Annotated in this window: 53 protein-coding genes and 1 pseudogene (1 of these 54 only partly in view); 31 read left to right on the top strand and 23 right to left on the bottom strand. The window is 61.4% G+C overall.

Features of this window, described 5'->3' with window-relative positions:
* A protein-coding gene (locus tag ACQY7U_RS09930) for an MBL fold metallo-hydrolase (RefSeq protein WP_428643981.1) crosses the window boundary here: on the top strand, window positions 1–374 show its 3' portion. 991 nt of this gene lie to the left of the window's left edge; the window shows 374 of its 1,365 coding nt (coding positions 992–1,365); the start codon falls outside the window, past its left edge; the stop codon is at window positions 372–374.
* Window positions 371–1,921: a thymidine phosphorylase family protein gene (locus ACQY7U_RS09925; RefSeq protein ID WP_428643979.1), complete on the top strand. Its 1,551-nt coding sequence runs from the start codon at window positions 371–373 to the stop codon at window positions 1,919–1,921. The genes ACQY7U_RS09930 and ACQY7U_RS09925 overlap by 4 nt, the downstream gene beginning before the upstream one ends.
* 47 nt (window positions 1,922–1,968) lie before the next feature.
* On the opposite strand, the gene ACQY7U_RS09920 is transcribed toward ACQY7U_RS09925, so the two are convergent.
* On the bottom strand, window positions 1,969–2,880 hold the full coding sequence (locus ACQY7U_RS09920) for a helix-turn-helix domain-containing protein (protein ID WP_428643978.1): 912 nt from the start codon (window positions 2,878–2,880) through the stop codon (window positions 1,969–1,971).
* 328 nt (window positions 2,881–3,208) lie between these two features.
* Here ACQY7U_RS09920 and ACQY7U_RS09915 point away from each other — a divergent pair, with 328 nt between their 5' ends.
* Complete coding sequence (locus tag ACQY7U_RS09915) at window positions 3,209–4,570, top strand: alpha-glucosidase/alpha-galactosidase (RefSeq protein ID WP_428643975.1); 1,362 nt, start codon at window positions 3,209–3,211, stop codon at window positions 4,568–4,570.
* Window positions 4,571–4,655: 85 nt separating this feature from the next.
* On the opposite strand, the gene feoB is transcribed toward ACQY7U_RS09915, so the two are convergent.
* The 4 genes from feoB to ACQY7U_RS09895 all read right to left on the bottom strand — a co-directional run bounded on the left by feoB (window position 4,656) and on the right by ACQY7U_RS09895 (window position 9,651).
* Window positions 4,656–7,031 carry a ferrous iron transport protein B gene (gene feoB / locus ACQY7U_RS09910; RefSeq protein ID WP_428643973.1) on the bottom strand — a complete coding sequence of 792 codons (2,376 nt, stop codon included), beginning with the start codon at window positions 7,029–7,031 and terminating at the stop codon, window positions 4,656–4,658.
* Entirely contained in the window at window positions 7,031–7,375 is a 345-nt protein-coding gene (locus ACQY7U_RS09905; protein ID WP_428643970.1) for a FeoA domain-containing protein, read from the bottom strand. Before ACQY7U_RS09905 ends, feoB begins: the two co-directional genes overlap by 1 nt.
* Before the next feature lie 186 nt (window positions 7,376–7,561).
* Window positions 7,562–8,143 carry a UbiX family flavin prenyltransferase gene (locus ACQY7U_RS09900; protein WP_428643969.1) on the bottom strand — a complete coding sequence of 194 codons (582 nt, stop codon included), beginning with the start codon at window positions 8,141–8,143 and terminating at the stop codon, window positions 7,562–7,564.
* On the bottom strand, window positions 8,140–9,651 hold the full coding sequence (locus ACQY7U_RS09895) for a UbiD family decarboxylase (protein ID WP_428643967.1): 1,512 nt from the start codon (window positions 9,649–9,651) through the stop codon (window positions 8,140–8,142). The genes ACQY7U_RS09900 and ACQY7U_RS09895 overlap by 4 nt, the downstream gene beginning before the upstream one ends.
* 152 nt (window positions 9,652–9,803) lie before the next feature.
* Between ACQY7U_RS09895 and ubiT the strand changes: the two genes are divergently transcribed.
* From ubiT to ACQY7U_RS09835, 12 genes are all read left to right on the top strand, one after another.
* Window positions 9,804–10,355: a ubiquinone anaerobic biosynthesis accessory factor UbiT gene (gene ubiT, locus ACQY7U_RS09890; RefSeq protein ID WP_428643965.1), complete on the top strand. Its 552-nt coding sequence runs from the start codon at window positions 9,804–9,806 to the stop codon at window positions 10,353–10,355.
* Window positions 10,356–10,375: 20 nt separating this feature from the next.
* Window positions 10,376–11,362, top strand: coding sequence for a ubiquinone anaerobic biosynthesis protein UbiU (gene ubiU / locus ACQY7U_RS09885; RefSeq protein WP_428644048.1), 987 nt, complete (start codon window positions 10,376–10,378; stop codon window positions 11,360–11,362).
* A 4-nt stretch (window positions 11,363–11,366) separates the two neighbouring features.
* Window positions 11,367–12,278, top strand: a complete 912-nt coding sequence (ubiV, locus tag ACQY7U_RS09880) for a ubiquinone anaerobic biosynthesis protein UbiV (RefSeq protein ID WP_428643963.1) — start codon at window positions 11,367–11,369, stop codon at window positions 12,276–12,278.
* A complete protein-coding gene (locus tag ACQY7U_RS09875; RefSeq protein ID WP_428643961.1) occupies window positions 12,251–12,637 on the top strand; it encodes a hypothetical protein in 387 nt (128 codons plus the stop codon). The genes ubiV and ACQY7U_RS09875 overlap by 28 nt, the downstream gene beginning before the upstream one ends.
* Before the next feature lie 167 nt (window positions 12,638–12,804).
* Window positions 12,805–14,031 carry an NnrS family protein gene (locus tag ACQY7U_RS09870; protein ID WP_428643960.1) on the top strand — a complete coding sequence of 409 codons (1,227 nt, stop codon included), beginning with the start codon at window positions 12,805–12,807 and terminating at the stop codon, window positions 14,029–14,031.
* A gap of 149 nt (window positions 14,032–14,180) precedes the next feature.
* Complete coding sequence (locus ACQY7U_RS09865; protein ID WP_428643958.1) at window positions 14,181–16,391, top strand: 4Fe-4S binding protein; 2,211 nt, start codon at window positions 14,181–14,183, stop codon at window positions 16,389–16,391.
* Between the two features lie 31 nt (window positions 16,392–16,422).
* The gene (gene nosZ, locus ACQY7U_RS09860) at window positions 16,423–18,333 is read left to right on the top strand and encodes a TAT-dependent nitrous-oxide reductase (RefSeq protein WP_428643957.1); all 1,911 of its coding nucleotides are present in this window, start codon (window positions 16,423–16,425) and stop codon (window positions 18,331–18,333) included.
* Window positions 18,334–18,335: 2 nt separating this feature from the next.
* Window positions 18,336–19,619: a nitrous oxide reductase family maturation protein NosD gene (locus ACQY7U_RS09855; protein ID WP_428643955.1), complete on the top strand. Its 1,284-nt coding sequence runs from the start codon at window positions 18,336–18,338 to the stop codon at window positions 19,617–19,619.
* Complete coding sequence (locus ACQY7U_RS09850; protein ID WP_428643953.1) at window positions 19,616–20,521, top strand: ABC transporter ATP-binding protein; 906 nt, start codon at window positions 19,616–19,618, stop codon at window positions 20,519–20,521. The genes ACQY7U_RS09855 and ACQY7U_RS09850 overlap by 4 nt, the downstream gene beginning before the upstream one ends.
* 3 nt (window positions 20,522–20,524) lie before the next feature.
* Window positions 20,525–21,355 carry an ABC transporter permease gene (locus tag ACQY7U_RS09845; RefSeq protein WP_428643952.1) on the top strand — a complete coding sequence of 277 codons (831 nt, stop codon included), beginning with the start codon at window positions 20,525–20,527 and terminating at the stop codon, window positions 21,353–21,355.
* Window positions 21,352–21,900 (top strand): nitrous oxide reductase accessory protein NosL, encoded by a 549-nt coding sequence (locus tag ACQY7U_RS09840; protein WP_428643950.1) that lies wholly within the window; start codon window positions 21,352–21,354, stop codon window positions 21,898–21,900. Before ACQY7U_RS09845 ends, ACQY7U_RS09840 begins: the two co-directional genes overlap by 4 nt.
* Window positions 21,897–22,904 carry an FAD:protein FMN transferase gene (locus ACQY7U_RS09835; RefSeq protein ID WP_428643949.1) on the top strand — a complete coding sequence of 336 codons (1,008 nt, stop codon included), beginning with the start codon at window positions 21,897–21,899 and terminating at the stop codon, window positions 22,902–22,904. Before ACQY7U_RS09840 ends, ACQY7U_RS09835 begins: the two co-directional genes overlap by 4 nt.
* 299 nt (window positions 22,905–23,203) lie before the next feature.
* Here the strand turns inward: ACQY7U_RS09835 and ACQY7U_RS09830 are convergent, their stop codons facing one another.
* From ACQY7U_RS09830 to ACQY7U_RS09760, 15 genes and pseudogenes are all read right to left on the bottom strand, one after another.
* Window positions 23,204–23,602, bottom strand: coding sequence for a hypothetical protein (locus ACQY7U_RS09830; RefSeq protein ID WP_428643947.1), 399 nt, complete (start codon window positions 23,600–23,602; stop codon window positions 23,204–23,206).
* Between the two features lie 69 nt (window positions 23,603–23,671).
* Window positions 23,672–23,920: a hypothetical protein gene (locus ACQY7U_RS09825; protein WP_428643946.1), complete on the bottom strand. Its 249-nt coding sequence runs from the start codon at window positions 23,918–23,920 to the stop codon at window positions 23,672–23,674.
* Complete coding sequence (locus ACQY7U_RS09820; protein WP_428643945.1) at window positions 23,917–24,660, bottom strand: sirohydrochlorin chelatase; 744 nt, start codon at window positions 24,658–24,660, stop codon at window positions 23,917–23,919. The genes ACQY7U_RS09825 and ACQY7U_RS09820 overlap by 4 nt, the downstream gene beginning before the upstream one ends.
* A complete protein-coding gene (locus tag ACQY7U_RS09815) occupies window positions 24,617–26,149 on the bottom strand; it encodes a cytochrome D1 domain-containing protein (protein ID WP_428643943.1) in 1,533 nt (510 codons plus the stop codon). Before ACQY7U_RS09815 ends, ACQY7U_RS09820 begins: the two co-directional genes overlap by 44 nt.
* Window positions 26,124–27,344, bottom strand: a complete 1,221-nt coding sequence (nirJ, locus tag ACQY7U_RS09810) for a heme d1 biosynthesis radical SAM protein NirJ (RefSeq protein WP_428643941.1) — start codon at window positions 27,342–27,344, stop codon at window positions 26,124–26,126. The genes ACQY7U_RS09815 and nirJ overlap by 26 nt, the downstream gene beginning before the upstream one ends.
* 3 nt (window positions 27,345–27,347) lie before the next feature.
* On the bottom strand, window positions 27,348–27,836 hold the full coding sequence (locus tag ACQY7U_RS09805) for an Lrp/AsnC family transcriptional regulator (RefSeq protein ID WP_428643939.1): 489 nt from the start codon (window positions 27,834–27,836) through the stop codon (window positions 27,348–27,350).
* The gene (locus ACQY7U_RS09800) at window positions 27,833–28,288 is read right to left on the bottom strand and encodes an Lrp/AsnC family transcriptional regulator (RefSeq protein ID WP_428643937.1); all 456 of its coding nucleotides are present in this window, start codon (window positions 28,286–28,288) and stop codon (window positions 27,833–27,835) included. Before ACQY7U_RS09800 ends, ACQY7U_RS09805 begins: the two co-directional genes overlap by 4 nt.
* Window positions 28,285–29,274, bottom strand: a complete 990-nt coding sequence (locus ACQY7U_RS09795) for an Lrp/AsnC family transcriptional regulator (RefSeq protein WP_428643936.1) — start codon at window positions 29,272–29,274, stop codon at window positions 28,285–28,287. Before ACQY7U_RS09795 ends, ACQY7U_RS09800 begins: the two co-directional genes overlap by 4 nt.
* Before the next feature lie 3 nt (window positions 29,275–29,277).
* Complete coding sequence (locus tag ACQY7U_RS09790; RefSeq protein ID WP_428643934.1) at window positions 29,278–30,450, bottom strand: cytochrome D1 domain-containing protein; 1,173 nt, start codon at window positions 30,448–30,450, stop codon at window positions 29,278–29,280.
* Entirely contained in the window at window positions 30,447–30,764 is a 318-nt protein-coding gene (locus ACQY7U_RS09785) for a c-type cytochrome (protein WP_428643932.1), read from the bottom strand. Before ACQY7U_RS09785 ends, ACQY7U_RS09790 begins: the two co-directional genes overlap by 4 nt.
* Complete coding sequence (gene cobA, locus ACQY7U_RS09780; protein WP_428643930.1) at window positions 30,757–31,554, bottom strand: uroporphyrinogen-III C-methyltransferase; 798 nt, start codon at window positions 31,552–31,554, stop codon at window positions 30,757–30,759. The genes ACQY7U_RS09785 and cobA overlap by 8 nt, the downstream gene beginning before the upstream one ends.
* Before the next feature lie 117 nt (window positions 31,555–31,671).
* On the bottom strand, window positions 31,672–32,091 hold the full coding sequence (locus tag ACQY7U_RS09775; RefSeq protein WP_428643929.1) for a plastocyanin/azurin family copper-binding protein: 420 nt from the start codon (window positions 32,089–32,091) through the stop codon (window positions 31,672–31,674).
* 74 nt (window positions 32,092–32,165) lie between these two features.
* Complete coding sequence (locus ACQY7U_RS09770) at window positions 32,166–33,338, bottom strand: ethylbenzene dehydrogenase-related protein (protein WP_428644046.1); 1,173 nt, start codon at window positions 33,336–33,338, stop codon at window positions 32,166–32,168.
* Window positions 33,339–33,437: 99 nt separating this feature from the next.
* Window positions 33,438–33,929 (bottom strand): annotated as a pseudogene (locus ACQY7U_RS09765) (NapC/NirT family cytochrome c); the annotation flags it as partial.
* Between the two features lie 242 nt (window positions 33,930–34,171).
* Entirely contained in the window at window positions 34,172–35,848 is a 1,677-nt protein-coding gene (locus ACQY7U_RS09760) for a cytochrome D1 domain-containing protein (protein ID WP_428643927.1), read from the bottom strand.
* A 421-nt stretch (window positions 35,849–36,269) separates the two neighbouring features.
* On the opposite strand from ACQY7U_RS09760, the gene ACQY7U_RS09755 reads away from it, so the two are divergent.
* The 7 genes from ACQY7U_RS09755 (at window position 36,270) to ACQY7U_RS09725 (ending at window position 42,209) form a co-directional block, all read left to right on the top strand.
* Window positions 36,270–36,617, top strand: a complete 348-nt coding sequence (locus ACQY7U_RS09755; protein WP_428643924.1) for a transposase — start codon at window positions 36,270–36,272, stop codon at window positions 36,615–36,617.
* Window positions 36,618–36,750: 133 nt separating this feature from the next.
* Entirely contained in the window at window positions 36,751–37,203 is a 453-nt protein-coding gene (locus tag ACQY7U_RS09750) for a c-type cytochrome (RefSeq protein WP_428643922.1), read from the top strand.
* A gap of 24 nt (window positions 37,204–37,227) precedes the next feature.
* Entirely contained in the window at window positions 37,228–38,598 is a 1,371-nt protein-coding gene (locus ACQY7U_RS09745; protein ID WP_428643921.1) for a cbb3-type cytochrome c oxidase subunit I, read from the top strand.
* A gap of 6 nt (window positions 38,599–38,604) precedes the next feature.
* A complete protein-coding gene (locus ACQY7U_RS09740) occupies window positions 38,605–39,414 on the top strand; it encodes a CbbQ/NirQ/NorQ/GpvN family protein (protein ID WP_428643920.1) in 810 nt (269 codons plus the stop codon).
* Window positions 39,415–39,424: 10 nt separating this feature from the next.
* A complete protein-coding gene (locus tag ACQY7U_RS09735) occupies window positions 39,425–41,362 on the top strand; it encodes a nitric oxide reductase activation protein NorD (RefSeq protein ID WP_428643919.1) in 1,938 nt (645 codons plus the stop codon).
* 1 nt (window position 41,363) lies between these two features.
* Complete coding sequence (locus ACQY7U_RS09730) at window positions 41,364–41,930, top strand: cytochrome c oxidase subunit 3 family protein (protein WP_428643917.1); 567 nt, start codon at window positions 41,364–41,366, stop codon at window positions 41,928–41,930.
* A 3-nt stretch (window positions 41,931–41,933) separates the two neighbouring features.
* Window positions 41,934–42,209 (top strand): hypothetical protein, encoded by a 276-nt coding sequence (locus ACQY7U_RS09725; RefSeq protein WP_428643916.1) that lies wholly within the window; start codon window positions 41,934–41,936, stop codon window positions 42,207–42,209.
* Here the strand turns inward: ACQY7U_RS09725 and ACQY7U_RS09720 are convergent.
* Both ACQY7U_RS09720 and ACQY7U_RS09715 read right to left on the bottom strand, forming a co-directional pair.
* Window positions 42,199–42,762, bottom strand: coding sequence for a DUF4202 domain-containing protein (locus ACQY7U_RS09720; protein ID WP_428643913.1), 564 nt, complete (start codon window positions 42,760–42,762; stop codon window positions 42,199–42,201). The genes ACQY7U_RS09725 and ACQY7U_RS09720 overlap by 11 nt on opposite strands.
* The gene (locus ACQY7U_RS09715) at window positions 42,759–43,463 is read right to left on the bottom strand and encodes a Crp/Fnr family transcriptional regulator (protein ID WP_428643911.1); all 705 of its coding nucleotides are present in this window, start codon (window positions 43,461–43,463) and stop codon (window positions 42,759–42,761) included. Before ACQY7U_RS09715 ends, ACQY7U_RS09720 begins: the two co-directional genes overlap by 4 nt.
* 161 nt (window positions 43,464–43,624) lie before the next feature.
* On the opposite strand from ACQY7U_RS09715, the gene ACQY7U_RS09710 reads away from it, so the two are divergent.
* The 8 genes from ACQY7U_RS09710 to ACQY7U_RS09675 all read left to right on the top strand — a co-directional run bounded on the left by ACQY7U_RS09710 (window position 43,625) and on the right by ACQY7U_RS09675 (window position 52,903).
* Window positions 43,625–43,885 (top strand): c-type cytochrome, encoded by a 261-nt coding sequence (locus ACQY7U_RS09710; RefSeq protein ID WP_428643909.1) that lies wholly within the window; start codon window positions 43,625–43,627, stop codon window positions 43,883–43,885.
* Window positions 43,886–44,309: 424 nt separating this feature from the next.
* Entirely contained in the window at window positions 44,310–45,074 is a 765-nt protein-coding gene (locus ACQY7U_RS09705; RefSeq protein ID WP_428643906.1) for a GGDEF domain-containing protein, read from the top strand.
* Window positions 45,075–45,734: 660 nt separating this feature from the next.
* Entirely contained in the window at window positions 45,735–46,310 is a 576-nt protein-coding gene (locus ACQY7U_RS09700) for a GGDEF domain-containing protein (protein WP_428643905.1), read from the top strand.
* Window positions 46,311–46,583: 273 nt separating this feature from the next.
* Window positions 46,584–47,204, top strand: coding sequence for a L,D-transpeptidase (locus ACQY7U_RS09695; RefSeq protein WP_428643902.1), 621 nt, complete (start codon window positions 46,584–46,586; stop codon window positions 47,202–47,204).
* 141 nt (window positions 47,205–47,345) lie between these two features.
* On the top strand, window positions 47,346–48,779 hold the full coding sequence (locus tag ACQY7U_RS09690) for a TolC family protein (protein ID WP_428643899.1): 1,434 nt from the start codon (window positions 47,346–47,348) through the stop codon (window positions 48,777–48,779).
* Window positions 48,780–48,822: 43 nt separating this feature from the next.
* Window positions 48,823–50,940: a type I secretion system permease/ATPase gene (locus tag ACQY7U_RS09685; protein ID WP_428644044.1), complete on the top strand. Its 2,118-nt coding sequence runs from the start codon at window positions 48,823–48,825 to the stop codon at window positions 50,938–50,940.
* Window positions 50,941–50,942: 2 nt separating this feature from the next.
* Complete coding sequence (locus tag ACQY7U_RS09680; protein ID WP_428643897.1) at window positions 50,943–52,274, top strand: HlyD family type I secretion periplasmic adaptor subunit; 1,332 nt, start codon at window positions 50,943–50,945, stop codon at window positions 52,272–52,274.
* Complete coding sequence (locus tag ACQY7U_RS09675; protein WP_428643895.1) at window positions 52,274–52,903, top strand: ribbon-helix-helix domain-containing protein; 630 nt, start codon at window positions 52,274–52,276, stop codon at window positions 52,901–52,903. The genes ACQY7U_RS09680 and ACQY7U_RS09675 overlap by 1 nt, the downstream gene beginning before the upstream one ends.
* Before the next feature lie 30 nt (window positions 52,904–52,933).
* On the opposite strand, the gene ACQY7U_RS09670 is transcribed toward ACQY7U_RS09675, so the two are convergent.
* Window positions 52,934–54,064, bottom strand: a complete 1,131-nt coding sequence (locus ACQY7U_RS09670; RefSeq protein ID WP_428643894.1) for a transglutaminase-like cysteine peptidase — start codon at window positions 54,062–54,064, stop codon at window positions 52,934–52,936.
* Window positions 54,065–54,328: 264 nt separating this feature from the next.
* Between ACQY7U_RS09670 and ACQY7U_RS09665 the strand changes: the two genes are divergently transcribed.
* A partial coding sequence (locus ACQY7U_RS09665; protein WP_428643892.1) for a DUF5801 repeats-in-toxin domain-containing protein occupies window positions 54,329–56,766 on the top strand: 2,438 nt, incomplete at its 3' end.

The raw sequence follows: 56,766 nt of genomic DNA, 5'->3' as shown, positions 1-56,766 counted from the left end.
GCATGGCGACCGGCGGGCGCGTGCTGCATCATCTGAAACACTATGCGCCGGATCACCGCAACACGATCCTGTTCGCGGGCTTTCAGGCGGGTGGTACCCGTGGTGCCGCCATCACGGCAGGGGCGGAGAGCGTCAAGATCCATGGTGGCCAGGTCGCGATCCGGGCGACGGTGGACAATCTTCACATGCTGTCGGCTCATGGCGACGCGGACGAAATCATGCGTTGGCTTGGTCATTTCGAACAGGCCCCGCGCCGAACCTTCATTACGCATGGCGAGCCCGACGCGGCGGATGCAATGCGATACCGGATCGAAAGCGAATTGAGCTGGGCCTGCACCGTGCCCGACTACCGCGAAGAAACCGTGCTGACATGACGGACGGGGAGCATTCACCCGGTCCGGTGCCGCGCAAGAACGGCAATGGCGCCAACGTGCTGAATGCCAGGCGAATAGGCATCGACACGCAGTATGAGGCTGTCGTCTTCATGCGCCGGGATTGCCCGGTCTGCAAGTCCGAAGGGTTCACGTCACAAAATCGCGTCCGGCTCACCCACGGAAGTCAAACGGTCATCGCCACGCTGTTCCAGACCGCGCCGGGGTTCCTGGATCACGGCGAAGTCGGCCTTTCGGAAGCCGCCTGGCGCCGCCTTGGCATGAACAACGGCGGAACGGTCATTGTCAGCCATCCCCGGCCACTCGACTCCCTGAGCCTGTTGCGGGGCAAGGTCTACGGCAACCCGCTGGAAGCCCATTCGGTCAAGGTCATCATCGAGGACATCGTTGCCGGCCGTTATTCGGACATTCATCTGTCCTCCTTTGTGACAGCCTGTTCCGCCCAACCGCTGGACCATGCGGAAATGGTCGCCCTGACCGCGGCGATGACCGACGCCGGAGACAGGCTGGAGTGGGGAACCTACCCGGTGGTCGACAAGCACTGCGTCGGCGGCCTGCCGGGCAACCGCACAACGCCGATTATCGTGGCGGTCGCCGCCGCCTGCGGCCTGACAATGCCGAAAACGTCTTCGCGCGCGATCACGTCTCCGGCGGGAACCGCGGATACGATGGAGACACTCGCCCCTGTTGATCTCGATATCACGACGATGAGGCAGGTGGTGGAAAGGGAGGGTGGCTGTATCGCCTGGGGCGGTGCCGTGCGCCTCAGCCCGGCGGACGACACGCTTATCCGGGTCGAGCGGGCGCTCGATCTGGACGGCGAAGGCCAACTCGTGGCCTCCGTCCTGTCGAAGAAGATCGCCGCCGGCTCGAGCCATGTGATCCTCGACCTGCCGGTCGGCCCGACCGCCAAGGTGCGCAGCCAGGAAGCCGCCCGCGTGCTCTCCAGAAACCTGATTGCCGTGGCGCATGCCTTTGACATTGAAGCCCGAACCATCATCACCGACGGGCGCCAGCCGGTCGGCCGGGGCATAGGACCCGCACTCGAGGCCCGTGATGTTCTGGCCGTTCTGCAGGGAACCGCAGACGCACCGCCCGACTTGCGGGACAGGGCGGTTGCCCTTGCCGGACACCTGCTTGAACTGGGAGGAGCGGCAGCAGCCGGAAATGGAACGGGCCTTGCCGCCCGCACGTTGGACGAGGGCGGGGCCTGGCGGAAATTTCAGGCGATCTGCGAGGCGCAGGGAGGCATGCGCGTTCCGCCCCGGGCCGGTCATTTCCGTCCGGTCCTCGCAAACCGGGCCGGAAAGGTGACCGCCATCGACAACCGGCGACTGGCCAAGGTGGCCAAGCTTGCCGGGGCGCCGGTGGCGAAGGCCGCGGGTGTCGAAATCCATGTGCAGCTCGGTATGACGGTTACCTCGGGCGAGCCGCTTTACACCGTGCATGCGGAAGCGCCCGGTGAACTCGCCTACAGTTTCGACTATGTGGCCGCGAACAGCGACATTATCGAAATGACCGAAGTCTGAGGACGGCGTGCTGGAGACGGGTGACGACTTCCGGGGCTGTGGTCAGCTCAACGCAGCACTTTTTCTGCGTATCGCCGGCGCATGGCATGCGGAGACATGCCATAGGCCGATTTGAAATGATCGTAGAACTGGCTGATTGAGGAAAAACCGGAATTTTCCGCGACCACGCTGATTGCCGTTGCGCTTTCAATCAGTTGCGCGCGCGCGCGGAGCAGGCGCATGCGGATGATGAAACGCTTGACCGGGATCCGCATGATTTTGGAGAACAGCGTCGTCGCGTAGTTCTCATGCAGCCCCGTCACGGCGGCGACATCCGCGTTGGTGATCGGGCGGTTGACGTTTTCCAGGATGAAGCGAACCATTTCGACGACATGACCGATGTGGGCCGAGGTCAGGTCCCGGTTTGATCCCGGTTCGGTGATCGGTTCGCGCAGGTAGGTCAGCTCGCAGGTGAGCGCGCGCCGCAACAGTGCGTTCAGCTCCATCTTCATGATTTCCAAGCGCTCGAAGTCGTGGGAGCGATAGTCGCGATACCAGCCCAGAAACTTGTCGTTGCTGCACAATTCCTCCGGCAGGGCCACCAATGCCCCAGACAGCAGCTCGATCTGCAGCCGGCTGATATGCGGCAGGAACAGAAAGGTGTCGACCGGGATGTAAAGGTTGGTAAGCGTCGGCTTGTCCGGGCCGGTCTGGTGAATGGCCGTCAGCTGGTGCGGCACGCCGGCCCAGAAGATCACGAAGCGGTTCTCCGGAATCTCGACGGTCTTGTTGTCGACTTCATATATCATGGTCGCGCCGGAAATGATGTTCGCCTCGACATGTCCGTGCCAATGCGGCTGCTTCATCACGACCGGATGGAACGTGCGCATACCAAACCGCCCGAAGGCGTTGGTCGTGCCGTAGAACCGGCGCTCGTGGGCGGGGACATCGCGTGTCAGGGAGCGCCGCTGCTTTTTCAATCTAGCTCTCGCAAATCCAGAATCTTAAAAATCCGGAAAAGATTATTCGGATTCAAGATTGTCGTCAAAAGCCGTTCGCCGCAACACTCACCGTCGTGTTCACGCCGGTTTCAGGAACCTGGTGGAGACGGATTTGAAGCAGGTTCCTGGTAATCAGGACTCCACGGGAGGAATCGCCTGATAGAATTCGGATTGCATATGCGGCAATGGCCTTCATATGGGGCTGCGCCACCGCAATAGATGAACAGGGCAACGTCCAGGACGTGGCCCTCAATCCCAAGACCGACATCTCACGGAAACTGGTCCGTGCAGCCTTCGAGATTTCTACATGACGACAATCACCTTCATTGGTGCGGGCAGCACCGTTTTCACGAAGAACATCGCCGGTGACATTTTGCACTGGCCGGCGCTGAAAAACGCGACGATCCGGCTGATGGACATCAATCCGGCCCGGCTTGAGGAATCGCAGATCGTCGTCGGCAAGTTGGCGGCCACGCTTGCGCCGGCGGCCAGGATCGAAACTCATACCGACCAGCGGCAGGCGCTGGACGGGGCGGATTTCGTCATCGTCTGTTTCCAGATCGGCGGCTATGAGCCCTGCACGGTGACCGATTTCGAGGTGCCGAAGGCATTCGGGCTGCGCCAGACGATTGCCGACACGCTCGGCATCGGCGGCATCATGCGGGGTCTGAGGACCGTGCCGCACCTGTGGTCCATCTGCGAGGACATGCTGGCGGTCTGCCCGGAGGCGCTACTGCTGCAATACGTCAACCCGATGGCCATCAACACCTGGGCCATCGGCGCGAAATATCCGAAAATCCGGCAAGTGGGCCTGTGCCACTCCGTGCAGGGAACTGCCGGGGAGCTGGCGCGCGATCTTGATATTCCGCTCGAGGAGATCCGCTACCGCTGCGGCGGTATCAACCACATGGCGTTCTACACGAAGTTCGAGCACCGCCAGCCGGATGGCAGCTACAAGGACCTTTATCCGGCCCTGCGGCAGGGCTATCTGGATGGCCGCTTTCCGAAGCCGTCCGCCTCGAACCCGCGATGCCCGAACAAGGTCCGCTACGAGATGCTCATGCGGCTCGGATATTTCGTCACCGAGTCCTCAGAGCATTTTGCCGAATACACGCCCTATTTCATCAAGCGGGACCGGCCGGACCTGATTGAGAAATTCGGCATTCCGCTCGATGAATATCCGAAGCGCTGCGTCGAGCAGATCGCGCGTTGGGAAAAGGAGGCGGAGAAATACCGCAGGGTGGATACCATCTTCGTCAAGCAGAGCCATGAATATGCCTCGCAGATCATCAATTCGGTGGTGACCGGAACTCCGTCGGTAATTTACGGAAACATCCGCAACAAAGGCTTCGTGCCGCAACTGCCGGAAGGTTGCGCGGTGGAAGTGCCGGTGCTGGTGGATGCCAACGGCTTGCAGCCGACCATCGTGGATGACCTTGCCCCGCAGTGCATCGCCCTGATGCGGACCAACATCAATGTTCAGGAACTGACGGTGGAAGCGCTTCTCACCGAAAACCCGGAGCACATCTATCACGCCGCCATGCTGGATCCGCACACGGCTGCCGAACTCGATCTGGATCAGATCTGGTCGTTGACGAACGAACTGCTGACTGCGCACGGCACCTGGCTGCCCGAATGGGCGCGGCCAACTGCCCGCAGCGTTGCCTGATAAGGAAATTGAGGACCTGAACCGATCGTGCCCCGCCAGAGCCTTCCGGCAGGGCACTTCTTTTGGGCTAGAGGACTTCCAGTAATTATGTCGCCAGGTGATTCCCGATGCCGGGCGATCCGGGTTTGCCCAGATGCCTTGCGGCCAGAAACACCAGTGCTATCAGCGCCAGCATGGCCGCGATCCAGGTGGTGGCTTCCGCCGGATGAGAGGGGAAGGACCCTGCCTGGTAGGCGATTGTCGACCCGGCATAGGCAATGAAAGTTGTCCAGGCGGCCGCAAATACGGACCAGAGCGCACCGATTTCTCTGGCGATCGCGGACAGAGTGGCAACGCACGGAATATAGAGCAGTACCGCCAGCATGTAGGCGAAGGCTGCCGCCTTGCCGTCGAAATGGGCCGACATTTCCGCAAAGACGGAAGAGGGGACATCCTGCTCGGCCGATGCGGCCTCGAAGCTGGATATGTCGCCGACGTCGAGACCGAGCGGGTCGAGCAGGGCGCCGGTGAGTGCGGCGGCTGAAGCGCCAAGCGCTGCCAGCGTGCCGCGGACCGTTTCAAGCGGCTGCGGTGCAGCTCCGTCTGCGGGTTCTCCCGTGGCATAAAGCGCCTGCAGCGTTCCGACCACGGTTTCCTTGGCGAACATGCCGGTGAAGAGGCCGACGGCTGCCGGCCAGTTGTCTTCAGAAACCCCCATCGGTTCCAGAACCGGGGTCACCTGGCGGGCCGTCAGGGCCAGGACGGAGGTGCCGCTGTTCTCGTTGCCGAAGGAACCGTCCGGCCCGACCGAATTCAGGAAGGAGAGGATCGCGACCACGATCAGGATCGTTTTGCCGGCTTCGGAAACGAACTGGCGGATCCGCGCCCAGCACAGGCGCAGCAATCTTCCGGCAGGCGGCATCTGGTAGATCGGCAGTTCGATGGCGAGCGCCCTGGGTTTGTTCAAAGTCAGGCGCGGGGCCAGCATCCAGCCGGTGAAGAGGGCAGCCAGGATGCCGATCAGGTAAAGGGCGAAGACGACGTTCTGGCCGCCGACGGGAAAGAAGGCGGCAGCAAAAAGTGCGTAGACGGGAAGGCGCGCACCGCAGGACATGAAAGGCGCCATCATGGAGGTGAGAATGCGTTCGGCCCGCGAATCCAGCGTGCGTGTCGCCAGCACCGCCGGAATGGTGCAGCCGAAACCGAGTACCAGCGGCAGGAAGGCACGGCCTGACAGGCCCAGCCGGCGCATCAGCCGGTCGGCCACGACGGCGGCGCGGGTCATGTAGCCGCTTTCCTCCAGGAAGATCTGGCAGAGGAACAGGAAACCGACAATCGGCACGAAGGTGCCGACGGTCTGAATGCCGGCGCCGATGGAGCCGACGGCAACATCGAGAACGCTGCCGGACAATCCGAGGTGATAGAGCGCAAGCGCGGGCAATTCGACAAAGGCTGCCTGTCCGAGGCCGTCGAAAAGATCGATGAAGACACTGGAGACGTTGATCGTCAGGAAGAACAGCAGATACATCACCGCCAGGAACAGCGGCGGACCGAAGACCGGCGACAGCGCGATCCTGTCGAAACGGTCCGACAGCAATCTGCGGCCGACGGGAGGCGGCATGTCGATGCGCCGGACAAGGGCCGTTGCATCCAAGACAGGTGTTTCCGTCAGAAACTGGTCGAGAGGCAGGCTGCCCACCGAACCGGTTTCCTCAAGGATCCGGTCCCGGACCGCGAGGAGGTCGGGGCCGGCCCGGCGCTCCGTCAGCCAGTCGCGTTCCAGCAGCCGGCGGGCGGCGGCAACGGTATTGGCTTCCTGATAGACCGGGTGGCCGTCCATGGCTTCCCGCATCCGGGCAAGGGCCAGACCGGCTTCTGCCGGCAGCCCATCTTCTCCCGGGAGAAAGAACCCGGCTGCGTCCACAAGGCAGGCGGCAAGCTGGGCGTGCAATTCTTCAAGGCCGGAAAAGGTCCGGCCCGAGACGGGCACGACCGGGACTTTCAACTCGTTTCTCAGGGTGCGTGCCGCGGATTCCACGGCTGCGGACGGCCAGCAATCGGCCTTGGTCAGGACGGCGATAACCGGAACGCCGTTGCCCTTTGCCTGCAGCAGCATCGAAAGGCCCCTGTGAGGGGCGGAGAGATCGACGGCCACGATCAGCGCATCATGAGGCACATTGATGAGGGCATCGCGGGCGACGCGTTCGTCTATGCGTTCCGCATGGGGGGCTGAAAGACTGGAGATGCCGGGCAGGTCGACGAATTCGACGCTCAGACCCTTGAACTGCGCCGTGCCGCTTTTCCGGTCAACCGTCACGCCCGGCCAGTTGCCGATGGATTGGCGCGAACCGGTGAGCATGTTGAAGAGGGTGGATTTGCCGGAGTTGGCGGGGCCGAGCAGGAAAACCTTGTATTGAGCAGGTGCGCAGGGAAGAAGGTCGCGCTTGACGCAGCCGGCGGCGGCGCAGGTGGAACATCCCATCACTCGTTCTCCTGCCGGGTGTCGCAGCCACAGCCGCAGCCGCAGGGCCTGAGCCTGACGCCGGACGCAAGGTCGACGCCGATGGCCGCCCGGATTTCCCCGCAGGCGACGATGCGCGGGCGGTTGCCCTTGCCGCGCAGGAGATTGATCACCGCCTCGGGGGCAAGGCCGGTTGACAGAACTTCAAGGCGTGCGTGCCGTGTCTCGCCCAGAGAAGTCACGTGATAGGAGCCACCCGGTTCGGCATGGGCGAGCGTAAGCGTGTCATCGCCGGCAAAGCCTTCCGGCACATTTGGCGCGCTTGCCGGTTGAGCTTGTACGATGTCGCATACGATTTCGGACATGGGGCGGGTCCCTTCTTTTCAAGAATGAGGTAGCACCTCGGCCGCCGCTTCCAATTGATCATTGTCAAGACTGGCAGGGTTGGTGTTCCGGCGCCGAATTCTTGTATGCACTCAATTTCCCCAGACGCCACGCTGCCCCACACACCTCCCCGGGATGAGGATTTTGGTGAGGCTCGGGTATCTCTCCTAGCCTGGTACTCCCTCCCACCGGCGCAGGGCGTTGCCCGGGTCGATCCCCGCCGTTGCCAGTGCCCGGGCTGCGATCTGGCGGGTCATGTCCTCAAGGCTTTCAAGGCCGGCATAGAAGGGCGGGACGGGCGGCGAAACGATGGCACCCATCCGGGTGACTTTCAGCATGGCCTCCAGATGACCTTCGTGGAGCGGGGCTTCGCGGGCGAGCAGCACCAGCGGGCGCCGTTCCTTCAGGGTGACGTCTGCGGCCCGTGCCAGCAGGCCTTCACCGGTGCCGTAGGCGATGGAGGCAAGGCTTCGCATCGAGCAGGGCGCGACGACCATGGCATCTACCGGAAAGGAGCCGCTGGCGATCCGGCCGGCGACATCCTGGGGGGCAAACTCTTCGGTCGCAAGAGTGCGGATGTCGTCGCGGGCACCTTCACCCAGTTCAAGCTCGATGGTCCGTTCCGCCCCGGCAGTGACGACCACATGACGGTCGATGCCGAGCGTTTTCAGGAGACGCAGCAATTCCAGGGCAAGGATGGCTCCCGAAGCTCCGGAGATTCCGACGATGACGCGATTGGCGGGTTTCATGAGAGGCTCTTTTCCGCCGGGCCGGTGTTCAGAAGCTGGGCCAGCAGGCGCTCGGCGCGATCTTCCATATCGGGCGGCATTTCCAGTTTCTCGGCAAAGGCGCGGGAGGTCTCCGAGCCGATCTTGATGGTCGCGTCGATCCCGAGCTTGCCACCGAGACCCTCGCGCGGGCTGGCGAAATCGAGCTGGTCAACCGGCGTGGAATTCAGGACCAGAAGATCCCGCTCCGGGTCGGAACGGGTCGCGACCGCCCACATGACGTCGTCCCAGGACCGGATGTCGATGTCCGGATCCACCACGATCACATATTTGGTCATGGAAAATTGCGGCAGCAATGACCAGAAGCCCATCATCGCGCGGCGGGCCTGGCCGGGATAGGCCTTGTCGATCTTGAGGACGGCGCAGCGGTAGGAACAGGTCGCAGGCGGCAGATGGACATCGACGATCTCCGGCATCGCCTGCTGCAGGATCGGTCGGAAGAGATCGGTCATCGCCTCGCCGATCACCGAAGGCTCGTCCGGGGCTCTGCCGGTAAAGGTGGAAAGATAGACGGCGTCCTTGCGCATCCGCATCGATTTCAGCTGGAACAGCGGATAGGTAGCCGCCTCGTTGTAATAGCCGGTGTGATCACCAAACGGGCCTTCCAGCGCCGTTTCGCCGGCGCGGATTTCGCCTTCCAGAACGATTTCCGCGCTGACCGGCACATGAAGATCGATGGTCTTGCAGGGGGCCAGTCTTGACGGCGTTCCGTTGAAGATGCCGGCAAGTGCCAGTTCGCTGATGTTGCCCGGGGCCGGAATGACGGCCGCAAGCAACGTCGCCGGATCGCAGCCGATCATGACTGCAACGGGCATGGCCTCGCCCGTCTTCTGCCATTGCCGGTAATGCTGGGCGCCGCCCCGGAAGGGCAGCCAGCGGATGATGGCCCTGTCCTTGTCCAGCACCTGTATCCGGTAGATGCCGAGATTGTAGGTCTTCGGGTCGTCCGCACCCGGCGGGCGGGTGATGACGACGCCCCAGGTGATCAGTGGACCGGCGTCGCCCGGCCAGCAGGTCTGAACCGGCAGCCTTGTCAAGTCGGCTCCGGCAGGCTCCAGATCCTTGCAGGCGGCAACCCGTTTCGGCCGTGTGTTGAGACCAGCCTTTGCGATCGGAAAGAGTTTATGCGCCTCGCGCCAGGAGGCAGGCGGCTCGGGCGCGCGTAAGGAGGCCAGAAATGTCCCGAGACCGGGCAGGTGCTCCGGGTGAAGTCCGAGCCCGTTCGCGACGCGCTTGCGGGTGCCGAAAAGATTGACCAGAAGGGGTGCGGCAAAGCCGCCCATCCCGTCACGCTGCGGCGCCGTCATCAGCAGTGCCGGGCCTTGTCTTTCGATCACCTTCCGGTGCAGGGCCGTGGCTTCAAGGTGAATGTCGACCGGTGTCTCCAGCGTCCGGAAATCCCTTTCGTCTTCCAGAAAAGACAGGAATTTCTTCAGGTTAGGGAAATGGGGCAGGTCGCGTCCGGTCATGGTCTGTCGCGCTGGAGATGGTTGAGGAAGACGGCGTGTCAAACCGTCAGAGCCTCTTGCGGTATCGGGAATGCGCGGCTTCAACTCCTTGATCTTGGTCAAGTCAGTCGAGGCAGCTTTCAGATTACGGTCCCCGCGAAAGCGAGACCTTGATGCAAACACCCTCTTCATCTCCAAGCCTGCCGCCCGTGGTTTCCGCCCTGATCGCACCCTTGCCGAAAGCGCCGATGGAAGCCCTCCTGACCCGGTTGACGCGCCGCCTCATCGCCCGGCGCCCGGATTTGTTGCGAAGACTTGGTGAGGTGGTGCGCGTACCGGTCGCGATCGTGCCCGACGACATGCCGCATGCCTTTCTCCTGTCCCTCGATCCAGATCATTCGCGCGTGCGCATTTGCGGCAAGGACAGGATCGGGGAGGCGCAAGCCGTTGTGCGGGCGCCGCTGCTGGTGCTGCTGGGCCTGCTGGACGGGACTTACGACGGCGATGCCATGTTCTTTTCCCGGGACCTGCGTATCGAGGGCCGGACCGAACATGTTCTCGCCCTGCGCAACACGCTTGAAGAGGCGGATTTGACACCGGGCGAGTTCCTGGGACTGACGGGAGAGGGCGCCCGCTTCGTCAATCGGGTCGGTGACGGTCTGCTGGAAAAGGTCCGCTGGTTTGCCGCCCGGTCTTCCGGCCAGAGAGGCGGGCAGCCGTCATGACAAAAACGCAAAGGAAACCGATGGAACTCGTCTGTCCCGCGGGGACACCGGCCGCCCTTCGTGCCGCTGCCGACGCTGGTGCCGATGCAATCTATTGCGGCTTTGCAAACGAAACCAATGCCCGGAACTTTCCGGGACTGAATTTCTCTCCGGAAGAACTCGCCGAAGGTGTTGCCCATGCGCACAGGAAAGGCGCGAAGGTTCTGGTGGCGATCAACACCTTTGCCAGGGCAGGCGATGTCGGTATCTGGACCGAGGCAGTCGATACGGCAGCCGGATGCGGCGCCGATGCGGTGATTGCCGCCGACATCGCGGTTCTGGATCACGCGGCAAAGCATCATCCGGACCTGCGCCTTCATCTCTCCGTGCAGGCGGCCGCCAACACGCCGGAAGCCATCCGCTTTTATGCGGAAACCTTCGGCGTCAAGCGCGTGGTCCTGCCGCGCGTGCTGGCAGTGCCCGAAATTGCCGCGCTCAATCGCGAGATCGATGTCGAGACGGAGGTCTTCGTCTTCGGCGGGCTGTGCGTGATGACGGAAGGACGCTGCTCGCTCTCCTCCTATGCCACCGGCAAGTCGCCGAACCTGACCGGGGTATGCTCGCCGCCCGATCATGTCGACTACAGCGAGGACGAGACCGGAAGGCTGCTCGCCCGGCTCGGCGGCTATACGATCGACAGCTTTGAAAACGGCCAGGCAGCCGGTTATCCGACGCTCTGCAAGGGGCAATTTTCCGCTGAGGGCAAGACCGGTTACCTCTTCGAGGACCCTGTCAGCCTGAATGCCTTCGAGCTCCTGGAAGACCTGTCGAAGGCAGGGGTCACCGCGCTCAAGATCGAGGGACGACAGCGGGGCAAGGCCTATATCGCCGGGGTCGTCGGCGCCTTCCGCCGCGCGGTCGACAGTCTGAATGGCGGCGAAGATCCAGGCCCGGCCATCGCGGCGCTGAAAGCCTTTTCGGAGGGCGGCAAGCAGACCGCCGGTTCCTACAAGAAAACCTGGCGGTAAAAGAATGGCGGACCTGAATAGAATTGAACTGGCGCTCGGCCCCTGCCTCTTCAACTGGACGGCGGAGCGGCTGCTCGACTTCTACAAGCGGATCGCGGACGAGGCAGACATCGACCGGGTCTATCTCGGCGAAGTCGTTTGCGGCAAGCGCATGCCGTTCAACGATCCGGTCTGGCCGGAAGCCATCGAAGTCCTGACATCGACAGGCAAGGAGGTGGTGCTCTCCACCCTGGCCCAACCCGTAAACAAGCGCGAGCGGGACATCCTGCAGCGGCAGGCGGGTTACGACATGGCGCTGGAAATCAACGACATGTCCATGGTGCCTGCTTGTTCGGGCCGTGAATTCACCGCAGGTCCTTTCCTGAACGTCTACAACGAGGCAAGCCTTGCCTTTCTGGCTGGGCGCGGTGCGGCAACCTGGTGTCCACCGGTCGAACTGCCTCTGGAGGCCGTACAGAAAATCTCCGCGCTGGTTCCCGAAGTCGACGTGGAGCTGTTCGCCTTCGGCCGCCTGCCGCTGGCGCTGTCCTCGCGCTGCTACCACGCAAGGGCCCATGGCCTTCGAAAGGATTCCTGCCAGTTCGTCTGCGACAAGGATCCGGACGGCATGGATGTCGCGACGCTGGACGGCCGCCGGTTCCTGGCCGCCAACGGCATCCAGACCATGTCGGATGCCTGCCATTTCGCGAGTCTTGCGGGCGGGCATCTGGCCGCTCTCGGGGTCAGGCGCCTGCGGTTGTCGCCGCACACGGTGGATATGGTCGCGGTCAGCGACCTGTTCCGGCGTTATCTCGACGGCGCCATCGAAGCTGAAGAGTTCGAGGCGCGGCTCGAGGCCCTGGACCTGCCCGGTCCGCTCTGCAACGCCTATCTTGCCGGAGATGCCGGATGGAAAAGAACCGCGATCCCGGTCTAGGCGAAACCAGCCAAGAGACGGGCCAGACAGACCGGCAACTGATCGAGCAGATCCACCGGGAACTTGCCCGCCTGGATCTGCCCTGCGACTGCAAGATGGAACTCGACCGCGCCATCGTCGCCATCGAGGCTTGGCATCGTTTGAAACGGCGCAAGGATCTCGCAAGATCCGTTGCCGAGGATTACCGGCAGATCGTTTCCGGTATTTCCTTTCTGGAAGATCTGGGGACGGTGGATCAGCCGGGCCTCACGGCGCAAGAATTGCGGGACCATGCCGAAAGCCTGAAATTCCTGGCCGATCTGGCCGACCGATGTGCCCGTAGCTTGAACGAACTCTCCGGGATTTCGGACGGGGATTGAGAGGTTCCCGAGACGGCCCGTGTAGCCGGAACTTCGGAAGAATTCCGTGACGCTTGACGTTGGTCAAGACGTTGCCGGAGAGCTCCGGTGATCATCCTCGCAGATACTGCCCGCAAGGTCGTTGTGGCCGATGGCAAGCGCGGCGACAACACCCGAGGCGAGGAGATATGACGATTACCTTCCAGTCGCAAAGACCCGAAACTCCGGGCCGGATCGAGACCCTGTTTTCAGCCGGTTTCCGGTTTTACTTCCTGGCGGCCGGCGTGTTCTCTGTCTTCGCCATGCTTGTGTGGACGCTCTGGCTGGGCCTGCTGGCCACAGGCGAAACCGTTGCGCCCTTGCCGATGGCCATGATGCCGCAACTCTGGCACGCCCATGAAATGGTCTACGGATATACGGCTGCCGTCATGGCAGGTTTCTTCGTGACCGCCGTTCCCAACTGGACGGGAACGAAGGAGGCGGGACGAAACTTCGTCACGATCAGCGGTCTGGTCTGGCTGGCAGGGCGCCTTGCCGTCTGGTTTTCCGCCGTGATCGATCCGATCATTGTCGCCGTGATCGACCTTGCATTCGTCCCGGTTCTTTCCACCGCGATCCTGGGCCGGCTGGCGCAGAAATCCCAGACGCGGAACATGGTTTTCATGGCACTCCTGACCGCGCTGTTCGCCGGTAATCTTCTGATGCATCTGGACTGGATCGGCTGGACGGAAGGCACCGCGGAAGCCGGTGTGCGGATCGGCATTTTCACGGCTGCCGCGATGATCGCGGTGATCGGCGGACGTGTCGTCCCCGCCTTTACCCGCAATGCCCTGCTGCGCGAGGGGAACGAAGAGGCCTTGCCGGTTTCCCGGCCCTGGCTGGACAAGGCCGGCATTCTCCTGCCGGTGGCTGCCATCCTCGGCAACCTGCCATTTGTACCTGAGGCCATCTTTGGCTGGTTGTGTCTTGCCGCGGGCGGCGTCACGCTCGCGCGGCTTGCGGGCTGGCAGGGCTGGCGGACCTTGAATAGCCCGATCGTCTGGATCCTGCACGCCGCCTTTCTGCTGCTGGGCGCAGGCTATCTTGCCTATGGCGCCGCGCTGGTTTCCGGCGCCTTCGACGCGATTGCGGCGCTCCATCTTCTGGCGGCCGGGGCCATCGGTTCGATGACACTTGCCATGATGACGCGGGCCTCGCTTGGTCATGCGGGCAAACCGCTGAAAGTTTCCCCTCCGATTGCCCTTGCCTATGTCTGTGTGATCGCGGCCGCGCTGGTGCGTGCCTTCGGACTTCTCATCTTCGACTATTTCGAGGTGATGATCGTATCCGGTGGCCTCTGGATCCTGGCCTTTGGTCTGTTCACAAGAATTTATTTCCCGATCCTCACCACGCCCCGAGCATCGAAAAAGGACTGAAACCGGCGCGTTCTTGCGCCGGTTTCGCGGGTCGGCGAGCCGCTGGCGGAATCTATTTCCGGACAATTGACAATCGTCAAAGAAGTTCGGTCCCCGGCGGCGCATAACCACCCTCAAGACAAACAAGACAACGCTTCGGAGCGCGACCCGTGCATCGCCTGACCACGCTTTTCAATACCGGAATCTTCTGCTTCGTCCTCCTTGCGACGTTGGTCTACTCGGCCGCGCTTTTGGCGGCGGACGCGCAGGTCGTCCGGTTCCTGGACAAGGTTGAGGCAGGCGATCTCGTTCCCGGTGCCGAGACCTTCGGTCCGTTGAGTGAGAATGTCCCGGTGGTGCCGGCACTGAAGGGCGGCGACACCGTCGGCTGGGTGTTCCTGACTTCCGATTTCGTTTCGACCACGGGCTATTCCGGCAAGCCGATCCATACGCTTGTCGGTGTCGATGCCGACGCGGTGATCACCGGTGTCCGTCTTGTCAAGCATTCCGAACCCATCGTCCTCATCGGGATCCCCGATTCGAAGATCAAGGGCGTGACCGAGGGCTACGCAGGTCTCGATCTGAAAGCGGAAGCGGCGAGCGGCGGGTCGGCGCACGATCTCGATATCATCTCCGGTGCGACGGTCACCATCATGGTGATCGACGATTCCATCGTGCGCTCGGGGCTGAAGGTCGCCCGCGCCCTGGGGCTTGGCGGTCTGGCACCCGATGTGGCCGACAAGGGGCCGAAAAAGATCGTCGATCCGGACAAGCGGACTGTTTCCGACTGGACGACACTGACGGGAGAAGGCTCTGTCCGCCGCCTGTCACTGGACGTTGCGCAGATCAACGACGCTTTCGTCCAGCAGGGTGATCAGCGGGCGGTTTCCCGTCCGGAAAGAGGGCCTGAAACAGACACGTTCATCGATCTCTATGTTGCCCTGGCGGATGTGCCTTCCATCGGCCTGTCGCTTCTGGGCGAAGCCGAATACGCCAACCTCATGCAGCGCCTTGATGAGGGCGACCATGCAATCCTGGTGATGGGGCGGGGGCGTTATTCCTTCAAGGGTTCCGGCTACGTACGCGGCGGCATCTTCGACCGGATCCAGCTGATCCAGGACGATATCTCCGCTCGTTTCCACGACCGCCAGCACAACCGGGTGGGCGAAATCGCGGCGGAGGGTGCCCCGGCCTTTTCCGAAATGGATCTCTTCATCGTTCCGGCCGATTCCGGGTTCGATCCGGCCAGGGATTTCCGTCTGCAGCTCCTGGTACAGCGGGCTGTCGGCCCGATCGACAAGGTCTTCCTGACCTTCGATCTCGGCTACCAGCTGCCGGACGCCTACCTGAAGTCCGAGGCCTCCGCAGTTGCGGAGAACCAGGCGGTGCAGACAGCGGATGCAAAAGCAGATGAAGCTGCCGCGGTTCAGGCACTGTGGAAGCGCATCTGGCAGGACCGGAAAGCCGACATCATCGTGCTGGGAGCGGCCATCGCTGTCCTGACGCTGGTGTTCTTCTTCCAGATGCAGGTGACCAGCAACGAGCGTTTCACCTTCTGGTTCCGCATCACCTTCCTGACCTTCACGCTCGTCTGGCTCGGCTGGATGGAAAACGCGCAGCTGTCGGTGGTCAACGTTCTGGCCTTCTTCTCCTCGCTGACGACGGAATTCAGCTGGGATGCGTTCCTGATGGATCCGCTCGTCTTCCTGCTGTGGTTCTCCGTTGCCGCCGCCCTGCTCTTCTGGGGACGTGGCGCCTACTGCGGCTGGCTCTGCCCCTTCGGCGCCCTGCAGGAGCTGACCAACCGTCTGGCGAAACTCTGCCGCATTCCGCAGATCGAGGTGCCCTGGGGGCTTCATGAGCGCTTGTGGCCGGTGAAATACATCATCTTCCTCGGTTTGTTCGGCCTGTCGCTCTATTCGCTGGATGTCGCCGAACACTATGCCGAAGTCGAGCCGTTCAAGACCGCGATCATCCTGAAGTTCCAGCGCGCCTGGCCCTTCGTGCTCTTCGCCGTGGCCCTGCTGGCCGCAGGTCTCTTCATCGAGCGGTTCTACTGCCGCTACCTGTGTCCGCTCGGCGCGGCACTCGCCATCCCGGCGCGGCTCAGGATGTTCGACTGGCTGAAGCGCTACCGCGAGTGTGGCAATCCCTGCAACCGCTGCGCCAAGGAATGCATGGTCCAGGCCATCCATCCGGAAGGCAACATCAATCCCAACGAGTGCCTGAACTGCCTGCACTGCCAGGTTCTGTATCAGCACGACCAGAAATGTCCCGTGTGCATCAAGAAGCTCGCCAAGCGGCGGAAGTTCGAGGTGCAGACAGGGATCCGCAAACCGGAACCGGACGCCAAATCGGCCAAGCCGGTCCCGGCAGAATAACCTTCAAAAGGCCAACTTAAGGAGACAAGCCATGAAGGAGATTGAACAAGAACGGGGCTTTTCCCGCCGGGATCTGCTCGGGGGTACTGCCAAGACCGCAGTCGTCGCGGGCATGGGCGCCGTTGCCGTTGCAGGTGCCAATCCGGCGTTTGCCGCGGAAGGCGGCCAGAAATTCGAAATGGCTCCTGGCGAGCTCGACGAATACTACGGTTTCTGGTCCTCCGGACAGGCCGGCGAATTGCGCATTCTGGGTGTCCCCTCCATGCGCGAACTGATGCGCGTTCCGGTGTTCAACCGCTGCTCCGCCACCGGTTGGGGGCAGACGAACGAGTCGCTGAAAATCCTGACTGAAGGCCTGCTGCCTGAAACCAAGGAATATCTTGCGGCCCAGGGCAAGGTCACCTACGACAACGGCGACTTGCACCACCCGCATATGTCCTTCACCGACGGCACCTATGACGGCCGTTACATCTTCGCCAACGACAAGGCGAACACGCGCGTTGCACGTATCGACTGCACCACGATGAAGTGCGACAAGATCATCGAGATCCCGAACGCGCACGACATCCACGGCATGCGGCCGCAGAAGTATCCGCGCACCGGCTACATCTTCGCCAACGGCGAGCATGAAGCTCCGCTGGTCAACGACGGCAAGATCCTGGACGATCCGTCGCAGTATTCCTGCATCTTCACCGCCATCGACGGCGATGAAATGAAGGTCGCCTGGCAGGTGATCGTGTCGGGCAACCTCGACAACTGCGATGCCGACTATCAGGGCAAATACGCTTTCTCGACCAGTTACAACTCGGAAATGGGCATGAACCTGGCCGAGATGACCGAGAGCGAGCTGGACCACTGCGTCGTCTTCAACATCAAGGCGATCGAGGAAGCCGTCGCGGCCGGGAACTATCAGGAGCTGAACGGCATTCCCGTCGTGGACGGCCGCAAGGAAGCCAATTCCCAGTTCACCCGCTATATTCCGATCCCGAACAGCCCGCACGGCTGTAACGCGGCTCCGGACAAGAAGCACATCGTCATCAACGGCAAGCTGTCGCCGACGGTCTCGATCATCGACGTGACCAAGGTCGACGCCCTCTTCAGCGACAACGCCGATCCGCGGTCCGCGGTTGTCGGCGAGCCGCAACTGGGTCTCGGTCCGCTCCACACCGCCTTCGACGGCAAGGGCAACGCCTTCACCACGCTGTTCCTGGACAGCCAGGTGGCGAAATGGAACATCGACAAGGCCATCCGCGCCTATGCGGGCGAAGATGTCGATCCGATCATCTCCAAGGTCGATGTGCACTACCAGCCGGGCCACAATTCCACGTCCATGGGTGAAACCGCGGAAGCGGACGGCAAGTGGCTGATCTCGATGAACAAGTTCTCCAAGGACCGGTTCCTGAACGTCGGTCCGCTGAAGCCGGAGAACGAGCAGCTCATCGATATCTCGGGCGACGAGATGACGGTGGTCCACGACGGCCCGACATTTGCCGAGCCGCATGACAGCATCATCGTGCACCGTTCGAAGGTGAATCCAGCCATCGTCTGGAACCGCGACAATCCGATGTTCGCTGATGCGGTCAAGCAGGCCGAGGCAGACGGCATCGACCTGGAAGATGCGGCCGACGTCATCCGCGACGGCAACAAGGTCCGGGTCTACATGCACTCCGTCGCACCGACCTTCAGCCTGGAGAAATTCACGGTCAAGCAGGGCGACGAAGTGACGATCTATGTCACCAACATCGACGACATCGACGATCTGACCCACGGCTTCTGCCTGTCGAACTACGGTATCGCCATGGAGGTCGGGCCGCAGGCAACCGCTTCGGTCACATTCATCGCCGAGCGTCCGGGTGTGCACTGGTTCTACTGCCAGTGGTTCTGCCACGCACTCCACATGGAAATGCGCGGCCGGATGTTCGTGGAACCGAGGAACGCCTGATCATGCACCGCGCCCTTTCAAAACGGATCGGACGTCTCGCCGTTATCGCGGCGGCACTCCTGGCGTGCGGGCCACTCGCCGCAAAGGAATGGTCCGTCCCCGCCAGAAAGGGCGCCTTGCAGGAAACACTGACAAAAGCGCAAGCCGGGGACATTCTCCGGCTTGCTCCCGGCGATCATGCCGGTCCGGTCCTCCTGGACAGGCCGGTGACGCTGGACGGTTCGGGCAAGGCGCGTATCGTCGGTTCGGGAACAGGCAGCGTGGTCACCGTTATGGTGCCCGATGCCGCTGTCATCGGGCTCACGCTGACAGGGTCGGGCCTCTCGCAGGAAACGCTTGACGCCGGGGTGAAACTGACCAAGACGGCTCACCGCGCCGTTGTCCGCAACAACCGCATTCTCGACAATCTGACCGGTGTCGATGTGCATGGCGCCAAGGATGCGGTCGTCGCGAACAACCTGATCGAGGGCCGCCGGGATCTGCGCATGAACGAGCGCGGCAACGGCATCTATGTGTGGAACGCGCCGGGGCTTCTGGCGGAGTTCAACACCATTCGCTTCGGCCGCGACGGCATCTTCGTCAACGCCAGTCACAGGGACATCTTCCGCAACAACCGCTTCGAGAAACTGCGGTTTGCGATCCACTACATGCACGGCAACGACGGCGACATCGAAAACAACATCTCGGAAGGCAACGACATCGGTTTCGCGCTGATGTTCTCCGACCGGCTCAGGATCCGCAACAACGTCTCCATTGGAGACCGCAATCACGGCCTGATGCTGAACTATGCCAATCGCGCCAAGATCAGCGGCAACCAGGTCTATGGCGGAGGCGAGAAGTGCCTGTTCATGTACAACGCCAACAAGAACAAGGTCACGGACAACCGTTTCGAAGGCTGCCCAATCGGCGTTCACTTCACCGCCGGTTCGGCGAACAACGCATTCCAGGGCAATGCCTTCATCCGAAACAAGACGCAGGTGAAATATGTCGGCAGCCGCCAACTCGACTGGAGCACAGGCGGGCGCGGCAACTTCTGGAGCGACCACACGGCCTTCGACATGAACGGCGACGGGATCGCCGACACTGCCTACCGTCCCAACGACATGGTCGATCAGGTGCTTTGGACCCAGCCCTCCGCCAAGCTGCTGATCGGCAGTCCCGCCGTGCAGCTGCTGCGCTGGACCCAGTCCCAGTTTCCGGCGCTGCTGCCGGGCGGCATCGTCGACAACGCCCCTCTCATGCATCCACCGGTCCGGTCCATGCCCAATTCGGGAGCTCAAGGATGAGCAACTCCAGTCTACACGTGCACGATGTGTGCAAACGTTTTTCCAGCCACACGGCGGTCGACCGGGTCTCCTTCGACCTGAATCCGGGCGAGCGCGTCGCCCTTCTCGGGCACAATGGCGCGGGCAAGACGACGCTGTTCAAGATAATACTCGGCTTTCTGAAACGTGATGGTGGCGAAGTGTCGGTTCTCGGTGCCGCGCCCGGCAGCAACGCCGCCCGTCTGGGGTCGGCCTACCTGCCGGAATCCGTCGCCTTTCCCGCCGCGCTTACCGGCGAAGAAGTGCTGAAGTTCTATGCCCGCCTGAAAGGCCGGAAGCCGGCGGAAGCTCTGCCGCTGCTTGAGCGGGTCGGTCTGGCGGAAGCCGCCAGACGGCGCGTCGGTACCTATTCCAAGGGCATGCGCCAGCGTCTCGGGCTTGCCCAGGCCCTGATCGGCCGCCCACGTCTGGTCCTGCTCGATGAGCCGACCACCGGCCTCGACCCGATTTCCCGGCAGAACGTCTACGAGCTGATCGGCGAGGTCGCGGAGCAGGGGGCAACTGTCTTGCTGTCGTCCCATGCCCTGACAGAGCTTGAAGCCCGGACCGACCGGGTTCTCATCCTTTCCAAGGGTAAACTCGTCGCGGACGATGTTCTGAGCCGCCTCAGGGCGCAGGCGGGTCTGCCGATCAAACTGAAGGTGTGGGCGAAACCGGAAACCCTTGCCGAAGTCTCCGACCGGCTGGGCGGTGGCCGGATGAACGGGCGCTCGGTTGAAATCGACTGCAGAACGGACGACAAGGTCAAGACGCTTTCGGCCATCAGTGCCCTCGGCAACCTGGTCGAGGATGTCGATGTCCATGCGCCGAGCCTCGATGATATCTACCGGCATTTTTCGAATGCCGCGAACAGGGAGGCCTGAGCCATGCTTTCCAGAATTCTCACCGTTGCCGGTCAGGAAGTGCGTATCGGCATCCGCAACAGGTGGATCCTGCTGGCAGCCGTCATCCTTGCGGTCTTTTCGCTGGCGCTGGCCCTGCTCGGATCTGCACCCGCCGGAACCCTCGGTGTCGACCGGCTGACCATCACCGTCGCGTCGCTGGCAAGCCTTTCCGTCTATCTCGTTCCGCTGATCGCGCTGCTCCTGGCGTTCGATGCCATCTGCGGCGAAGTCGAACGGGGCACGTTGCTCATGACGCTGTCCTGTCCAATTTCCCGCACCGAATTTCTGATCGGCAAGGCGGTCGGCCATACGCTCGTGCTGACGTTTGCGCTCGTGACCGGTTACGGTCTGACGGCAGGCCTGCTTGTTGCGTCGGGCTTTGGCTCGCTGGCCGGCCTGACCGATTTCGCCCGGCTGATTGCGACCTCGGTGCTGCTCGGCGTCTGCTTCCTGGCGGCCGGTTATGTCCTGAGTTCGCTGACCCGGCAATCGCGAACCGCGGCGGCGGCCTCCATTGCCACCTGGCTGGTTCTCGTCGTGCTTTACGACCTGGCCCTTCTTGGCGCCCTGGTCGCCAATCCGAGCGGTCCCTTCGCTACAGACGTCTTTCCTTACGCGGTGCTGCTCAACCCCGCCGACGCTTTCCGCCTCTTCAATCTCGCCGCCCTTGGGGCGAGCGATCTTGTCGGCGGCATGGCGGGCGTTGCGGAAGCACTGCCATTCGATCCGTCCCTTGCGCTCGTTTCCCTGGCGGCCTTTGCCGGAGTTGCGCTGGCCGGATCGGCTCTGCTCATCCGGAGAATTGCGCCATGAAACGCACACTCATCACCCTTTTTGCGCTCGGCCTGCTGACAGCCTGTCAGCAGGAGGTCGAGATCGCGAAACCGGCTGCTGTCGGCCTGACGCCGGAAGCGGCGGGTCACTATTGCCAGATGACGGTTCTGGAACATGAAGGCCCGAAGGCACAGATTCATCTGACCGGCAATCCAAACCCGATCTGGTTCACGCAAGTGCGGGACGCTGTGGCTTTCACCCTGTCACCCGAAGAGCCGAAGGATGTCGCGGCCATCTATGTCAACGACATGGAACAGGCGGAAACCTGGGCCCAGCCGGGAACAGACAACTGGATCGAGGCGGAAATGGCCTGGTTCGTCATCGGCAGCACGATCTCCGGCGGCATGGGAGCTCCGGAAACGATCCCCTTCGGTAGTGAAAGTGGCGCGCTGCAGTTCGCAGAGGTCAACGGCGGCAGTGTCGTGCGGCTGAAAGACATACCGGAAACCTATGTCCTGGGATCGGTGGAACTCTCCGCCGCGGCTCCCATGACCGAGGGCGAGCATCACGGGGTGCGTCAATGAGACAAGGGGCCTTCACACGGAATGGGGTCAGCCGCAGGCGGTTCCTGAAGATCTGTGCCGCAGGCGCGGCCGGGCTTGCCTTGCCTGGAACAGCCATTGCAACACCGTCCCTCCATCGCTGGTCGGGCGTGGCTCTCGGGGCGAAAGCGGAAATCAACCTGCAGCTCGAGGATGCCGCCAGTGCACAACGCCTGTTCGGCCTGATCGAGGCGGAAGTCCGCCGGCTGGAGAGGATCTTCAGCCTCTACCGGCAGGACAGCGAGCTTTTCCGGCTGAACGGGACGGGAAAGCTGGAAGCGCCTTCATTGGAAATGGTCGAACTTCTCGGCCTGTCGCAACGGCTTCACCGGGTCACGGGCGGCGCGTTCGACCCGACTGTCCAGCCGCTCTGGGACCACTATGCCCGCCGGGCGGTCGGCAAAGCGGCGGCAAGCGACTTCGATACGGCCAAAGAGCGGACCGGTCTGGGCGGCGTTTCGGTTGAAGCCGCCGAAATCAGATATCTGAAACCCGGCATGGCCATGACCCTCAACGGCATTGCCCAGGGCTTCATCACCGACAGGATTACGGCCCTGCTGGTCGCCGAAGGCTGCACCGACATGGTGGTGGACCTCGGTGAAGTCGTGGGCCGGGGAACCCCGGAGGACACTGGAAAACTCGAGGCCGGCTGGCCAGTCACGCTGCGCCCGGACGCCAATCATCCCGAAGGCAAGGTCAGGATCAGTCTCAAGGACAAGGCGGTCGCCAGTTCCGCAAGGCTCGGCACGACCTTCGACCAGGGCGGAACACGCTCGCATATTCTTGATCCCAGGTCCGGCCTGCCGGTGAGAGGCGGTCTGACCGGGGCCAGCGTTGTCGCATCGAGCGCGGCGCTTGCCGACGGGCTGTCGACGGCAGCCCTCGTTTGCGGCGAAGAGAAGCTCAATGCCGTGCTTGCCGGAATGCCGGATACCAGTGCGTTCATCGTGCGGAGCAACGGGACCTGGGGATGGCTCAACGGGTAAGTCCTGAGGCAAAGCTGCAGTCAAATGGCTGGTGGGTTATACCCGCCGGCCACATTCATGACTTCCCCGACAAGTCCTGCTAGGGCGTAGCGTAGCGAAGGTCCGGGATCTTTGGGCCAAAGGTAAAGACCTGGCAAAACGAAACAAGAGCTTGCGGCCCTCAGGTCCCGGCTCGCGCTTCGCTTGGCCGGGACGGCACTGGAGAAACGGGTCTTGGTCAGAAGTTTGACCGGCGGATTTTTCCGCCGGTTTCGTTTTTAGGCGTCATTCAGGGTGACGTGGCGAGGCTCGGGAAACGCCTATTCGGTTCCGATGGATTTGAAGGCTATCAAGGTGATTATTGCCCAGACCGCTGTTCTGAAGGTGAGCGCCAGAACCGTTCGCATTTCAAAGGCACCGCCTTGCAGCACGTGCAGGCCGAAGGCAACGAACACGGCCAGAGTGCCAAGTAGAATGGCCGAGGCCAGCCAGCGGCCCCACCGTTTGCGCCGCATAAGTCCAAGCCCGGCGAAAACATAAAAAAATCCGGCCAGGAAATTGAACCAGAGCACGAAGTGGACGACCTTTCCGGCAAGGCGAAGTTTGTCTTCGCCGCCGAACAGCACCATGCCGCCGGAAAGGATTGTCAGCAGGCCAAACAGGACGGCGGTTCCCGAAGCGGCAAGAAGCATGCCCCGATGTCGTGTGGGGGTGGTCAATCGAACTTCCTCCTATCGCCGCCTGTCCTGCCGACAGCGGCTTTCACCGGGTGGTTGACTGGAAAGTACTCAGGAAGCCGGCGGTTTTCCGTCGGCCTCGTCCATCAGGCCGCGGATCCATTTTGCCGCCAGCCAGGTTGCCGGAATGCCGAGCGGAATGCTGATGCCGATTGACCAGAGGGGCGAGAGCGCCGGCAGGCCGATGGCCTGACCCATCAGGCCCAGCATGAAGAGATTGATCGCAACGGCGGCGGCGGTGAAGGGATAAAACACGATTGCCAGTTTCCTGACCGGCCAGCCGGTTTCGATGTCGGTCATGCTGCCAGATCCCTGTAGACGCTGCATTTCAGTGTGTGGGCGATCAGTTCGGGAACAAAGTAGGCGTCGCCCAGAGACTGCATCCTGAGACCCTGGAAACCGGCAAGGTCCAGGGCGTCCGGAACGTCCCGGGTGATATGTCCGCCGGCCCCGGCGAAAAAGGGAAGCGCCAGGGTGCGCAGGCCACACCCGGCGGCGACATCCGCCAGACCCGGTCGCTGCTCCAGAAATCCGACACGAATCCGTGCGGCCGGAAGCCAGCCGGCAAGCGCCTTCGCGAAGTCCCGTGTGCATTCCCCGGCCGCGCTTCCGGTCGCCGAACCATGTGCGGCCAGCAGAACCTCGTAGCCTGTCCGGGCCCAGCCCGCGTATTCGCCGGCGTTGCGCAAAAGGCGCGCCGTCAGACGCGGCAATTCAGGGTGAACGCCGAGTGGCGGCAACTGGCGCGCGCCCGAGCCCTGAAGCCGGCCGGCTAGCGCTTTTTTTGTGAACCAGCCATCAGCCATGAAAACCGGGAAAACCAGCGGCGCGCTCCGGCAAGCTTCCAGGGCCTGCTCCAGAGCGTGCGGGGCAGCCAGCGTGGCGAAGCGGACGGACCAGCCGGGAAGGTGTTCGCGGATTTGCAGCGCCAATGCGCGCAGATGGTCCTCACCTGCCTGCGGGTGCGACGGCTGGCCGTGGGAAACGATGACGGCCTCAGTGGCTTGTTCCTTCAGAAAAGGTGATCTTGTTCCAGACATTGTACTTCCCCGAGGGTTTGCGCATCGGCAGGCGCTTGACTTCTTCCAAAGTCGCGGCGTCGTAGACGATCACGGCACCATCGTCTTCCCAGACGGAGACAAGCGCGTAGCGGCCGTCCTTGGTGAATTCGACGTGGGCCACCGTTGCACCTTCGACCGGGCGCAGCGTCTTGACGATCTCCAAGCTTTCCTTGTCGATCACATGCATCACGTCCTTGTTGGGGCCAAAGAAGACGTCGGCCCATACATATGGCGTGTTTTCGTGGCTTCGTAAAAAGAACCCCGGTCCGAGCGTCTCGATCCGTTCCACAGTTTTCCAGGTTTTCATGTCGATGATCGAGATGGTTCCCTCTTTGAGATGCGGTGTCGCCATCACCGTGGTATCGCCGCGTTTCCAGGTGATGCCGGATCCCAGATGAGGCATGCCCGGAAGGTCCAGATCCGCGGTTTTGCGGCCGATGACCAGATCGATGACCTGGCCGCCTTCACCGCTGCGCGAAGCGCCCATCACGTATTCGTAGCTCTGGTCGAAAAAGAAATCGTCCAGATAGTCCGGTGTCGTTATCTTGCGGACGGGGAACGGATCCTCATTCTTGACGGGCCCCTCAATCCGCCAGTCGTGGGCAAAACCGAATTGTGGCGGGTTCTTGCCGTAGAAAACCTCCCAGATCTCCGGAACGTCCTTGAGCGCTAGCACGAAGCTCTCCCGAGGCGGTGCCTGGTAGACGGCGGATATCCTGCTTGGCGTTCCATCCTTGCCCTTGGCGTCGAGAACCGCCGCGACACCCAGGTCTTCGGTCGACAGGATCGTCAGGGTCATGGGCAGATAGTTGGCGACCGCCAGCCACTTGCCATCGGCGCTCATTGCGATGTTGCGGCTGTTGAGACCGGCGCGGATGCGGCCGACTTCCTGAAGCGCATAGAGGTCATATTTCTGAACCCAGCCGTCCCGCGACATGATGAAGACAAACCGGCCATCGGGCGAGAATTTCGGGCCGCCATGAACGGCGAAGGGTGTCGGGAAGCGGTTCAGGGTCTCGAACGTGTCGCCGTCGAGAACGCTCACATGGTGATCGCCGGTTTCGACAACCAGAGTGATGTTCATCGGGTCGGACGACCAGACCGGGTTCTCAACCGCCTCGTATTCTTCATTGACGACCCGGCTTGCCGCAATGTCCGCTTCCCTCCATTCGGGAACCTCGGACAGGGGTTGCTTCAGAAACTCCGTGAGGCTGTCGATCTGCTCTTCACTCAGGACTTCGCCGAAACCCGGCATTTGCGTTGCCTTACGTCCATCCCGGATGACGACGCCAAGGTCCGGTCCGCGCATACGCCCGAGGGTTTCCGGGATCAGCGCCGGTCCGAGGCCACCGAGGCGATTGGCGCCGTGGCAGTCCTGACAATTGGCGGCATAGTCCGCCGTCGGGTCCGCAAGCGGGGCTGCGGTCATCAGCAGCAGCGCGCTAAGCGAAGCGATGAGCCGGGTCATGGCTTTTTCCTCGGAATGGGGTCACGGTCAGGCGCTCGGTGTAGCAGCCGTCAAGACCGATTTCGTCGTCGTAAAGGTAACAGGCCGGATCTTCCGCCCAGGGGTCGCCCGTCACCTGCAATGCGCGGATGCGGGTGTTGCCGCCGCAGACTTCCTTGAAGGCGCAGGCGCCGCAGCGCCCCTTGAGCGGCCGCGGACGGGTCCTGAGTTGCGCCAGCATAGGGTCATCGCCGGACCACAGTTCGGAGAAGGGCGTCGTCTTGACGCTGCCGACCGTGTAGTCCGACCAGTAGGTGTCCGGGTGAACATTGCCCTGGGTGTCGATATTGGCGACGCCGAGACCGGAGGAATTGCCGCCCCAGGCGGTCAGATGCTTGCGGACGTGGTCGGCCTTGACGCTGCCGAACTTCCGCTCAACCCAGTTCAGGAAATAGACTGCATCGGCATCGTTGTTGCCGGTGACGATGTCCAGTTTCCGGCCTTCCGTGATGCCTTCCCAGGCCCGGTCCATCAGAAGGTCCATGGCCCAGCGGGAGCGCTTGTGCTCGGCGTCCTCTCCCCGGTGCTTGTCGCCCCGGCCCGCATAGACCAGATGGGACAGGTAAAACTTGTCCACCCCCTCGTCGTCGCACAGGCGCAGGAGATCCGGAAGGCTGGTGAAGTTGCCCTCCGTCAGGGTAAAGCGCAACCCGACCTTGATGCCGCGGGCCTTGCATTCGCGCACGCCCCTCAGCGCCGACACGAAGGCGCCTTCCACGCCGCGGAACCAGTCGTTTGTCGGTCCCATGCCGTCGATGGAGATACCGACATAGTCGAAACCGACTTCCGCGACCCGGTCCGCCATGTCGCCCTGCAGCCTGGTGCCGTTGGTCGACAGGGCCAGCATGCGGACCAGCTTGCGCGCACGGGTGGCGATTTCGAACAGGTCTTTCCGGTCGAGAGGCTCACCGCCCGACAGGATGAGGCCCGGAATGTTGAAGCGACCGAGATCCTCCAGTGTGTCCATCGCCTGCTGGTGGGTCAGCTCTCCCGGAAAATCGACGTCCGCGGACACGGTGTAGCAATGGCGGCATTTCAGGTTGCAGCGCCGGGTCAGGTTCCAGATGACGACCGGTTTCACCATGCCGGTGCCTCTGCGCGCGCGGACCGGCGTCGGATCTGCAATCTGGTGCATGTATTCCGTCAGTCGAAACATGGGTCAATCCTCGCGTCTGCGCAGCCGCATTCCGGTCTTCTTCAGGATGCGCGTGGAAAACAGGATGTCGGCGGCGCGGCAGGCCTCGCCGAGCAGGGCGGCGATGTCGTCCCGCTTGGCCAGCACCTCCTCACGGCTTTCTCCATGCACCATGGCAAAGAGGTTGTACGGCCAGACGGGCAGGGCACGCGGGCGGCGGTAGCTGTGCGTGACAAAGGGCAGGGCGCCGACTTTTTCACCGAGCGCGTCGACCAATGTGTCATCGACATCCCAGACCGTCATGCCGTTCGCGGTCATTCCGAGCCGGTAATGGTTCGGTGCGGCACCGATCCGGCGGACAATGCCCCGGTCCTTCAGCGCCTGCAGCCGGTCGATCACTTCCTGTTCTGAAATGCCAAGCGTTTCGGCGACCACGGCAAAGGGGGCCGGTACCAGCGGCAGACCAGCCTGCGTTGCTTCGACGATTGCCCGGTCTGTCGGATCTAAAGTCATGCGGTCACCCGGAATCCTATGAAGTACTCGCGCTCTTTCGGGAACAGGAGAACATCGAGGCCCGTGTCGCGCTCGATGTCCCGGGCCGTCCTGGAAATGGCGGCCTGATCTTCCGTAGCCAGCACGAACCACATGTTCAGCCTGTGGTCCCGTTCATAGTTATGCGCGACCTCCGGGTAGGCATTGACTTTTGTTAAGACCTCCTCAAACCGCTCTTCGGGAACCGCCATGGCACACAGGCAAAAGGCGCCTCCCAGGGCTTCGGCATCGAAAAACGGGCCGAAGCGGGTCAACAGGCCGTCGTCGCGCAGGCGCCGGATCCGGTCGACCACTTCCTCTTCTTCAAGGCCGAGGTCTTTGGCGAGAGGCACGAAGGGACGGGCGGTCAGCGGCAGGTCGTCCTGCAGGCGGTTGATCAGCGTGCGGTCGAGATCGGAAAGCTCAATGCTCATGCGGCTACTCCCTGACGTGAGATCATCGCGCCTGTCTGCTTGAAGCAGCGGCTGGAGAAAAGCGCGTCGTGGCGAACACCTTCGAGCTCAGGCAACTGCGCGGCTTTCGACAGCACTTCAAGCGCCTTGTTGCGGCTCTGGGCGTGGATCATGCTGTAGAGACGGAAAGGCCACACGCCCGGAACGGGGCGGCGCTCGTAACAAAGGGTCACGCCGGGCTGGGCCGCAAGCACCGGGCCGGCCGCCGCAACGCGCTCCGGGGCGATGTCCCAGACCACCATGGCGTTCGAGCGCCAGCCGAGAGCGCGGTGTCGCACGATGACACCGAGGCGGGAAATGATGCCGGCGTCCTGCAGGTCGGCGACCCGCTCCAGCACGTCGGCTTCGCTGCGGCCGAGACGCTCAGCGATCTTGCCGTAGGGGCGCTCGCAGATCGGCAGGCCGGTGGACAGTGCCTGCAGAAGGTCGTTGTCTCCCTCCCGCAGGCACGCCAGGCGAACCGGCCGGGGCGCTGGTGGCCGGTCCATCTCCTTGTTCAGACGAAAGCCGAGGTCGATGTTGAACGGACGCAGGATCGGCAGGTCCAGAACGTCGAGCCCGGTTTCGGTCCGGATCGCGTCCAGAACCTTGTCGACATGACCGCGATCAGGACCCGTGGCGACGAACCAGAGGTTCCAGCGGTTCTCCCGCAAATAGGAATGATTGACGCCCGGTTGCCGCCCGACGATCTCCGCCACGTCCTCGATCGCTTCCTCGGGGGCCGACAGCGCGGCCAGCGTGCTTGCCGACACCGTGTTGGGTGCGCAGGTTGCCCCGACCCGGGTGATCCGTCCGCTTTCCTTCATGGCGGCAAGCCGGCGGATGACTTCCTCTTCGCCACATCCGGCCTCCCGTGCGACCCTTGCAAAGGGACGCGGGACAATCGGCAGGTCGCGCTGCCAGCCGTCGAGCAGATGCAGGTCAATCGGGTCGAGCAGATCGATCATCGCTTAAAGTCCTGTCCTGTGCGCCCGAGCGGTGAAGAAAATTCCGGAAGGGCTTTCGGCATCGATCTCGCCGCGCTTCTCGAAGGTGCGCGTGTCGTAGATCAGGACCTTGCCGGCGTCGCGCACCGAAACCCAGATCTCGTTGCCGCGCGGTGTGAACTCCATGTGCAGCACGGCGGGGCCCGGCTTGAACTCGTGCACGACTTCCTTCGTCAGCGTGTCGATCACCTGGATGGTGTCGTTGAGCGGATGGGCGAAATTCACCCAGATCTGACGTCCGTCCGGCCGGGACATGGCGAAAACCGGCTGGCCGTAGGTCTTGGTTCTGCCCGTCTCGGCAAGGGTTTCACCATCGATCCACAGAACCTCGTGGTGGCCTACGGCCGGTAGCACGAACTCCCGGCCCGCCTTCGCCCAGCCTTCCAGGTGGGGCATTTTGTAGACCGGCATTTCCTTCTCGCCGCGGCCGTATTCCGGCAGAACACGAATGGGTTTGGGTTCCGGGTCCCAGAGATCGAGCGCCGTCAGGCCGTCTTCGCCGAACAGGCCGGTGATGTAGAGACGGCCGTCCCCGGTAATCAGGGCGTCATAGGGATTGCGGCCCATGTCCGTGATCCTGGTAATCTCCGGCTCGGCGCCGCTGAGATCGGCAATCCAGGTCTCGCCGTCGTCCCAGAGCGTGAAGACAAAGCGGCGGCCCGGTGCGTCCACGAGGCCGATTGTCTTCGAGCCTGTGGGAATGTCGGCAACCGGCTCCAGCGTGTCCGCATCGAAAATCCTGACGCCCCCCGGTTCGTAGTTGGAGACGGCGACGAGTTTACCGTCGTCGGAGATCGCCCCGCCGATGGCATTGCCGGCCTGGACGACCCGTTTGGCAATGTTGCCTTCGACGAGGTCGACCTTGGTCAGACCGCCATCCCGGCCGAAGACATAGGCAAAGCGCTCGTCCGGCGAATAGACGAGGCTGGCGTGGGACAGGTCGCCGAGGCCGGTAATCCTTGCCAGCGCTGCCCGGTCGGACTGATCGACGAGCAGCAGGGATCCGGTGGCGCGTTCGACCACGAGGCCGAGGTCACCGGTGGCGACCACGGTCCGGGCCTGATTCTGGGTCTGATTCTGGGCCTGGACGGGCCCAAGCATCAAAAGGGCCAGAACGGCTCCGCTCAGCCACTTCATTTCAATTCTCCCTGCAACAGGTATTCGGCAATCTTCCTGGCATCCGTTTCGCTCATGATCGGGCGCCAGGGGGGCATCGCGGTGTCCGGTATTCCGTCCAGAACCACCGCCGACAGCGTGTCGATGTCGTAATGCGCCAGGGCACCGGGGCGGATGTCCGGTCCAAGCCCGCCCTTCAGAGTCATGCCGTGGCACGACCCGCAATCCTGACGGACGAGATTGATCAACTCGTCCGGCGGGCTTGACTGATCGGCCAGCGCCAGGCTGGTGATGGCAAGAAGACAGAAGGCAACCGTGAGAAGGGTCTTAACCATGGGCCAGCCTTTCGGCCGCCCCTGCGTCCGCCGTGGCGATCATCATGTCGACGGCATTCGAGGGCCATTCGGCGGCCAGGGTGACGACCTTGCCGATGATGAAGAGAACCGGGGCCTTCAGGCCCGCATCGCGAACGTCCAGGGCCACCCGGCCAAGTTCGGAGCAAAGCCGGGTCTCACGCGGCGTCGTGGCATTGGCAATCGCCATGACGGGCGTGGTTTCGCTCAGGCCCTCGGCCACCAGGCGCATGGCAATCTGGCCAATATTGGCAACCCCCATGTAGACGACGAGGGTCGTCTCCTCGCTGGCAAGGCTTTTCCAGTCCAGATCGAGAGTGCCGTTGGCCTGCCGGTGTCCGGTCACATAACGCACACCCGTGGCAAGGCCGCGATGGGTCAGGGGAACGCCGCTGGCGGCCGCCGCACCCTGGGCGGCAGTGATGCCGGGGGCATATTCGACGGGGATGCCGTGGGCAGCAAGATGGGCCGCCTCTTCCGAGCCCCGGCCGAAGATCAGCGGGTCGCCGCCTTTGAGGCGGGCGACCGTCAGGCCCTGCAAGGCGAGTTCGGCGAGAATTTCATTGATCTTATCCTGCGGAACCGGATGGTCGTCCGCGGACTTTCCGACGGAAAACAGTCGTGCGTGGTCAGGGGCCAGAGCCAGGATTTCAGGCGACACCAGGCGATCGTAGACGACAACTTGGGCTTCCTGGAGCATACGCATGGCCTTGAGCGTGAGCAGCTCTGGATCGCCGGGACCAGCTCCGATGAGAAAGACCTTACCAGTCATGGGTGTCCTCGCTGTACCTGAATTCGTCTGGAAGGCATCTTGGCTTTTTTTGCGCGGAAAAGGCTTGATATTAGTCAAGGGAACCAAGCAATTGCCTGTTCTCATTCGTAAATGATATCAATCACCTACCGTGATCATGCCAATCATGTTCTGCGTTTCTTGGTGCGGCACGCAGACATAATTTTGCGCTCCTGCCGCCAGGAAATTGAATTCAAAGCTTTCTTCCGGAAAAAGACGGTCGGATTCGGGGATGCCGGCATCCGCCAGGAGAACGCTGTGACTTGTCCGCTTATCGACATTCACCCAGCGAACCGTCGTGCCGACCGGCACTGTCAGCTGCGCGGGGCAGAAGTTGTACTTGTACATCTTGACGATGGTGACGCCTTCCTCGTCCGCCGACGGATGCCCGAACATTTCGACATAGCGTTCTTCCGCTTCCTCGCAGAGTGCGGCGGCACCATCGTCCGCTGCAGCAGCGCAGACGGCTGCAATCACCATCAAAAGGGCGGCGGGAAAGTGCGCGATCCTCATGGTCATGCGAATTCTCCTTTGATTGCCAAATCAGCCGCAAATGAACGGGGCGACCGGTATCCCGGCCGCCCCGCCCGATCTCACTGCTTGATCACGTTGATCTGCGCACCGCCGTCATCCAGTGCCATGCTGGTATTCAGCGTGACATGATGGAAACGAGCGGCCGCATAGTCGTCGTGGATTGCAAAGCCGACGGTGTAGGTCTTCCCCGGTTCCAGGGCGACGTCGCCGGGAGTTCCCGAATTGAGAGGCCGGGAGAAGACCACTGTCCAGGTGCCTGCCGAAAGACTGGCCTCAGCGGACATTTCACCTCCGTTCACGACCCGCTTCTCCAGCAGATAACCGTTGCTGGATGTGCCGTCAGCATAGACCCGAAGCAGGTCGAGATAGCTGCCGTCTTCCAACAGCTTGCTTACCTCGTCGGCGGACTTCAGCTTGTCCCAGCCACCAAGCGCCTTGTTCTTGCGGCCCTTGATTTCCACCTCTGTCCGGCTTTCGGAGAGGTACTTGCTGATCGTCGACTTGGCGTCCAGACGGGTTGCGACATCCTGATTTGCTGCAATCGACTCGGCACCCGGGTCGAAGGGCATGTAGGTGTTGTCCGCGTGACAGGACGACCAACAACCCACTTGTTCACCCAGCTCGATTCCGGTTCCCGTAATCATCATGGCAACTTTGACCTGGTTGTCCGGATCCATCTTGCCGCCGTCGACAAACGGGGCAGGATTGTGTCCCGCATCAGCCCACTGGATCTTCACATACAGGTTGTTGTCGTCATGCGCGGCTTGCACCGTGGCATCTATGGTGCCCCGTTTTCCCGGAATCGGTGTGGGTTCAAGCTCGCCGCCGGCCACGATCTTGTTACCGATGGTCTCAAGCTCTGCGGCATGACAGGTGGAACAACTGTCGCCCCCCTTGGTCAGCGGACGGGCGCCACCATGGCTTTTGCCGTTCTGTACCCACTCGAACGACGCTTGCCCCGGGTAAAACAGGGTTAGATCGGTTGAGGGAACCGCAGACCAGTCGATACTGGACGCGACGCTGCTGCCCTGGGCAGCAGTCGACCCGGCATCGGCTGCGGGCTCGGCGCTTTCTGCAGCTCCGGAAGCGGCAGACACAACCTTGGCCCGTTCTTCCGCACGCGCGGCCTCCACTGCTTCTGCAATCTGAGCCTTGACGACTTCCTGCTGGGCCTTTTGAGCAGCCTTTGCAGCTACGGCCTCTTCGGCTTCCTTGTTTAAGATACGCTCCAAGCTGGCGAGGTATTCCGCCGGTATTTCACGCTTGAATGCCGGATTGGGTGTTTCGAGTTTTTCAAGGTATTCCTCATCGGCCCGGTTACGAAGGTCGGAGTGTGCGATACCTTTGTGACAGTCGATGCAGGTCTGGCCCGTTTCCATCGCGTTAAGGTGCTGCTGGCGCGCCCGCGGTCTCTGAAACTCGGGCATCATCGATTGATAGCCGTGGCAGTTCCGGCATTCACGCGAGTCATTCGCCTTCATCCGCTCCCATTCGTTCATGGCGAGCGAGAGACGCTTGGCCTCGAATTTTTCCGGCGTCGCAATGGAGCCGGTCATTTTGCCCCACAGCTCCTTAGAAGCCTTGATCTTGCGGATCATCTTGTGGGTCCAGTCCTTGGGAACGTGGCAGTCCGAACAAACCGCGCCGACGCCAGAGCGGTTCACATCGTGGATTGTGCCCTTGTATTCCTCGTAGACATAGTCGCGCATCTCGTGACACGAGATACAGAATTGCTTGGTGTTGGTGGCTTCCATTGCCGTGTTGAAGCCGCCCCAGAAGATGATGCCGGCGACAAAGGCGGCCGCTACCCCCCCGATCGGCATTCCCCATAACAGGTACCTGCGCCAGATCGGCTTTTTCCTGTCACCTTGGCTGCTCTCAGTCATGTCCAGGCTCCGTGTTCTTGTTTCTCTGCCAACCCTTGAACGGATAGGCAGCGATCGCATTGCAGGCGCGGGGAACGACTCCGTAACTCCGGGTGACCATCTTTTGATGCAGTCCCGACACCGCTGGCAAAAAGAAGGGCGGGCGATTCGCCCGCCCTTCTCGTGATCGCTAAATCACGTCAGGTGACATGGTTCGAACGGTTGTAGACGTTGAACTTGCCGGTCGGAGCATAGAGCCCCTTGATCCGTGCTTTTTCTTCAAGCGTCTCGGCGTCGTAGACGACGATTTCTCCGTTCGGTTCCTTGGAGTCTGCCAGGTTCCACTTGGAAACCCAGACTTCCGTACCGTCCTTGTTGAACTCGAAATGGACGGCAGCGTTGCCTTCCTCATCGGTGATCTGGATCGTTTTCACGATTTCACCGGTTTCTTTCGAGATCACCTGAACGGACTGCTGGATTTCCGGTTCCGGATGCTTGGTCTGGTCAGCCCAGACGTATTTCGAGTTCGGATGCGTCCGGATGAAGAGGCCGGGACCGTCGGTCTCCACTTCGTAGCAGACCTGCCAGGCCTTGTCCGCGTGCTGTTCCGGGTCGTTGCCCCAAACAGTCACGGTGCCAACGCCCAGGTGGGTCGTACCCGCAACAGGACCACAATTCGGGTCGTTCCAGTTGGCGCCCGGGCCGGGATGCGGCAAGGCGGCGGTGTCGATCATAGCCTCGAGCTTGCGCTCCTTGGTATCGACGACAACCATCTTGTTCGACGCGTTAGCGGCGATCTGGAAATAGCGGCCTGTCGGATCAAAGAAGCCGTCGTGCAGGAACTTGGCAGAATCGATCTTGTCGATCCGCAGATTGTCCAGGTCGGAATAGTCGACCTGCCACATCTGGCCCAGTTCTTTGACAGCAACAAGCCAGGTCGGCTCATTCGGCGTGGTGTAGATAGCAGCCACACGGCTTTCTTCCACATACTCGCCGTCAACGTTCATGCCGCGGGTCGAGACAACCTTCAACGGTTCCATGGTTGTTGCGTCGACGATTGCGAAGTGCGGAGGCCAATAACCGCCGCCGATCACATACTTGCCATCACCTGATATCGCGACATCGCGCGCGTCGTATGCAATCTTGACTTCAGAGACCAGCATCTTGTCCGGCGTTTGCCAGAGGTCGATCTTGGTCATCTTGCCGTCACGGCCCATCGTGTACCAGAAACGGCCCGGGTCTTCCGGTTCGCTCAGGTTATGGTGCTCGGACGCCTTGATAACGTGCACGGCGTAGCCGGTCGGGATGTGCGCGAGCACTTCCTTGGTATCGCCGTCGATGATGGCGACCTTGCCTACGTCACGCTCGATCACGACGAAGAAGTTCTCCCAGTTCCGGCCATGAAGCGGCTCGGTCGGGTAGTCCTTTTCCTCGACATAGATCTTCCGGGTCGCCTTCATCTGAGCCAGCGACATTTCCGGTGGCTTGGGCGGCTCCATCATGATGTAGGTCGACAGATCCTTGATTTCCTGCTCGGTCAGAATGTCCGAGAAGTTGTTCATGCCGCCTTCGGTTCCCCAGGCGATGATCTTCTCAAGCCGTTCCTGGCCCAGCTTAAGCGTGCCGCCTTCGGTAACCGTTCCATCGGCTGCCGTTTTCTTCCAGTGCGGCTCGAGGTTCTTACCCGTAGCACCTTTACGCAGAACGCCGTGGCAACCGGCGCACTGCTCGAAGTAAAGCTGCTTGGAATGCTCGAAGGCTTCCTCGCTTAACGTTGGGCCCTCCGCAAGGACGGGCAACGCCGCGCTGCCCAACCACAGCGCAAGGCTGGCGGCTAACGCACGGCCCGTCCTTCTTATCAGTCTTGGATGTGACATTCTCAAACTCCAGATGCTGGTGAGGCAGTGGCGAACCTCGTGCAACTGGGACGCCCGTTCCTTGACTTTCGTTAACTTGAAGCTTTGAGGCAGGTTTACGTGCAGGGAGCGGGAAATCGGGATTTTCGGCGCAGAAACTGGAAAACACTTGAAATACAGGAGCTTGTTTCCAGTTACCCAATGCCGGATTGTGCAGAATTGTCGCAGGTGTGGTTTTTCACCATGCTCCTGCCTCAATCCGTACCGCGCCGATCCCCGTCATTGCTTGTCATGCTGGCGGAACGCGGCCCTTAGGCTTCGGACCCATAAAATGACTGTGCAAATCAGCTGAAGTTTGATTCCAGCTCCTGAACAGTCGTTTGGCGATGTCTGATGGGTTCTTCCGGCTCGGCTATGAGCAATTTTCAAAGCTGCAGCTGTTTTGCCAACCGACACACGAGGCAGGGCCCGTCCCGATGACCGGCGGGTGATCAGCAGCATCATTCATGTCTTGAAGTCGGGCGGTCGCTGGATCGATGCGCCAGATGTCTATGGCCCCGGGAAAATCCTTTGCAATCGCATTGTCCGCTGGTCCGGGAACCAAAATCCGCGCCCTGAGCGGCAACAAAGGCGGACCAATTGCCTTTCACCTCACCGGAGCCAATGTCTCCGAACCCACCGGCGCAGAGGTTCTGTTGCCATTCATCCCGGCGATAGGCTTTCTGCCTGGGGAAAAGGCCATGACAACGATCGTATTCGACGGACCTTGGAAGCGCGCGGTTCTCCGTGACTGGTTATGAGTCTGAAGCCTTATGCCAATGGCACAATCGAGTCTGTTTCACCGCACTTGACTTTGGTTAAGGAAAAGCGGCCACGCGCTGTCACCCTCCCGGCAGGTTCAACTCGGGGGAAAGGAGCGCGCGATGCGCGAAGTCATGACCAAAAGCATGGCCCGAAATATATTCTATGGCGGGTCATTATTCTTCATCATCATATTCGTCGCCTTGTCGGTGCACAGTCATCTGTACATCACAAGTACGTCGACAAACGCGAGTACGCTGACGGACAGCGTAGCTGCAGGCAAACGAGTGTGGGAAGACAAGGCCTGCATCAATTGCCACACGATACTGGGTGAAGGCGCCTATTACGCGCCGGAAGTCGGCAACGTGATGACCCGCTGGGGCGTCCTGGACGATCCGGAAGCGGCATTCGAAACGCTCAAAGGCTGGATGGAAGCTCAGCCGACAGGAATCGAAGGCCGCCGACAAATGCCTCAGTTCAATCTTACGGACGAGGAAATCCGCGACCTCGCAAATTTCCTGATCTGGACCGACAAGATCGACGCTCAGGACTGGCCGCCGAATGACGCCGGCTGATTTGAACGCGGAAGGAACACCAAGATGAAGTATCAATCTCAAAAGGTAGCGCTGGCGTATTTCGCCGTTGCGCTCGCCCTGTTCGCCGTTCAGGTTCTGGGCGGACTGCTCGCGGGCTGGATCTATGTCTCGCCCAATTTTCTCTCCGAACTGCTGCCGTTCAACATCGTCCGGATGCTGCATACCAACGCACTGATCGTATGGCTGCTGCTCGGCTTCATGGGATCGGCCTATTTCCTGATACCGGAAGAAGCGGAACGGGAAATCCATTCCCAGAAGCTCGCCTATCTGCAGCTCATCATCCTGGTGGTGGGAACGCTCGGCGCAGTGCTGACCTATGTCTTCAACCCGTTTGAGGGCAACTGGCTGCTGGGCAAGGAAGGACGCGAGTTCATCGAACAACCCAAATGGGTAAAAATGGGCATCGTCGTTGCGGCTCTCATATTCCTCTACAACATCACCATGACGGTGCTGAAGGGCAAGAAAACCGCGATCACCAACATCCTCCTGCTCGGCCTGTGGGGTCTGGCGCTGCTGTTCCTCTTCAGCTTCTACAACCCCAGCAACCTGTCGCTCGACAAGCAGTACTGGTGGAACATCGTTCACCTGTGGGTGGAAGGCGTCTGGGAACTGATCATGGCTTCCGTTCTGGCCTACCTGATGCTGAAGCTGACCGGGGTGGACCGGGAAGTCGTCGAGAAATGGCTCTATGTCATCGTTGCCGCAGCCCTGTTCTCGGGCATCCTCGGCACCGGCCACCACTACTACTGGATCGGTACGCCCGGTTACTGGCAGTGGATCGGATCGATCTTCTCGTCGCTGGAAGTGATCCCGTTCTTCGCAATGATGGCCTTCGCCTTCGTCATGGTGTGGAAGGGCCGGCGCGATCATCCGAACAAGGCTGCCCTGCTGTGGTCGCTCGGCTGCGCAACGCTCGCCTTCTTCGGCGCCGGCGTCTGGGGCTTCCTGCACACGCTGCACGGTGTCAACTACTACACCCACGGAACCCAGATCACCGCGGCCCACGGGCACCTGGCCTTCTTCGGCGCCTATGTTTCGCTTAACCTGGCGATCATCAGCTATGCCATGCCGATGCTGCGCGGCCGCGATCCCTATAACCAGGTGCTCAACATGGCCTCCTTCTGGCTGATGGCCGGCGGCATGTCCTTCATGACCTTCGTGCTGACTTTCGCCGGCACCATCCAGACGCACCTGCAGCGGGTGCTGGGCGAGTACTACATGGATGTCCAGGACCAGCTGGCCCTCTTCTACTGGATGCGCTTCGGCGCGGGCGTGGTCTTCGTACTGGGTGCCCTTCTGTTCATCTATGCGATCGCCATGCCGAGGCGTGAAGTCGTCGAACCGGGCGCCACCGCCAGCGCTCCAGCGGAGTAAGGGACAATGGAAGGAAGCGTTTCTCTGGCAAAGGGGGCGGCCGCCGCCCCCTTCTACCTGGCGCAAGGCGACGAACTCGATGTCTTCGAAGCCGCGCACAAGAACGGCCTGCCGGTTCTGCTCAAGGGACCGACCGGCTGCGGCAAGACCCGCTTTGTCGCCCACATGGCGGCGAAGCTCGGACGCAAGCTCTATACGGTCGCCTGTCACGACGACCTGGCCGCTGCCGACCTGATCGGACGGTATCTCCTGAAGGGCGGCGAGACCGTCTGGGTCGACGGGCCGCTGACGAGGGCCGTGCGGGAAGGGGCGATCTGCTATCTCGACGAGGTTGTCGAAGCCCGCAAGGACGTGACTGTTGTCCTGCACCCGCTGACGGATGACCGCCGGACGCTGCCGATCGACCGAACCGGCGAAGAACTGGTGGCCGCCCCCGGCTTCATGCTGGTTGCCTCCTACAATCCCGGCTACCAGAACATCCTGAAGACACTGAAGCCTTCCACCCGGCAGCGCTTCATTTCACTGGAATTCGACTTTCCCGCTCCGGATCTGGAAACGGAAGTCGTGGCGGAGGAAAGCGGACTGGACCGCGACCGGGTCGCCGCCCTTGTCCGGCTGGCCGGAAAGCTTCGTGCCCTCAAGGGTCAGGATCTGGAAGAGGGGGTCTCGACCCGACTTGTCGTTTATGCCGCAACCCTCATTGCCCAGGGCATGCCGGTCGAGCGTGCCATCCTGGCGGCGATGATCGAACCGCTCACGGACGATGAGGATGTGAAACGCGGGCTCCTTGATCTTGTCACGGCCGTGTTTGGGTGAGGCCAGACCGATGGGCAGGATCGACATCGAGCCATGGGAACCCGAAGAAACGGTCGGGAAACTGTGGCACGCATTTGCAAGCCGCCTGGATGCGCCGGAGGTGCATCATGGAGCCGCGGTCGACCTCAATGAGGTCGGCGGGCGTCTTGCAGTCCTCTTTCGGGGGTTGGGCGGAGCTCACAATGTAGAGCTCCGCCCGGTTTCCGAAGAGGTCTCCCGCCACCGTCTCGGATTTCTGAGGCGGCTCGGCACAGAAGCTGAAATCGTGCCGCGGGCGAGTTTCGACGGCGAGATCCTGCGGTTGCCCGCCAGACTTGCCGTCTTTCCGACGCGCGAGGCGAATGCCGCGCTCTATATCTGGTTGACGGCGCTGGCGGCGAATGCACCGGGGCACCAGCCTGAGGATGATCCCCTGCGCGCGGATCTGCAGGCGCTTCGGGCCATCTTGGCGATGACCCGGCAAGCGCTTGCCGACGCGCCGGGTCTCGGCGCGCTTTATTCCGCCCTGAGCGAACAATCGCTGGCGCAAAGACCGGCCGCGAACTTGCCCGCGATGGAAGCCAGTGTGGAGCGGATCGTCCGCCACATGCTGGGCGATCCGGCGGATCTGCCTCCGAAGACCCGCGCCTTGATGGAAAGGCTGGAAACCGGCGACCTTGAAGGGATCGCCGCGCCGCGTGGCTACCGTCCGTTCCGTCCGGTGCCGGTCTGGCCCGATTTGCGCGACGTGGTGTTTTCCTGCGCCGATGAAGTCGAGAGCCGGGAAACGGACGGAACGCCCGAGGAGGCAGGGAACAAGACGGTTCGCGCGCGCCGGCGCCAGGCCGACCAGGCGGAACGCAAGGACAGCCTGATCCTGCACAAGTTCGAGGCTATCCTCAGCTGGGCGGAGTTCCTGAACCTCAACCGCCGGGTCGATGACGACGACAACGACAATGCCAAGAAGGCCGCCGAGGATCATGATGAAATCGGTCTCGGCCAGATTTCCAAGGCACCTGCGACGCGCCTGAAGCTGCATCTGGACCTTGCACCGGAGGACGTCGACCGGGAACGGTTGTCCGGCAAGACGCTTTATCCGGAATGGGACGTGCGCACCGGCCGCTATCTGCAGGATCATGTCTGCGTTCTGGCGAGTGTCGCCGATCCGGATCCGGACATGGCGTCCGTTGCCCGCGACCCGCGGGCGGCCCGGCGTATCCGGTCCGTGAAGAAGCAGTTCGAGGCCCTGCGGCCCGGACGGGTGACGACGCGGGGTCACCTGGAAGGCGACCGCCTGGATCTGGACGCGGTTGTCCGCTCCGAGGCGGAGCGCCGGGCAGGCGGTGCGGGTAACGACCGGATCTGGCTGCAGACCCGTCCCGAAGCCCGGGACCTGGCGGTCTCGATCCTGCTCGACGTGTCGCGATCGACGGAAAGCGCCGTCGCGGACCGTGCGGTCATCGACATCGAGCGCGAAGCGCTGACGGCGCTGGCCTGGGGGCTGAATGCCTGTGGTGACGATTTCGCCATCTCCGCCTTTTCCTCCCTGAAGCGCCAGCGTGTCTACGTGCAAAGCTGCAAGGGGTTCGATGAGCCGATGTCTGCGCTTGTGGAACAGCGGATCAGCGGGCTCAGGCCGGGTTTCTACACCCGGCTCGGCGCGGCGATGCGGCATGCCTCCAAGGAATTGGCGGAGCAGTCCCGCAAGCGCAAGCTCCTTCTGGTGATCACCGACGGCAAACCGAACGATCTTGATCACTACGAAGGCCGCCACGGCATTGAGGACACGCGAATGGCGGTACGGGAAGCCCGGCGGGCCGGGCAGTCCGTCTTCGGTGTCACCATCGACAAGACCGGAAAGTCGTGGTTCCCGCGCCTCTTCGGCCAGGGCGGCTTTGCGGTGATCCCGCATCCGGACCGGCTGACGCAGGCCCTGCCGCAGATCTACCGGCAGCTGGTCGGTGGATGAGGTGAACGCATCGGGTGCCGGCGTGGGCACGGGTGCTGTGGACGAGTTGCCCGGCGAACTCCTCATGTGGGTTCTGATCGTCAGCGAGTTGCTCGTCTTCGGAGCCGGGCTCGCTGCCTTTCTGGGCGTGCGGATCACCGACCCGGAAGGCTTTGCCGCAGCGCGCGCGCATCTTTACCCGGCGCTCGCCGGGATCAATACGATGGTGCTGATCTCCAGCGGCTACCTTGCCGCCCGCAGCCTCAACTTGAGGGAAAACGCTCGAAGAACGGCAGCGCGCTGGCACCTGGCCGCTGCCATGGGGCTCGGCGTCGTCTTCCTGGTGATCAAGGGTTATGAATTCGCGCAAAAGGCGGGCGTGGGCATTTCCACCGAAACCCATCCCTTCTTCACCTTCTATTATCTGCTGACCGGATTTCACGCGGCTCATGTGGTGGCGGGGATCGTGATCCTCGGCCTGGTGGCGTGGAAGGACGAGCCGCGCAATATCGAGACCGGCACCGCGTTCTGGCACATGGTCGACCTGGTCTGGGTGCTGCTGTTCCCGGTCATCTATCTGCTGGGCTGAAAGATGAGAACTCTGGACCCGACCCTTCGAGCCTTCCTGGCCCTGACGGCCCTGAGTGCGGGGTCCGTCGCGGTGGCGGCCTTTACTGGCGCGCAGTTCGAAGCCGCGTTAACGGGCACGGTCGTCCTTGCGCTCGCCTTCCTGAAGGCGCGTGTCATTGTCTCGCGCTATCTCGGGCTCTGGCAGGCACCGGGCTGGCTCGCCGGTTTCAGCTGGGTTCTCGGGATCTATTGCCTGCTGCTGCTCGGGCTTTATCTGGCGCCGCAGCTCAACTTTTGAAGGCGGCCGCCAGCGATTCCGGCAGGTCGAACTCGCGGAGCACCCGCGCCCGGGCTGCTTCCGACATCTTGCGTGCGGTTTTCTGCACGATGTCCTGCACCTTGTCGTCCGGATGCTTGGCTGCGAAGGGGGCGAAATACCATTTCAGAAAGACAAAGCAGATGACGTCTTCGAGGGCCTGGACGTCCGCGTGCCGCTTGATGCCTTCCTTGCGCAGCATGCGGGCCGCCGCGTCGATCTCGTCTTCCGCGTAACCGGCTTGCGCCATGATGGCACCGACGCGGCTGGCATGATGCTTTGCCAGGTCGCGCCGCCAGGCGTGGTAGCCCGCCTTGCCTTGCGGATAGGTGCCGCGCGGCAGGATCCAGCGCTCGATATGCTGGCCCCTGGCGGCGAGCTTCAATGAATCGGAAGCCTCCGGAAACAGGCGGTCGAGTTCTTCGCTCATGCGCTGCCCGTAAAGCTTCGAGGCGGGCTGTCCGCCGTCCTGGTTGGGGTCAGCGGAATTGGCGTCGTCGATTGCGGCGAGAGCGGTGTCGAGCTTCGTTATCATGACTTGTGCCAGGCTTCGACCGGATCTTCTTCGGAGAAGGCGCGCAGCCGGTCTATGTCATCGATTTCCGCCACGTTCCGGACGACGTGAACACCGACCGTCTTCAGGCGGGCGAAGGACCGCGACAGGCTTTCCGGTTTCATGCCAAGGCGGCCGGCAATCAGGAATTTGTCGTAGGGAAGGGTGACCTTGCAGCTGCCTGTTTCCTGTTCGCACAGTTCCAGCAGAAATTCGGCAACACGCTGCGGCCCTGTCTGGGCCTTGAGTTGTTCGAGCTGGGAGACGAGCGAGTGGAGATGGGCAAACGTGGATGCCAGCACGGTTACGGCGATGTCCGGATCCTTGCGCATGGCCTCCAGGATCGCAACGCTCGGAATGCGCATGACTTCGCAACTGGTCACCGCTTCCGCCGAAACCGGATAGGCCTGGCCGCGGAAGGCAACCGCCTCGCCGAAACTTTCGCCCTTCGTGAAGACATTCACAACCGCCTCGCCGCCATTGGGGGCGATACGGTAGAGCTTGACCCAGCCGTCGGTGACGATGTGGACAGCCTGTGCCGTTTCTCCCTGAAGAAAAAGCGTTTCGCCACGGTCATATTCGCGCCAGCTGGACTTTCCGAGCACCATCTCCCGGATCTCCTGCGGAAAGCTTTTTAGCAACAGAGAGTTCTGGGCAATCTTCCTGTGACGTTCCGTCGGCATGTGTTGTGGTCCTCGTCCCGTGCGGCCTGAAACCTGTATCCTTTTTGCGGTACTTCGCACAAGTGCCGGGTAGGGTCACCTACGTTGAATTGCGGACCTGAAGACCAGACGCTTCAATTGTCGGGCATCTGCCGGAAAGCACAACGTCTCTGGCTTGAACGATGTCAAGGAGTGCAGAGGCATTCCCCTTCTTCTGTGCCACGTACCGCGTTGACGCGCTACGCCGGCGGGTTTGTACCGGCGAAAAGGTTTTCAAGGAATGCATTGCCTGCCACGCGGTCGGTGATGGAGCCGAGAACAAGGCCGGGCGTGCTCTGAACGGGAACACCGGTCACCCGGCGGGGCAGGTTGAAGGCTTCAAATACTCAAACAGCATGATGGAGAAGCCGGTGGCGGTCTCGTGTGGGACGGCGCAACTTTGACTGTTTTTTTGACAAGGCCGAAAGGCTGTTCCCAAGACAAAGTTGTCCTTTGCAGGCTTGCACAAGGAAGATGACGTTGGAAACGTCATTGCCTGCCTGGAGACCTTCTGTAAGCGCTGAGCCCATCGTCACGGAGCGATACCTGATCCCTCGCCACAAAAAGGCACACCCGCGCTGATCGCTTCGGGAGCGCTTTTGCCTGTGCACGCCTGAAGGGAACTTTCACTCAACTACCGTCTTCCCTTACGTTAGTGACTGCAATTCTTGGTTGGTAGCGGCGGATTTGTATTCAAACTTGCCTTGGGAAAACACAAGGAAATTGTGAAGCGGGGCATCTTTTTTAGTAAAATTGAATCAATATTCGTTACGGCTTGGAAGGTGAAACGGAACTACTGTCCGGGAAAGTTTTCTACTGGAGTTTGTGATGCTAGGGTTGAAGCCGCGCTGGGATAACGGTCCGTTTCTGCTGGTCTGTGGCACCTTGGTGTTTGTGGCCGTCTCGATTTGCCTGAACTATCTGCTTTTCTTTTCCGATTCGCTGTCGCCTTTCGGCAGGAACATGGTCCTGGCCGTGGCTTTGCCGGTTCTGGTGGGGGCGCCGCTGCTTTCCTGGGTCATATTCCTGCGCCGGCAGGTTTCGGCACTGCGTCGTCATTCCAACTATCTCGCCACGCACGACCGGCTGACGGGCCTGCCGAACGGCGTCGCGTTCTCTTCTCTCGCAGAGCGCAGAAAAACCCTTTCAGCGGACAAGAACGGTTCGTCCGGCGCATTTCTCATCGTGCGGGCGGGTATCCCGGACAACGGCGTTTCCCAACACGGTGTCAGCTTCGGCAACGATGCCGTCAGTCTGACGGCGGCTGCGATCGTTTCTGCCGTGAGGTCAACGGACCTCGTCGGCAGGATCGGTCCCGATCTTTTCGCTATCTTTCTTTGGGGAGCGACCGAGGAAGAGGCCCGGCAGGTCGGTCGGAGGATTTACGAGGATTGCGGTGCCATTCAGATCGAGCCGGGAACTGCCAGCTCACTGGACCTGCGCGTCGGAGGCATCCTGTTCGAAGGACATCCCGACGTCGATTATCTGTTCCGTGAGGCGAGTGGCCAGTTCGCCGGTGAGGGTGGTGAGGTTACCGCGACGCCTTATTTCCAGAAGTCCGCGGATTTCCCGATGACCGTGGTCCGGCACTAGGTGTTCAGTCTCGGCATCTGATGGATCGGATCAGGTCTGAAACGTTCCGGTTCTGAGATCCAGGTCTTGCAAATGCAATCATAGGGCGGCAGCACGTGCAGCAGCTGCAGCCGGCTTCCATTGAAACGGTTCCGGCAAGACGTGTTGAAAACCGCTGTCCCTGCCAGGAAGAAATACAGTCGGTCCGTCAGTGGCAGCGAGCATGAGCGCATCATTGCGTGCGCTTCGGCAGGCAATCTAAGGCCGACCGCGACTTTGAAATCTGCTCTGCAACCCTGGCGACTAGTTTTCAGTGTAATTGTCTTTTATACGATTTTTGATTGCAATTTTACCATTATTGTATAAATTTTGAAGTGTGTTTAGGCAGAAACTATAAAAACAGATCAGCTTCTGCAAATCTAAAATCTCATTGACTTGTGCCGTCAGTGTTCGGGCTTGATGGAGAAGGAGATGTATGGAGCGAATGTAAAAATAACAAGAAATGTAACCTTCGTGTTTGTGGGTGCCCTTTCGGTTTTTATCTTGTCGGCATTCTCAACTTATCTAATCCTGTTTTTTGAATCGATCAGTTCCTTAGGCAGAAATCTTATTCTGTCCTTCCTGTTGCCGGGGCTTGCCTCTGTCCCGCTGCTCGTTTGGATCTGTTATCTTCGCGGCCGGGTGGCGTCTCTGCGTCATAAGGTAAATTACCTTGCGACACATGATTGGCTGACGGGGCTTCCCAACCGTGCGGCCTTTTCCTCAATTGTCGAGTGCAGCGGACGCGAAAAGCCCGGGCAGGCGGGCGCTTTCCTTGTTGTTCGTGCGGGCTTGCCGACCGGCAATTGTTCCGGAAACAGCTGCAACGCCGGTATCGACGCCGTCCGCCTGACTGCTGCGGCCATCGTATCCGCTGTCAGGTCGACCGATGTTGTCGGCAGGATCGGACCGGACCATTTTGCGATTGTCTTGTGGGGCGCCGACCGGGAGGAAGCACGGCGGATCGGTTGCAGAATTTCTCGGGATGCCGGCAGAATCGTCGTCGGAGCGGGTGCTGCCGAACGTCCGCTGGAGCTGGGCGTCCGCGGCTGCATTTTTCAGGGTGTCCCCGATCTGGATGCTCTGGACGAAGGGGCTTGCGAACGGTTTCTGGAGGGAGCGGTGGAGGCTGTTCCGTCCATCCGTACGAAGCCGGTCGAGGTGCGTGACGACTATCCTGGCGAGCTGACTGTCGAGCCTCAGGCCATTCCGGCCTGAGGTGCCTTCGGATTGCGGGGGTGGGACGCTTGGCGCTGTGTTCAGGGGCGCATCTTCCCTGAAGCCCGGTTGCAGGCTGCGACTACCCATATCCCAAAGTTTGCGCTACGTTAAGCGAGGGTGATTGTTTCACCCTTGCGTTTCGGTGCTTCCGCCGATGCCGCCGCCGTCTTTCGCGACTCTGATGGCGGCGTTTTTGTGCGCCTTTGTCTGGCAGGATTTGGAAAGGTAAGTGACCTGATGGGAAACTCCGGAATCACGTGTGCGTCCCGCATGAAAGCGGCTTTTTTGGTGCTGGTGATGGCGTTGACCCTGAATGCCGGCATTGTCGGGCCCGACCCTGCCGAGGCGGAATCCGTGCTGGTTTTCGATGCGGCGCGGAACAAGTGGGTCCGCAAGGAAGGCAAGAAGGTCCGGCCGGGTTTCGGTGTTTACGGCAAGAGCCCGGTTGAGCGGGAGCTCGTGCCGTTTGAAGGAAGTTACAAGGCAGGTACGATCATTATCGATACCGGTGCAAAAAGGCTTTATCGGGTCGAGGGGGACGGCAAGGCGATGCGCTACGGCATCGGTGTCGGTCGCGAAGGCTTCACCTGGAAAGGAAAGCAGCGGATTTCCCGCAAGGCGGAGTGGCCTTCATGGACGCCGCCTGCCGAAATGCGGCAACGGGAGGCCGCGCGTGGTGTCACGCTCCCGGTCCGCATGGAGGGCGGGGTCGAGAATCCTCTCGGTGCCCGGGCGCTTTATCTCGGCAATACGCTTTACAGGATTCACGGCACGAACCAGCCCTGGACCATCGGGCAGGCCGTCTCCTCGGGGTGCATCAGACTCACCAATGAGGACGTCGTTCACCTCTATCAGCAGGTCCGGATCGGTGACCTCGTGATTGTGAAATAGGTGCAACCAACAATCTTGAGGTGTTGTTAAGTTGCCACATTTTTCAAACTTGTTGACGTTTCGCGGCCAGCTCGGTTGCCTCAGGGGTAGGTTGCAGTATAAAAGCGCTTGATGGGTTTGACGCATTTCTGGGGTTTATAAATGGCAAATGTTTTGAAACGGGCAGCGCTTTCGGGCGTTCTCCTCTGCTCGGTGGCAATGTGGTCGCCGGCGAATGCCATTTCCTTGCATGAGGCGGTCGGAACCGCGGTTGAGAGCAACCCGGAGATCGGGCAGGCCGCTCAGAACCGCGAGGCGATCGAATTCGAGCTTCGGCAGGCGCGCGGTCTTTATCTGCCGCGTGTCGACCTTGAAGGCTCCGTTGGCGTTCGCAGGCTGGACAACGATAGCCGGCGCGCGCTCGGAACCGAAGATGATGCCCTGACCCCCACGGAATTTTCCGCCGTCGTTACCCAGACCCTCTTCAACGGCGGTGGTCGCCTGGCGGAAAAGAATCGCCAGGCCGCGCGCGTCGACAGCGCCTCCTTCCGTGTTCTGGAGCGCAGCGAATATATCGGTTTGCAGGTCGTTCGCGAATATCTGGAATATCTCCTGCAAGTGAAGATCGTCCAGGCGACCCGCAGCAATCTGAATTATCACCGGCAGATCCAGGGGAACATCTCTTCCTCCATTTCCGCCGGCACCCTGACGGAAGCGGACCGTCAGCAGGTACAGGAACGCGTTCTTGCCGCCGAAGCCCGCCTTCAGGAAGCTGAACGGGAAAAATCCGCTGCCGAGATCCGCTTTCTGAAGCTGGTCGGCAAACCGCTCGGCAATGCCAGCATGCCGGCGAGCGTCAGGAGCCGCCTGCCGGGCTCTCTGGCCGCGGCGATCGGCAAGGCCCGTTCGCACAATCCGCGCGTCCATCTGGCGAATGCCGATGTCGACGTCGCTGATGCGGAAGTCAAGGCGGCCCGTGCCGGGCAGTTGCCGGAGGTTTTCCTGGAAGGCCGTGCCCGGACAGGTTACGACATTGACGGCGATGACGGCCGTACCCATGACTTCCAGGCCCGCATTGTCGGCCGCTGGCGAATTTTCAACGGCGGAATCGCGAAGGCAAATACCCAGGAACAGATCCGCCGGGCCAGCGAAGCCCGTCTGGTTCTCCATCAGACGTTCCGTGAAATCGAGGAATCGGTTCGCGATGCCTGGGATCAGCGTGGCAGGCAGGCCCAGCTTGCCCAGACCCTGCAGCGCCAGGCAAACCAGAGCGCGCTTCTGGTGAAGTCCTATAGCCAGCAATTCGACGTCGGACAGCGCTCGCTTCTGGATGTGCTTGATGCGCAGAACACGCGCTACAACGTTGAGGTTCTCGCTTACACTGCCCAGTTCAGTTCGCTTTTCGCGGACTACAAGCTGTTGGCGGCAACCGGTACCCTGCTGGACACGCTCGGGCTGGAGTCTCGTCCGCAGGCCGAGGCTTATGCCCGCGAGGAATTCAAGGTTCCGCCGACCCAGCCGACGGAGACCTATGCACGGGTACCGTCCCGCCAGGAAAGCGGCCTGCCAATGGATCTGCTGGCACCTATCCGCTGACAACGATCGGGAAGCTTAGCTTCAGGAAGGTCGACCAGTGCGGATAGAGTCTGATGGCGATGTAGCCGACAAGGGTGCAGAGCGCTCCACGATCAGTACGGAAAGTCTCAAGAGGGCTGTTCGGCGGGTCGCCCGGCATTTCGGGCGACCGGATACCGACACGATCCTGTTTTCCGGCGTGCCAGAGTTCCAGTCGGATATTGAGGACAATATCGTCTGGCTGCTGGAGCGCATCGGCGTGGAGGCGCGTTTTTCCGCTGGCACCAAGCTCATCTCCGATGCGTCGCATTATCCGTGCCTGGTCTGGCTGGATGACGGGACTTTCCAGTTCGAACCGGCCAAACCCATCCGGCAAACCTACGAGGGCCGCAAGATTGTCGGCTCCTTTTCCCTGTTTCTGGTCTATCTCAACGATGCCGAACGCGCTTTCGGCGAAGACCTGAACAGCATCGAGCGCAATCACTGGCTGTTCGGGCCGATCCGGCGGTTCTGGCGCAGCTATGCAAGCATTGCCGTCGCCGCCTTCTTCATCAATACGCTCGCGCTGGCGTCGCCGATCTTCATCATGAACGTCTATGACCGCGTTCTGCCGAACAAGGCGACGTCCACCCTGCTGGCCCTTGCGATCGGCGTCGGGCTGGCGATGATATTCGATTTCCTGTTGCGAACGGCCCGGTCCGGGATCATCGACAAGACCGCCCGCGAGCTCGACCGGAACCTGTCCTACCGCCTGTTCGACAAGGTATTGCATTCCAAGCTTGAAGAGAGCACCACCTCCACCGGCGAGTATGTCAGCCGGATAAGCCAGATGGAATTCGTCAGGGAATTCTTTGCGTCCAATACGCTGGTGACCCTTATCGATGCAATGTTCATCTTCGTGTTCCTGGGGGTGATCTATCTTGTGGCCGGCTGGGTGTGCTTCATACCGGCGACCGCTTTCCTTCTGGCGCTGATTATCGGTCTCGTGGCTCAGGCGCGCATCGGCAGCCGGGTCGCGCGTGCCTCGAATGAAGCGGCCCAACGGCAGGCCCTGCTGGTTGAATCCGTTGCCACGCTGGAAACCATCAAATCCCTGCGGGCAGAAGCGTCCCTGCTGGCAAACTGGGCCTTGCTGACAAAGAGCGCGTCCAGCACTTCGGAGGACCTCAAGCGGCTGTCCTCCACCGCGCTCAACCTGACGCAGCTCATTCAGCAACTGGTCTCCATCTTTGTGGTGATCGCAGGTGCCTACCGGTTTTCACAGGGGGACCTGACCACGGGGGCGATCATCGCCGCGGTCATGCTGTCGTCGCGGACCGTTGCGCCGCTGTCCCAGATTGCCATGACGCTTGCCCGAATGCGGCAGGCACTCCTGTCGCTCAGGATCCTCGACAGTATCATGGGCCAGCAGGAGGAACGTCCCGCCAGCGTGGGCTTCGTCAACCGTCCGGTCGTTTCCGGAGATTTCTCTTTTCAGAATGTCACCTTCCGCTATCCGCGTACGGACACGGACGTGCTCAACAAGGTGTCCTTCTCCGTGAAGTCCGGCGAACGCGTCGGCGTTATCGGCAAGATCGGTTCGGGAAAGACGACGCTCGGCCGGATCCTGACGAACCTCTACAGCCCGACGGATGGGCGCATCCTGATCAACGGCATCGATGCGCGGCAGTACCATCCGGCCGAACTCCGGTCCGCAATCGCCTATGTCGGCCAGTCCGTCGACCTGTTCACCGGCACCCTGAAGCACAATCTCAAGCTGGCCAATCCGCAGGCAAGCGATGATGAAATACTGGCGGCCGCACAGAAGACCGGGGTCGACGAATTTGCCATGCAACACCCCAGAGGATACGATCTTCTGGTCGGAGAACGCGGGTCGAGCCTGTCGGGCGGCCAGCGGCAAGCCGTGGCAATGACCAGGCTTCTATTGTCCAGGCCCAAGATCGTTTTTCTGGACGAGCCCTCCGGTGCCCTCGACATGGCGACGGAGAGAAGACTGATCGGCAATCTTGCGGAGGCCTTCGGACCGGACGTCACGATGATCATTTCAACCCATCGCTACAGCCTGCTGGAGCTTGTGGACCGGCTGATCGTCCTTGACCGTGGTGCGGTCGTCGCCGACGGACCCAAGGACAGTGTGCTGGAAGCCATGAAGGCGCGGGCCAGATCCGTGCAGGCCAGGTGAGCATGTTCGGAAAAACCCTCAAGGCAGGTCTGCCGGTTCTGGAAGCTTCCGGGGCAAGGGAAACCACGGCCAACGCTTCCAGGCGACTGGTGCTGATCCTCTGCGGGCTCGTTTTCGTTGCGGTGCTGTGGTCCTACTTTACGGAAGTGGACGAAATCACCCGGGGCGACGGCAGGGTCATTCCCGCTTCCAGGACGCAGTCGGTGCAGGCAACCGAACCGGGTGTCGTGAAGGAAATCGCGGTCCGTATCGGCGAGCAGGTGAATGTGGGGGACCTGATCATCCGCCTCGACGATACCGCCACGACCTCGGAGCTGGGTGAAGTGCAGGCGCAGGTGCGAGCCTTGCAGGCAAAGGTGGCCCGGCTGGACGTGGAAGGCTCGGGCGGGACGGAGCAGGCCTTCCTGTGTCCCGAACTTGTCTTCAAGTCGGCGCCGGAAATCTGCATCAACGAAGTCAACCTGATGAACACGAGGCGCAACGCCTTCCGGTCGACGCGATCGATTCTGGAACAGCGGCTCCTGCAGCGCGAGAAGGAACGTGATGAAGCTCAGGCCAATCTCGACCGGCTGAGCGGCAATCTGAAAAGCAGCCAGGACGAGCTGGAGCTGCTGGCGCCGATGGCCGAACAGAGGCTTATTGCCAAGACCGAACTCATCCGGGCGCAGCGGGACGTCAACGACTACCAGGGCCAGATCAACGCTCTGGAAGAATCGCTGCCAAGGATTGAAGGCGCCATTGCGGAAGCCCAGTTCCAGCTGGAAGAACTCGATCTCAAGTACCGCCAGGAGGCCTTGACGGAAAAGACCGACGCGCTGGCGCAATTGTCGGTACTGGAACAGTCGGAAAAGGGCCAGTCGAACCGCGTTGCGCGCACCGATATCCGCTCTCCCGTGGACGGCATCATCAATGCGCTGGAAGTCAATACCATCGGTTCGTTCGTCAACGCGGGCGATCAGGTCGCCGAAGTGGTGCCGACCTCGGATGAGCTCCTGGTAGAAGCAAGGATTTCACCCCGGGACGTAGCCTTTGTCGTGCCCGGCCAGGAAGCCCTGGTGAAAATCTCCGCATTCGATTTTTCGATCTATGGCGGCCTGGAAGGGGAAGTCGTGAATGTGAGTTCCGACTCTTTTGTCGACGAACGGAGCGGTGAACCCTATTTCGAGGTTCGGGTCAGGACAAAGAAGGCGTATCTTGAGCGCAAGGGGCGGCAATACCGGATCACGCCCGGCATGATCTGTACCGTCGATATTCTGACCGGTCACAAGACCATCCTTCAATACCTCCTCAAGCCGGTCAACAAGGCCAGACAGGAGGCGTTCACGGAGCGCTGATGGCCGACGATTTCATGACAGCGTTCCAGAAACTGGTGGACCGGGCGCACACGGATGCCTCGGAGCCGGTTTTCAAGGCCGTGACGGTTGAGGGTGGCCGGCGGGCGCTTCGTCTGGAGCGGTCCTTCTGGGAAGCCTTGAAACTCGTCGCCGGGGAGTATCAGATCTCCGTCGGGGAGGCCGTCGATACCATTGCCAGGGCCCAGCTCAACGAGAAGAACCTGACCTCGGCGGTCAGGCATGCCTGCATACACGCCATGACGGAGAAAGTGGAGGAAGACCGGGCGTGGTTTTCCGAAGCCAGCGTGCAGCACCTCGTGGAGGCCTGCCCGTCGCCCGTGTTCGCCCTGTCCGCCAACAGGCAATTGCGGTTTACCAACCAGGCTTTCCTGAAATTTGTCAGAACCAATCTTGCAGGCACCGACTTTCAGTCGCCGGATGCGCCCCTGCGGCTGTTGATCGACCTGCCGATGGACAAGCTGATCAGCCGCCTGCGGGAGACCCGGAACCGGCCGGTCAGTGTCGGCTTTGCCATTGGCGTGAACGAGCGCCGGGTGCGTGGCACCATCAACGCCCTGCTGGCACCGGAATGGCGGCACACGATGGTGCTTGGCTTCGTCGTCGCCTGATATTCTTCCCGGGAACCGGCCGTTAAACGGTCAGTTCCGTTCCACCGGATAAAGATCCTGCCAGTCCTGTGTGGCGGCAGCCTTGCGCGGGCCGGTCTCCGTCCACCGGTCGAGGCTGGGGGCAACGGCTTCCAGCGAGGAGACCTGCTGCATCTTGCCGTCTTTCGGGGTGCCGTGGATCCAGGATCTGTCGGTGGAGAAGGAGAACATCGGCCGGTAGTGGGCGATCTCCCGGTCCCGGTAAACACGGTTGACGGTGTTGTCGAGGATGAAGTGGCCCTTGTTTGTACTGACCGCCAGAACCGCGTGGAAGAGATTGCGTTGCATGTCCTTCAGAACCACAAGCGACATGCTGGATTCCGGCACGCCGGCTTCTAGGAGCATGGCGTATTTCAGAATGGCGAAGTCCTCGCAGTCGCCCACGCCGCTGCGAGCGATCTCGTCAGGTGACGCCCAGTAGTCCAGCCGCTGGTAGGTCGCCTGGTCTTCCTGATAGCGGATGTTCCGGTTGACGATGCGGTTCACCGTGTCCAGCTTCTGGAAGAACGAGTTGCCGCTGTCCGGACGGGAATAGGATGCAAGGACAGCGTAGCGCGCCTTGCAGTCGGCGCTCGAACAGGTGGCCGCTTCCAGGGCCTCGATCTTGCGGTGACGAACCCTGTCCCAGTCCTTTGCATTGGCGATGTTGGCAAAGGGGATGGCGGTCGAGCCGAAGAAGCTGCTGCCGGAGGAGCGGTCCGCGTCCGGTCCTTCGGGCGAACGGCGTGACGTGGCCAGCGGTTTGGAGGCGGGCTTCTGAACCTTGAACCGGCGCACCGTCTTCCGGCCCACTGACCTCAAGGAGCGGGGGAGCGTGATTGTCCGGGGCTCGGTGGAGGCGCGCTTTGCCGTTTGCTTCCCGTCACCTTCTGCACCGCCGTTTTCAGGAAAGGGCAGCGACGGTGTGGCTAGCGACGTTCTTTCGATCTGGGCCGGCGCCGCGCCGGAGCTCGCCAATCCAGGCTTGAGCATTCCTGCCGCTGCCAGGGCGGATGCGCCTTGAAAGCCGGTCAGGGTTCCGGCGGCGATCAGGCACAAACGGACTGCGCGGCCCAAACGGAAAACCCGGCGGGAGGGCTGGCTGGAAACCTTGCGGCACACATGGCGAGACAATTGGTTCATGGAGTTCCGTCCTCGTTTGCGCCGAGGCTAGGAAACCCGCATTAACGTGTCGTTCAGAAACAGGGAAAATTACAACTTAAAGTATAAGATACAATTTTATGTATTTTTTTAAGCTAGTCGTTTTGCATAAAATCATATGTGCTCCTGTTAACTTTAAATTAAAATTTTATCATCTTGCATAACATTATATGCAATACCGTTGCGAGAGTCTTGCAGTTGCAGGGGTTTGGCGTTTACCTACCGTTAAGTTTACGGAGGTTCATCATGTCCACAGAAAACACCGGCGCCGATTTTCAAGCCGTCACCAATGAATCGAATGCAGTCGACCCGTCGGTCGATACAGGAAATGCAAGCGTTTCAGCCGATTCTTCAACAAATGAATTGACGGTCGCGCAAGCGGCTACGGAAGAGATCGTTCCGGTTGATGCCGGCGAAACGGCCGAGGCCGAAGCCCCCGAGGCTCAGCCCGGCTCCGGCGCCGGTCCCGACGTTTTCGCGGCGAACGCGGAAAACCAGGTCCTTCTGCCCGCCAACATTTCGCTGGACAACGCCCTGATCGAGGGCTCGAACCTCATTCTGGTCCAGCCGGACGGCACTGAAATCACGATCCTGAACGGAGCGCTGAACGTTCCGACCTTCATCATCGACAACGTCGAGATCCCGCAGGAAACACTGATCGCCGCCCTTGGTGAAAGCGGCATCAACATCGCCGCGGGTCCGAACGGCACGCTGGTTGCGACCTCTACCCCCGACAGCGCCGGCGGCAACTTCGACGTCGTCAACGCAAACCTCGGCGAAGCCGGTCCGATCCTCGACCTCCTCGGCCCGACCGCGCTGCAGTTCCCGGTTCTGGAAGAGCGCGAGCTGTTTGCGGACTTCGTGCCCGAGGAAGATTCCCCTGCGCCGACACCGCTCATCATCATCTCGATCCTCCCCGATGGGGAAGTCGACGCGGGCATCGTTGAGGACCCGGACCTTCCTGCTGGCACGACGCCCACGGAAACCGGCGAAAACACGACTTTCATTGCGACGATCCAGGCCGGTTCCTCAAACGTTACCGATGTCGTGTTCGATCCGTATAACGGTGGTACCGGGCCTCTCTCGCTGATGACGACGAATGTGACGGGCGAATCCCTCACTGCGACCTTCACATACGAGCTGTCGAGCGACGGCCGCGAACTGACGATCCTGGCGGACGGCGTGCCGGTCGTACTTCTGACGATCAACTTCGACGGCAACATCGATCCGGGTGCCGTGGAAGAGGTCGCCATCGACGTGATGCTGCTTGAGGCCTTCCCGCACGAGTTTGCCACAGACCTGGACGCCGTTATCGAAGGGATCCGGATTCTCGCGGAAGACGCCAACGGGTTCAATGATATCGGCACCTTCGACTTCACCGTCGTCGATGACGTACCGTCCGTCAGCGCCGAAATCGAAGCCAATATCTTTGCCGATCTCGACGAGGGCGATCAGGATGCTGGTTCTCCGTCGGTCGGGGCCGCGAGTGTCATTGACACGGGCGCCATCACCAAGGGTACGGATCCGGACGTGGATACGACCGCCGGTCCGGTCATTGCGTCCGCCGGCTCCGGGTCTGCCATCGTGGCTGCCAGTGTGGTGTTCGGCGCCGATGGTCCCGCAGCGAGCGATTCCACCCAATATACCTTCAGCTTGACTTCTTCCGGCACGGGTCTTTTCGTGACCGACGGTTCGGCCATCGAGCTGGTTGCCGTCGGTGACGGTGTGGTCGTCGGCGTGGTCACGGAGGGCGCCTTCACGGGTGAAGCTGCATTTGCGATCTCGATCGATGCGGATACCGGCATCGTCACGGTCGAGCAGTATCTGTCGCTTCTGCACTCCGATACTTCCAGTTTCGACGAAACGCTTGACCTGTCCGCCAGCGGTCTCGGTGTCGTTACAACGGCAACCGACAGCGACGGCGACGTTGCAGCGATCACCGTACAGGTCGGTTCGCAGATCACATTCGACGACGACGGTCCGCAGGTGAGCGTTGCGGCCGATACGAACATCACGGCAGCACTTGACGAGGGTGACCAGGACGCGGGTTCTCCGTCGACGGGTGTTGCCTCGGTGATCAGCACGGGTGCGATCACCAAGGGCGATGATCCGGATGTTGCCAACACGGGTGGCGTGGCGATCGCGTCGGCCGTGACCGGCGATGCACTTGTGGACGTGACGTCCCTGTTCGGAGCGGATGGCGCTGCGGATGCGGACTCTGTGCAGTACGCGCTGTCGTTCACGTCGACCTCGACGGGCCTTTTCGTTACGGACGGTGATGCGATCATCCTGGTGGACGTCAACGGCGACGGTTCCGTGATCGTCGGCCAGGTTGACCCGTCTGGCACGGGTTCGTTTGCTGGTGATGCGGCGTTCGCGCTGTCGATTAATCCGGATACGGGCGTTGTGACGGTCGAGCAGTATCTGTCCCTGTCCCATCCGGACCAGGCGACGGACGCCAACGGCTACGACAGCTACGACGAGGCGGTGGATCTTTCCGCGAGCGACCTGTCTGTCTCCGTCACCATCACGGATGGCGATGGCGATCAGGACACGGATTCTGCGCTGGTCGGCGGCCAGATCAGCTTCGAGGATGACGGTCCGCAGGCGGTTGCTGACACAAACAGCGGCACTGAAGGACAACTGTTGAGCGGCAACGTTCTGACGGATGGTACCGATGATGC

Origin of the sequence: Roseibium sp. (assembly GCF_050301095.1) — a bacterium.
Taxonomy (GTDB): Bacteria; Pseudomonadota; Alphaproteobacteria; order Rhizobiales; family Stappiaceae; genus Roseibium.
The sequence above is the reverse complement of the archived record's forward strand: the minus strand, read 5'-3'. Positions and strand labels throughout refer to the sequence as shown.

Excerpts from the sequence above, each read along its gene's own strand:
- ACQY7U_RS09870 (WP_428643960.1), top strand. The coding sequence starts at position 12,805 with ATGACGATTACCTTCCAGTCGCAAAGACCCGAAACTCCGGGCCGGATC.
- ACQY7U_RS09760 (WP_428643927.1), bottom strand. The coding sequence starts at position 35,848 with ATGTCACATCCAAGACTGATAAGAAGGACGGGCCGTGCGTTAGCCGCC.
- ACQY7U_RS09775 (WP_428643929.1), bottom strand. The coding sequence starts at position 32,091 with ATGACCATGAGGATCGCGCACTTTCCCGCCGCCCTTTTGATGGTGATT.
- ACQY7U_RS09785 (WP_428643932.1), bottom strand. The coding sequence starts at position 30,764 with ATGGTTAAGACCCTTCTCACGGTTGCCTTCTGTCTTCTTGCCATCACC.
- ubiV (WP_428643963.1), top strand. The coding sequence starts at position 11,367 with ATGGCGGACCTGAATAGAATTGAACTGGCGCTCGGCCCCTGCCTCTTC.
- ACQY7U_RS09800 (WP_428643937.1), bottom strand. The coding sequence starts at position 28,288 with ATGAGCATTGAGCTTTCCGATCTCGACCGCACGCTGATCAACCGCCTG.
- ACQY7U_RS09680 (WP_428643897.1), top strand. The coding sequence starts at position 50,943 with ATGTTCGGAAAAACCCTCAAGGCAGGTCTGCCGGTTCTGGAAGCTTCC.
- ACQY7U_RS09915 (WP_428643975.1), top strand. The coding sequence starts at position 3,209 with ATGACGACAATCACCTTCATTGGTGCGGGCAGCACCGTTTTCACGAAG.
- ACQY7U_RS09725 (WP_428643916.1), top strand. The coding sequence starts at position 41,934 with ATGAGAACTCTGGACCCGACCCTTCGAGCCTTCCTGGCCCTGACGGCC.
- cobA (WP_428643930.1), bottom strand. The coding sequence starts at position 31,554 with ATGACTGGTAAGGTCTTTCTCATCGGAGCTGGTCCCGGCGATCCAGAG.
- ACQY7U_RS09705 (WP_428643906.1), top strand. The coding sequence starts at position 44,310 with ATGCTAGGGTTGAAGCCGCGCTGGGATAACGGTCCGTTTCTGCTGGTC.
- ACQY7U_RS09855 (WP_428643955.1), top strand. The coding sequence starts at position 18,336 with ATGCACCGCGCCCTTTCAAAACGGATCGGACGTCTCGCCGTTATCGCG.
- ACQY7U_RS09675 (WP_428643895.1), top strand. The coding sequence starts at position 52,274 with ATGGCCGACGATTTCATGACAGCGTTCCAGAAACTGGTGGACCGGGCG.
- ACQY7U_RS09790 (WP_428643934.1), bottom strand. The coding sequence starts at position 30,450 with ATGAAGTGGCTGAGCGGAGCCGTTCTGGCCCTTTTGATGCTTGGGCCC.
- nosZ (WP_428643957.1), top strand. The coding sequence starts at position 16,423 with ATGAAGGAGATTGAACAAGAACGGGGCTTTTCCCGCCGGGATCTGCTC.
- ACQY7U_RS09715 (WP_428643911.1), bottom strand. The coding sequence starts at position 43,463 with ATGCCGACGGAACGTCACAGGAAGATTGCCCAGAACTCTCTGTTGCTA.
- ACQY7U_RS09670 (WP_428643894.1), bottom strand. The coding sequence starts at position 54,064 with ATGAACCAATTGTCTCGCCATGTGTGCCGCAAGGTTTCCAGCCAGCCC.
- ACQY7U_RS09850 (WP_428643953.1), top strand. The coding sequence starts at position 19,616 with ATGAGCAACTCCAGTCTACACGTGCACGATGTGTGCAAACGTTTTTCC.
- ACQY7U_RS09815 (WP_428643943.1), bottom strand. The coding sequence starts at position 26,149 with ATGACCCGGCTCATCGCTTCGCTTAGCGCGCTGCTGCTGATGACCGCA.
- ACQY7U_RS09795 (WP_428643936.1), bottom strand. The coding sequence starts at position 29,274 with ATGATCGATCTGCTCGACCCGATTGACCTGCATCTGCTCGACGGCTGG.
- ACQY7U_RS09840 (WP_428643950.1), top strand. The coding sequence starts at position 21,352 with ATGAAACGCACACTCATCACCCTTTTTGCGCTCGGCCTGCTGACAGCC.
- ACQY7U_RS09750 (WP_428643922.1), top strand. The coding sequence starts at position 36,751 with ATGCGCGAAGTCATGACCAAAAGCATGGCCCGAAATATATTCTATGGC.
- ACQY7U_RS09740 (WP_428643920.1), top strand. The coding sequence starts at position 38,605 with ATGGAAGGAAGCGTTTCTCTGGCAAAGGGGGCGGCCGCCGCCCCCTTC.
- ACQY7U_RS09820 (WP_428643945.1), bottom strand. The coding sequence starts at position 24,660 with ATGTCTGGAACAAGATCACCTTTTCTGAAGGAACAAGCCACTGAGGCC.
- ubiT (WP_428643965.1), top strand. The coding sequence starts at position 9,804 with ATGCAAACACCCTCTTCATCTCCAAGCCTGCCGCCCGTGGTTTCCGCC.
- ACQY7U_RS09745 (WP_428643921.1), top strand. The coding sequence starts at position 37,228 with ATGAAGTATCAATCTCAAAAGGTAGCGCTGGCGTATTTCGCCGTTGCG.
- nirJ (WP_428643941.1), bottom strand. The coding sequence starts at position 27,344 with ATGTTTCGACTGACGGAATACATGCACCAGATTGCAGATCCGACGCCG.
- ubiU (WP_428644048.1), top strand. The coding sequence starts at position 10,376 with ATGGAACTCGTCTGTCCCGCGGGGACACCGGCCGCCCTTCGTGCCGCT.
- ACQY7U_RS09695 (WP_428643902.1), top strand. The coding sequence starts at position 46,584 with ATGAAAGCGGCTTTTTTGGTGCTGGTGATGGCGTTGACCCTGAATGCC.
- ACQY7U_RS09895 (WP_428643967.1), bottom strand. The coding sequence starts at position 9,651 with ATGACCGGACGCGACCTGCCCCATTTCCCTAACCTGAAGAAATTCCTG.
- ACQY7U_RS09925 (WP_428643979.1), top strand. The coding sequence starts at position 371 with ATGACGGACGGGGAGCATTCACCCGGTCCGGTGCCGCGCAAGAACGGC.
- ACQY7U_RS09735 (WP_428643919.1), top strand. The coding sequence starts at position 39,425 with ATGGGCAGGATCGACATCGAGCCATGGGAACCCGAAGAAACGGTCGGG.
- ACQY7U_RS09805 (WP_428643939.1), bottom strand. The coding sequence starts at position 27,836 with ATGACTTTAGATCCGACAGACCGGGCAATCGTCGAAGCAACGCAGGCT.
- ACQY7U_RS09720 (WP_428643913.1), bottom strand. The coding sequence starts at position 42,762 with ATGATAACGAAGCTCGACACCGCTCTCGCCGCAATCGACGACGCCAAT.
- ACQY7U_RS09690 (WP_428643899.1), top strand. The coding sequence starts at position 47,346 with ATGGCAAATGTTTTGAAACGGGCAGCGCTTTCGGGCGTTCTCCTCTGC.
- ACQY7U_RS09875 (WP_428643961.1), top strand. The coding sequence starts at position 12,251 with ATGGAAAAGAACCGCGATCCCGGTCTAGGCGAAACCAGCCAAGAGACG.
- ACQY7U_RS09710 (WP_428643909.1), top strand. The coding sequence starts at position 43,625 with ATGTCAAGGAGTGCAGAGGCATTCCCCTTCTTCTGTGCCACGTACCGC.
- ACQY7U_RS09825 (WP_428643946.1), bottom strand. The coding sequence starts at position 23,920 with ATGACCGACATCGAAACCGGCTGGCCGGTCAGGAAACTGGCAATCGTG.
- ACQY7U_RS09900 (WP_428643969.1), bottom strand. The coding sequence starts at position 8,143 with ATGAAACCCGCCAATCGCGTCATCGTCGGAATCTCCGGAGCTTCGGGA.
- feoB (WP_428643973.1), bottom strand. The coding sequence starts at position 7,031 with ATGGGATGTTCCACCTGCGCCGCCGCCGGCTGCGTCAAGCGCGACCTT.
- ACQY7U_RS09845 (WP_428643952.1), top strand. The coding sequence starts at position 20,525 with ATGCTTTCCAGAATTCTCACCGTTGCCGGTCAGGAAGTGCGTATCGGC.
- ACQY7U_RS09905 (WP_428643970.1), bottom strand. The coding sequence starts at position 7,375 with ATGTCCGAAATCGTATGCGACATCGTACAAGCTCAACCGGCAAGCGCG.
- ACQY7U_RS09835 (WP_428643949.1), top strand. The coding sequence starts at position 21,897 with ATGAGACAAGGGGCCTTCACACGGAATGGGGTCAGCCGCAGGCGGTTC.